Here is a 57,671-nt window from a genome sequence, read left to right on the forward strand (position 1 = left end):
CGTCGCCGCCCGCGCTGTCCGCGCCCGCGCTGCCCGCGTCGCTGCCGGAAGCGGCGGTGGACCCCGGCGAGCCCGGGCCGTACGCCACGGAGGCCGGAGAGTACGCGCTCGACCCGGTCAGGCTGCCCGGCTACGTGACGCCGATCGAGATGGAGGCCGTCGTCGTCGCGCCGAAGGGTGCCGAGGGCGACCGGCCACTCGTGCTCTTCCTGCACGGCAGGCACTTCACCTGCTACAGCAAGACGGACCCGGACCAGATCAGCCTCGACTGGCCGTGCCCCGGCGGGCTGACGTCCGTGCCGAGCCACCGCGGTTACCTGGAAGCGCAGGAACTGCTGGCATCGCAGGGGTACCTGACGGTGTCGATCTCCGCCAACGGCATCAACGCCCAGGACGCGTCGACCGCCGACGCGGGGGCGCAGGCGAGGTCGTCGCTGGTGCGCCACCACCTCGCGAAGTGGGCCGGCTGGTCGGGGGCCGGACGCACCTCGGCGCCCGGCGCGGTGAAGGCGTTGCCCGCGGCGGACATGTCGAAGGTGCTGCTCGTGGGCCACTCGCGCGGCGGCGAGGGCGTCAACCGCGCCGCCACCGACAGCCTCACCCCGCCGCCCGGCGACACGGGGTTCGACGGGCCGGTGCGCTGGAGCATCCGCGGCGACGTGCTGATCGGGCCGACGATCTTCGGCCACAACACGGCGCCGGACGTGCCGTCGGTGACGTTCCTGCCGGGCTGCGACGGTGACGTGTCCGACCTGCAGGGGCAGATGTTCCTGGACCAGACGCGCGGCCTGAGCCGCGGCGAGGCGCTGCACAGCGCGCTCTACATGGTCGGCGCGAACCACAACTACTTCAACAGCGAATGGACCCCCGGCCAGGCCGAGGCGCCTGCGTTCGACGACTTCTGGCCGGGCCAGCAGCCCGATCCGATCTGCACGCCGGGCGCGCCGACCAGGCTGACCGCGCAGCAGCAGCAAACCGCCGGTGCGACCTACGTCGCGGCGTCCGCGGCCCTGTTCCTGGCCGGTGACCAGTCGGTCCTGCCGCTGCTCGACGGCACGGGTGTCCGCGCGCCGTCCGCCGACCCCGCCCGCGTGCTCTCCCACGCCCTCGGCGCCGGCCGCCGGCCGTTCGTGGTGCCGGACGGTTCCACCGCGGCCACCGGCTCGGCGCGGGTGTGCGAGCAGGTCTCGCGCGACGCGGCCGTCACGTGCAGCACCGCCCGTTCCCCGCACTTCGTCGGCTTCCGCTTCGCCTCGGTGCAACCCGAACGCCTGGCGGTGGCGCTGAAGTGGTCGGCCGCGGGGCAGGCCGGTCTCGTCACGCCCGCCGCCCCGGTGTCCCTGGCCGGCTCCACCGACCTGGCGGTGCGCCTCGCGGTCCCGGGGAACGCCGCGGCTGCGAGGTTCGGTGTCGTCTTGAACGACCAGAGTGGACGGAAGCACACGCTGGGTTCCGTTTCAGCGGCGGGACTTCCGTCCTCGGAACGCACGAGCTCGTTGTGGGCTCAGGAAGTCCGGGTGCCGCTGCCGTCCGGGCTCGGGCAGGTCGCGTCGCTGGAACTGGTGCCCGAGTCGGCCTCCGGCGAGGCGTGGTTGATCGACGCCTACGGTTGGAGCAAGGGGCTCGTCCCCGTGACACCCGTGCGCGTGCCTCGGGTCGACGCCACCCTCGTCGCGGTGGACGAGGGCAACTCCGGCACGCAGACGCACAACATGGTCGTCACCGCCGATGGTGACGGCACGCGCGTGATCCGGTTGTTCTACACCGAAGCGCAGACGCCGAAGACCCGGCTGGTGACGCTGGCGCCCGGCCGGAACCGCGCCGAGGTGCCGCTCACGTTCGCCGGCAACACCAGGTGGAGCAGCGACGTCCTCAACACCGTCGCGGTGCAGGCGATCTCCAACGCCGTGGTCGGTTCGGCGGTCGGCGGCCTGCTGGTGCGCAACGACGACCAGGCGCCCCGGATCACGGCGACCCCCGTCACCGGCAGCGTGGCCGAGGGCGGTGCGTTGAAGTGGAAGCTGACGCTGTCCGAGGCCGCTGACTCGGCGTTCTCGGTCAGCGGCGTGCCGCTGGCGCCCGCCTCCGGCACCGAACTGTCCACAGCGGACGTCAACGCCGACTGGCTGCTCCGCAACTCCGGGGAGGCGGCGCTGCCCTCACGACCGCTGTCGGCCACCCGGCTCGAGCTGTACGTGTCGATCCCGGCCGGGCAGACGTCCGCCGAGGTGCCGGTGCCGACCGTGACCGACACCTCGGCGGAGGGCGGGAGTCGGTGCGGCTGAGGTTCACCGGGGTGTCGCCCACCGGCGTCGAGTTCGAGGTGACCGGGGAGGTCACCGAGGCGGCGTGACGCTGTGTCGGTGGTCGCCGCAGACGCGGAACGGCGCCGCTCCCCGAGGGGAAGCGGCGCCGTTCGCGGCAGACCGGGAAGGGCTCAGCCCTGCTTGGTCTCCCAGAAGATCTTGTCGATTTGTCCGGGAACATGCCCTGATCTGCGCTAATGGGTCTCGGCGGGGACTTGGGCCGTCTCCGGGCCGTCACTGTGGAGTTGGGCCAGGAACCCATCGATCACGCCCTTGGTCCGCGGGATGTTCTCGGGGATGAGGTGCGTGTACGTCGCAAGGGTGAACGCGGGGTCCGCGTGCCCGAGCAGTTCCGACACGGTCTTGATCGACTCGCCGCCGTCGAGCAGGACCGAGGCGTACAGGTGGCGCAGGTCGTGCATGCCGTTTTCGTACCGGCCTGCGGGCACTCCTGCCCCGACGAGTGCGGGCTTCCAGTAGTTCCGGTCGAAGTCGTTCGCCCGGATCGGGAGGCCCCTCATCGACGTCATGATCAGCTCGACCGTCACCAGCGGACCGTCGGGCGTCTCCCACGGCAAGGTGATCGGGACCGGCGGGAACCGCTCCATGTGTTCGTCGATCGAGCGCTCGACGTGGTCCGGCAGTGGAACGGTGCGGGTCTTCTTGTTCTTGGGCAATGCGAAGACGAGCGTGTTCCTCACGGTCTTGATCTGCCGGACGATGCGCACCTCTCGCGCTCTGCGGTCGATGTCTTCCACCGCGACGCCGAAGCACTCACCCTGGCGCATGCCGAGCCCCGCACCGAGGTTTGTCCCGACTCGAAAGCGCTCGGGCAAGCCCCGTCGAACGGCCGAGACTCGCGAGGCCGGCCACGGCACGATCTTCTTCTTGGTCGGCTTCGGCTTCTTGATCGACTTGCCCTCACACGGATTCTTGTCGATCACTTCGTCGTCGACCGCAGCGTTCATGACCGCCGACAGGTTCATGAACAGCGTGTGCCGGTACCGGTCCGACAGCTTGTCCTTGCGGAGCTTGCTGTCCCAAGACCTCAGTGACGATGCGTTGATCTCATCGAGCGGCATTTCACCGAGGTGCGGGAAGATGTGCTTCCCGAAACGCATCTCCAGGATCTCCCGCGAGGCTTCATCCATGTCGTGATCGGCGATGTAGTCCGACGCGAACGGCTTCAGAAGAGGCATCCCCTTGGACTTCTTGGAAGCTTGCGGAGACTCGTAGATCCCAAGCGTGATCTTCGCTTCGGTTGTGTTGATCCACTCCTGAGCGGCCTTGTCCTGACCGTCCGCGAAGCTCTCGGAGATCTCGCCGCCGTCAGGCCCGATCACCCGAGCCCGGTAGCGCTTCCCAACGCCGCATCGCGAAGTTGGTTGCTGCACAGTCTTCTTGGGGTTGCTCGGGTCCTTGACGGAGGTGAACCAGCGGTCCTGTACGTGGCCCATCACGCCACCTCCGCCGGTTGAGCCTGAAACCAGGCTCGAACCTCATCTGGGTCCCACCGGATGTGCTTACCGACTCGTCTTCCCTTGGGGCCGTACTTCTTGGTGCGCCATCCGTAGACGGTGGCAACCGTGACCTGGAGGTAGTTGGCTACTTCTGCGATGTCCCAAAGTTGTTGGCTCATGCTGCTGTTTCCCTTTCGTACTTGCGTAGGCGTTGAGCTCGGACCCTTTCGGCGATGCCGGCGGCGAGTTCGCGTTCCGCGTCGTTGTCGTAGCCGGATCCGGAGTACTGCCAGTCGTTGACGACGACCACGGCCGCAGGATCGAGTTCGAGGCGTTCGAACATTTCGAGCTTCCGGAACGTCCTCCGCTCCTCGCGGATGGAGCGGAAGGTGGTCGAGTAGTGCTTGGACTTGGTGAGGAAGTGGCCGCGGAACCCGAGCATGTGCGCCCACTTGCGCAGGTTCAGTTCCTCGAAGTCGGCCAGGCCGCCGAGGTCCCACGCGGTCTGCACCATCCGCCGGTGGTGCTCGGAGATCTGAAGTACGTCGATGTCCAGCTGGGAACGGATCGGCCGGTCCGCCGTGTCCTTCGCTCCCGTGCCCTTGGTGGCGTACTTGGCGACGTAGCCCGCCAGCCGGGCCTCACTGATCTCGCCGGACTCGTCTTCCACCTGGGAGCCGCGGATTCCTTTGGTGTCGACCTGTTCGCCCCACAGCAGGCGCAGCGCCGAGCCGTCCGGCCGCGTGGTGTCGATCCGCACCGCTCGAGCAGCCGCCTTGATGCAGTCGCCGAGCAGTTCGGCCGTGGCCCAGGCCGGGGTGGGGTCGTGCGGCCCGTCGGGTCCGTCGACGCGCACGACGGCGTGGAAGTGGACGAGGCCCCGCCTCTGGTATTCGGCGACCTTGGCGTACGACAGCCGAGCGTGGTCCTTGAACTCGGAGACCTTCAGGCCGGCCGCGCTAGCGAGCTTGCGGCGCAGCGCGATCGTGAACCGGTGCCACAGCTTGCCCGCGTGTGCCTGCCAGAGGACCGCGCCGGTGTAGTCATAGGTGCCGGGGTCGACGGCACCACCGGTGCGGGGATCGTCGCCGTGGTGCCACTCACCGCAGCCCGTACAGGGCCGGACCTTGCCGGTCGTGGCGATCGGGCGGTTGTGGACCGGGCCGAACGACGGCGCGGTGAGCGTCGCGAATACACGAGGCTTCTCAGACACCGTCTCGGGGACGCCCTTGGAGCCACCGGCCAGGCCAGCGTGCATCAGGTGGTAAGCGTCGGCCGCGTACCGGTCGGAGCAGGCCGGGCAGACCGACTCGCGGCGGTTGCCGCACGGGACCATGACGTCCCCGCCGATGTGCTCGATCAGCCCGCCGTTGAGGTCCTGGAGTTGGAAGGCGCCGGACAACCGGATGGGTGCGGCGCAACCACCGATCGCGGTCACCCGGTCTCGCCATGCCCGGAAGTCGACCGCCTTTACTCGCGCGGTGATGCGGTCTTCCAGGGTGATCACGGGCGCCCTCCTTATCGTTGCGGGAAAACGAAAAGCGGGGCATGACCGGTCTTCTGGTCATGCCCCGCGTGGTTGAGATGGGTTCAGGCTGCGAGTTGCGCAGCGAGCCGCGCGGCGTACTCCTCAGGCACGTTGAGCGCGTCTTGGATGTCTTGCGCGGTGAGCGCTCGACCCTCCGCGTGAACCTCGTTCGCTTTGGCGTCCAGCGCACCTTGCAGGTGTCCGGGAAGCCTCAGAGCGGTTCGAGCGGGTGCCGCTTGGGTGACAGCGCTCGGAGGGGTGGACGTCGGCGCAGGAACGATCTCAGCGACCTTGTCACGGGCGGCGTTGCAGCGTGCCTGGATCACCGGCATGACTTCGGCGAGCAGGAACACCACGAGCGGGATCGCTAGGTGCAGGAACACCATCCCGGCGTTGATCTGCCCGTCCGGTGGCCGCAGTGACGACCACACGTTGGTGACGAGCGTTGCGCCGAGCAGCACCCGCTTGAGCCACTTGACCGGTCGGTCATCGACGGCCAGGCCGTGAGCGAGCATCTGCGCTTCCCACCGCAGGAGCGTGATCAGGATTCCGGCGAAGGCCGGTTCCACCAGCCACGCGCCCCACCACATCGGGTCAGAAGGCCCGAGGTGTCCGGCGAGGAATGCTTGCACGCCGGTCGCGGTGAAGCCGAGACCGCAGGTCAGGAAGCACCACATGGAGCGGGTCACCGAGACCCGGAACCGGTCCGCCTGCACGGCCGCCAGCAATGGGTTCGCGGTGAGCTTGTGGATGTCCTGCGCCTCATCGAGCTGTGCCCGCAGCCGCCGAACTGTCCGAGTTTCGCGCGGTTCCTCGGACTCGGTTTCGGTGCTGTGCTTGGACTTCTCGGACACCAGGCCACCTACTCCCCGTGTGCTGCCTTGAGGAGCAGGCACCCCAGCCACAGCAGTTCGACCGCGAGCACCAGGCACCCGATGAAGCCGAACAACAGGTACATGCAGATCAGGGAGGTCACGACGGCGGCTGCCATGTGCGCGATGCGGACGAAGCCGCGGAGATTGATCGGGACAGCGAGCACGAGCTTCATCAGGCCACGTCCTTTGCGTTCCTGGCGGGGTAGTGGATGCGGCGCCGATCAGCGCCGGTGAGGCCGCCGACGACGCCGGAGGCGTTGGCACGGAACCGGGGACTGGTGGCTTCCCAGTCCAGTTGGTCCTGGCGGCACTCGGTGAGGACTGGGCAGGACGCGCACACCTTCTTCGCGGCGGCGATTCGGCCGGCGGTGTCGAACAGGCTCGGATCGGAGCCAGCGCAGGCGGCCCGTTCACGCCAGGCAGGCGGTCCGTCAGTCGGTCCGAACAGGACCCGCATCAACACCCGGTAGCCGAAGGCTTCAGCGTCGTTGTTCGTCATGCCGCCACCGCCAGCCGGGGAGCGGACTTTCGCGCGGCCTGGACGACCTGGGCGACTTCATCGAAGGTGACCTGTTCCGGCGTGCACACCGACAACCGGAAGGCTTTGGCGAGCACCGCCCCGGAGCCGGACTTGACCTTGCCGCCCAGATCGACCACCGAGGCCGAGGCAGCGAGGCCGAGCGTGACCCCAGAGGCAGTGCGGCCGGTCGCCGAGACCGAGAGGGTTCCTGCGGCTTGCAGGGTCCAGGTCAGTTCGACTCCGTGGAGCGAGGCCGCCCAGACCAGCAGGCAGGCGAGCCGATCGGGTGCGGTGCCGGAGGTGAATTCGGCGTGCACCGAGCCGGAGGGCGTGGAGATGACCAGCCGGTCCGGCCGGGGCAAGCCGAGAGTGCGGATGTGGCCGCGGACTGCGCGGAGCAGGCCGTCGAGGCGGCGAGGGGCGTTGTTTTCGGGCATGGTGAGGCCTCCACAATTAGTGGCGAAAAGTTGTGGGGTGAAGGAAAGTCAGGCGATCGAGCGAAGCGAGCCGGTCTGTCCGTCGCGGACGAACTCCACGAGTTCGCGGATGTTCTCGTCCGTCGTGTATGCCGCGCGGACTCGACGGGGAACGCGTGAGCGTTCGTCGGTGCGGTAGCCGATGCCGGCGGTTTCAGGAACGGCCGGGATCTGGTCAGCGATCGCACCTCGTTCGCGTGCGCCTTCACCCAGCACCATGTCCGGGTGCGTTGGTGACGTGGTGCGCAGGCAGATGCGGTTGGGGAACAGGTCCCGGATCTTCAGCGTGTCCTTGTCCGGTTCCTGGATGTAGGCGTCCGCCACGTGGTTGGTCGCCCGTCCCATCGAGGTTCCGCGAGCCAGCAGGCCCGTGATCTCGCGGGCGTACTCCGGCCGGTAGGCGACCAGCGATGCGATTTCGTCCACGATCAACAGGTTGAGCGGGTACTCACGCGACGGCTGTACCGACCGAAGTCCTGCCCGCTGCATTCGTTTCTGGGTGCGCTCCATGTCGTCCACCCACTTCTCGATCAGCTCCAGGCACTCGCCCGCGTCATCGGCGTAGCGGTTCTCCGTGATCGGCTTGATGGCCGCGAACTCCAGGTACTTCGGGTCGCAGACCCACAGGCGGACGATGCCGTCCCTGATCAGCGGAGCCATCGACCGCAGCTTGGCGAACGCCAGCGAGTTCTTGCCCGACCCGGTTCCGCCCGCCGTGAGGGTGTGCGTGCCCTGGACGGGTTCGGTCCAGTCGCCGCCGTACTCGTCCTCACCCAGCAGCACCGCCCGCAGGTCCACGTCTTCGGAGTGCTCGGGCATGTCCGGCGCGGGGATGATCTCCGTGAACGGTTCGTCCCGTTGGACGACGAGTGCCACGTAGCCGGGCTTCACCAGCTCGATTGCGACGCGTTCGGCCTCCATCGCGTGCGCCAGCTCTTCGGCCTGGCGGGCGAAGTGCATCGGTGACTGGCCCTTGGCCAGCTTCACCAACACGGTGTCGATCGACGGCGAGTACGACCGGACTCGCACCACGCGCGGGTAATTCGTGACCTTCTTCCGGCGGTGCTCGGTGGTCAGCTTGTGCACGTCCATCAGATCCCGCCAGCGGCCACCGACGTAGGCCCCGAACCACCGCCGCTGCCAGGCTCGCAGTGTCGGAGCGGCCAAGGTGTCGAACGAGTCCGGGTGACCCCGGTACCAAAGCCCAGTCGCACCAGCTGCGCCGCCGAGGACGTAGCCCGTGACGGTCGGGCCAAGCGTGCAGGCGCCGGCCGCGACGGCGGACGGGGCGAGCATCCATTCCGGATTCCTGGCCAGCCATCGCGCCGCGCGGAACTCGGCGGCCACGACGCGCTTGCTTGCGTTCCATTTCCAACCCATTGCTTTGCTCCTAAGGGATGCGCGACGGCCGACCCTCGAACGTGTCGAAGATCGGCCGCCGCGTTGGTCAGTGCGGATTCAGTTGTTGGGCAGTTGCCCGCGGGCGTAGGACGCCTCCGTGGTCAGCACGCTGACCGAGCGGACGAACCGGCGCCGCAAGTCCGTGAAGCCCTCACGGCGAACCGGGATGCCGTCCATCGCCGTACGGAGCTGCTTCATCGCCTGGTCCAGGTTGGACACGGCGTTGTCGAGCTGGTGAGACATCGATCAGGCTCCCCACTCTTTGGCCTTCAAATTGATTTCGTGTCGCTTGGCCTGCTCCCGGAGCGCACTGAGGTCGTTCCGCGCGGTCCGCAGGTAGCCCTTGAGTTCGTCGGGTTTCGCGACCCGCCAGCCACCGGCCTTGCCGGGCTTCTCGCTCATCCGGTTGATGAGCTTTTCCAGCGGTACCAACAACTCCTCAACGAAGTCCATCGCGCCGACGAACGAGCCGTACCGCTGCTGGGCACGGTCGTTCAACATCTCTTGGATCAACTGGCCAACCTCTCAGTCCTCGTGTCGCCCACGTAGATGAAGCGGTACAGCGCTAGCTGCAACTCGACGTGGTCTTGGGGGCTGTTGCCGATACTTGGAAAGCCGTGCCTTGCAAGCACATCGGCTACGTCGCAAACGAACCCGAACGTGAAGCGAGGGTCGTTCGTATCGGTGAGTGCGAGCGGGTACGAGCGCTCATCCATGCTGAATCTCCTTTCGGAAGGCACGGCGAACCCAGGAACAAACGTCATACCTGGATTCACCGAATCTCCCGGAGCACCTGAAATGCTCCGGATTTAGGCATGGTTCGACTCACTTTGTAATTCTCAAAGAACAAATTGAGTGCCCTGGCCCGACTCGAAGCGGGCGACCGGCCTACCGGGCAGGGCTTGCGGGACTAAGCCGCGGGAGCGGACACGACCCGCGCCGCAGGGGTAAGACCGTCCGCCTTGAACCACAGGCCGGAAGCGGTGATCTTTCCGTCCTCCCCGCGCATCTCGTAGGTGTTGATCACGGGGTTGATCAGCTCGACGTAGTCGCCTTCCTCGAACCCCTCGCCGGGGTCACGGGGCAGGTTGACCTTGATCTCTTCACCCTTGGACTTACGCCGTCCCTCCGTAGGGCGAGCCTTGGCGAACAGCACCACCACAAACTGCTCTTCGTTCGTGTGGCGGTCGACCACGGGCACCATCTGGCCGCCGTCGAGTTCGCGCATCTTTACGCAGGGCGCTTCGGTGATCAGGAGCTTGTAGTGGGACAGGATCACGGGGATGTCGTTCAGAGCCATGTCGTACCTCCGATGTAGAACGACTGATGCATATCAATGTAGTGCAGTATGGATCGGATGGCATAGTCCAATCGGGTGATCTGTAGCAGTGTGGGTCAGTGAAGTTAGGCTGATGTCGTGAGCGACCAGCCAGGACTAGCTGCGTACCAGCGAGTTGTCGAAGCGGTGAAGAGAGACATCCGGTCCGGCGTCCTGGAAGTGGGCGCCCGCCTTCCCGGTCACCGCAAGCTCGCCGAGCAACACGGCGTCGCACTCGGGACCGCGCAGAAGGCTGTGCAGATCCTTGAGTCCGACGGCTGGGTGATCTCGCAGCCCGCCGTAGGCGTCTTCGTTCAGGAGCCGCCGTCGGAAGATCGAAACCCGGTCACGATCGAGACGGTCATTCGGCAGCTCGATCAGTTGCAGGCGGCGGTCTTGCATCTGACTGAGCGTGTCGAGCAGCTCGAAGCCGTCGACGACGCTCGATCTGTTCCACCTTCTCAGTGACCCTCGTTATGGCGATCTGCAACTGACGAAGCCTGCGGCTGATGAATTCCAGGTCATCCGGCGTTCTGTTCATGTACACATAGAACGCCAGGTGAGGGGGTGCATTGCAGTGTGCTCAAGGGGGTGCATTGGTGCACGGAGGGGGTGCACTGGAGGTGCACAGCGTGCCAGCGCGGTGATCAGTTGACCGGGAACAACGAGCCGAACAAGCTTCTAGCTGCGGTGATGTCGGAAGCCGACATGAGCAACAAGGGGCTTGCCGCACGAGTTCGGGAACTCGCCCAACGCGACGGTCAGACGATCTCGGCTGATCATGTGTCGGTTCGCCGTTGGCTTGACGGGACGCGGCCCAAGGCGGCGACTCAGAACTACATCGCACTTGCTCTCGGCGCCAAGCTGGGTCGGCGCGTCGACCTGGCGGAGATCGGCTTCAACGGCGGACTGCAGACCGTTGGCCCCGATGCGACAGAGCACGGCGCCGAGTACCCGCCGAGTGCGGACGCCGCCGTTGACCTGATGAGCCAGCTCACCGCGGCTGACCTCGAAGACCAGCCTGCCCTTGTGCGTTCTCAGTGGGCGCAGGAGGCGACGCCGAGCATCATCACCGGCTACATGTTCGGCGACTCGTTGCACGTGGCGGATGCGGACGAGCTGCGCCGAGGTGGGGGAGCGGCGGCATCGGCGATTCGTGCGACAGCAGCGAACCTGATGGACCTGGACTTCCGGTACGGGGGCGGGCACGTCCGGAAGATGCTGCTCTTCTATTTCAAGACCGAGATCACTCCGCTTCTGCAAGGCACTCACACCGAGCCGGAGCGGCGCGACCTGTTCAGTGCAGCCGCGGAGGTCGCACAGCTCCTCGGGTGGAGCGCCTACGACGCAGGCCGTCACGGAGCAGCGCAGCGGTACTTCGTTCAGGGACTCCGGCTTGCTCGCGAAGCTCAAGACCACGTTTTGGGCGGAAGGCTGCTCGCGAACCTCAGCCACCAGGCGAACTATCTCGGGCGCTTCAACGACGCCGTCCAGTTCGCGCGCGCGGCCCAGGGTTCGACCATCGGTAAGGCCACGCCGGCGGTTACCGCGATGTTCCTCGCGATGGAAGCGAGGGCATTGGCGAGCAACGGCCAGGCGCGCGAGTTCGCCCGCGTGATGCACGAGGCTGAGCGCTTCTTCAGCCAGCACGTCCCCGACGACGAGCCGCCGTGGATCAGCTACTTCAACGCCGAGGAGCTCGCGGGGGAGGCCGCCCACGGCTTCCGCGACCTCAAACAGCCGGAGAAGGCCAGGCTCTACGCCGCGCAAGCCATCGCGCCCGACGACACTCCGCCGCGGACGCGAGCCTTCATCGGCATGGTCTCGGCCGCCGGGGCGCTCACGAACGGCGACCTGGAGGAAGCCGTGGACCTGGCGATCGACGCGGTAGACCTTGCTGGTCCGCTGCAATCCAGCAGGTATGTGCGCTACCTGACCGACTTCCATGCGCAACTCGCGGCGCTACACGCAAACGATCACCGCACGCGCCTGTTCGTCGAGCGGGTGATTCGGCACTACCCAGGCCTCGACCTAGGGACCGCCACTCTGCTGACACGGATCGCTTAGAAAGGCTGCCACGGCTCCGTTGCATGGCCGGTCCGCATGGTCTCGATCCGCGTGGCGTACTCGGCAGCGATCTCTTCGGACTCGTCAATGTTCTGCATGATCCACGTGGTCATCTTGATCTCGTGCGTGGCTTGCAGGACCTTGAAGCCGTCCCACTGCGTCACGTCGTGGCCGTAGGCCTCACAGAACTTGCGGTACTCGTCCGCTGTCCACCAGCCAGCGGACAGATACTCGGTCGCCGTCATCGCCAAGTCCCACTCCGGTTGGCCCCACGAGAAGCGCTCGAAGTCGATCAGGATCGCTGCACCGTCGCTGATCATCAAGTTCTGGACGTGTGCATCCCCATGGATTGCCGTCGGTTCAAGCGGGAACTCGAGCGCGTTGATCTCGTCACGAAGTTCAGCGACCCTGTTCAGCAGGAAACGCTTGTCAGCATCTGGCACGCTGGCGGATTCGATCCGAGGCTGGACGCGCGCGAGGATGTCTTGCTCCGGCAGGTCGAACGTTGTCGGGCGAGGCGTTTCGTGCAGCTTCAGCAGCAGGCGGCCCAGGGCGCCGACATCGTCGCGTCCGCCGTTGCGACCGTCGATGTAGCTCCAGAACGTCACCGGATACCCGGAGACCGAGATCGGCTGGTCGAGGTCGTACAACCGTGCGGCGGGCAAGCCACTTTCAGCGAGCCAGTTGGCAACCGCCACTTCCTTGACTGCGTCGTCCCAGTGGTCGTGGTTCCGGGCGATGCGCACAACCGCGGACGAATTCGGGAGGTGGAACAGAGCATTCTCACCCAGCCGCATCAAGCGCGCATCGGCCGAGTCGATTCCCGTGTGGGCGGAAGCCGCCTCCAGCACAGCAGACACAAGACCGGAGCTGAAAGGTCCGTCTGGGATGTCTGCTTCAAGCACGTTGTGCACCCCGTCCACGCTAGAGGTTCGGTTTTTGGCCCGCCAGGCTCTACTAGGTGCCCGAAGGGGTCGAGAGCTGAACCTGAGCTCGCTTAAGTGCAGGTCAGCGTGACGAAGCGTCCGGACGCTCACCCGATGCGACCGCGATAGCAGCGACGTACTCATCCGTGAGCAACTGGCTGAAGAGGTCTCTCGACTCGGAGTGATTCAAGGCCGTGTAGTCCAGACTCGCCAGCACCCTCCGGCATCGAGACGTGGCCGCATCGTCCTGCACGAAGACTCTCGCGACATCGCAATCCACGACGACTGTGGCCGGCACCTTCTCATATTCGTAGAGCGTGAAGCCGGATGAGGAGGACAGCTCCTTGCCCGCGGGAACGACGCGAAGTGCCCACGACATGAGCTTGAGCAGCTCCAGCTGATCCATCCGGGTGCGGTCGTCGCCGAGCTGCGCTCTGACCGTCGTTTCGTTCACGTAAAACACGCATGCCGGCCGCCTTGGCGCTCGCAGAATGCAGCGGCGTTCCTGCTGGGACCGAACCGCGGACTGGATCTGCTCCGGGGTTGCCCCGGTCTGCTGAAGCACATGCTCGGTGTAGGCATCGGTCCGAAACAGGTCCGGGATCGTCGGCCCGCCATAGCCGGTAATGGCGGTCGTGGTGCGTTCAGCGAAGACGATCGTCGTGGAGTTCGTTGGCTCTTGGGCGAAGTACGGCTCAAAAGCCAGCCGGTAGCGACCGATGAAGTCGGTGATCCAGCTTCGATCTTTGCCGCAGGCCGTCAGGTACTGGGCGAGGTCTACGTCGGTCGGATGTACCTTCCCGCGTTCGATATTGGACACCTTGCTGGGGTCCCAGTCGAGCGTCTTGGCGAACTCGGACCCTCTGGCGAATCGTTCCCGCAGGGTTCGGAGTTCGTCGCCGAGCTCGCAGCTGCGCGGCGTGAGTGGTGCTCGATCCATGCGCTCAGTTGCCTCTGTCTGTCATGGTGCTGGCCGTTTCGGCGACCACCTCTATGGACTGCGCCGGGCTGAGGGCGGCATGTTGCAGCGCCCGGAAGCTATGGCTGACGAGTTGGCATACGGTCGGGTCCTCGATGTACCTCGCGTTGCCACTGCCTTCCACGTACACCGCGTCGCGGTGTTGTCGGTGCGGGAATGCGAGATGGAGGTACGAGTTTTCCGGCAGAGGCTCGCCGTTGGTCAGCTGGACCGTGAAGGTCTCGCTTTCAGCGAGCCGTATCAGCTGGAGAAGGGCAGCGTTCGTGATCGTCGGGTTGCCGACTACGCGGCGAAGCGCCCGCTTGCTGAGGAGGACGTCAACTGTCGGGCCGTGTCCACCAGCTGCCGTCAGGCTGTCCGTCCAGCGCGTCTGTAGCGCCGCCGTGCGATCCGGGTAATCGGCTGGATAGGTGGGGCATCCCAGAGCGGTAGCGGAGATCCTGTACTCAGGAGTCTGAAGGAAGCGTGGAATCAGGTCCGCACCGAAGGCGCGGATCGTCACAGCCTCCAGATACGCGTCATCCACGTCCCTGGCCGCATTCAGCTCGACCAAACCGTGCTGCCCGTTCGCGCCTTGCGTGCGTTCTCTCGCGAGAGTCTCGGCGTACTTGGCCGTCCGCTTCCAGACGTGATTAGGAAGCTCGTAGATGCGCCCGAGCAGCATGATGTCCAGCGGGTCGAACGGCTTCAAGGCGTTCTCGGTGAGGCTGAGCGTTGCAGCCGAGAACCCTGCCCGCTGGCAGGCAACAGAGAGACTCAATCCAGCGTCGTTCCGCCACCTCCGCAGTTCGCGGCCGATCGCCCGCTCAGCCATCGACGGCAGGAAATTCTTCGTCATTGCTGCCCCAAGCTGTCGGCAGCCCCGCGACCGTCTATCGCCCGCTCAGGTGGCCCTCGTCTCTCGGCACGTTCGGACAGCGTCTCGCCGAGCGCGACGAGGATCCGGCCGAACTCACGCTCAGTTTCGGGCGGTAGGGTTTCCATGACGATGTCGAACGCGATGCCAGGCATCAGTTCCGAGACCTTGCGAAGTCCCGCGACCAGGTCGACATCCTCGGGCGACAACACGGTGAGCACTCCTCGACGCGACAGCTGTAGAGCACCGGACAGCAGCGACGCTAGGTCGGCTACTGATCAGTAACCCGAGCTGTCGGCTAGGCCTGGCTGGGAGCGCTGCTGCTCAGAGAGGTGCACCAACACGCGTGGCCAGCCGCGCGGCTTCCGACGCGACAGAACGCCGAGCCCGTTGCACGAGCGTCTCCAGCAGTTGGTGCGCGGCCGGCCGGTGCCTCAGATCCTCGGGTGCTTCGCGTTCAGTGGCGGACAGCATCACCAATGCGCTGCCGTAGTCGCGGCGCTGCACCTGACCCTTGGCTTGGTCGAGGAGAAACGCAACACGGCGTTCGATCGAGGGAGAGCGATCGTGGTCGATCCGTTCGGCGAGCCGCAATCCGTCCGCCGCCGCGCCAGCTTCCACCTCAACGCTGACCGCGTGCATCGCGACGTTCGTCGGGCCGAAGACCGTCCATAACGTGTTGCGTTCGCCAGTCTGCTTCGCCAGCGGCTCAACCGTCTGCACACGCTCCCGTGCCCGCCAGATGGCTCCTCGACGTGCGGCAGCGATGGAGCCGACAAGCAGGAGCGCACCGCGGAGCGCGACGGCGTCGAGGTCGTTGTCTGTCCAGGCCTCCAGTGCCTCAGCCGCGTGTATTGCGACGTCTTCAGCGCCCTCAGCTTCGCCATCGGCGAGCAGGACCTGAGCGAGGTTCCATTGGGCCATCGCCAACCGCAGCGGGTCGTCTGCGTTCTCGCCTGCACGGATCGCACGATCGGCCGCGAGTAGCGAGACGTCCACCCTGCCGAGCCTCTTGGCGACGCTGCGCAGCAACGCGTACAGGTCGGCAGCGCAGCACTGAACCTCTCGCTGACCAGCCGCTGAACCGTTCGCGCGGTCACGCAAGGCCTGCTCGGTCTCGATCACGAGTGCCGGAAGTTCTGGGGCGAGCCGGCTGTATCGCGTGGCCGATGTCTGCCAGGTCTGCCAGGCATCCAAAACGTTGTGGCGCAATGCTTTCAGGTCGACGGGTATGGCATTGGACGCCGTCGGCCTGGTGAATGTTCGATACAGCGCGTCGCCTGCTGGCTCAGGCTTAACCGATGTCTTCCGCGTCGAAGTGGAGCTCAACAATTCGTCAGCCGACACGTTCAGCACCTCGGCCAGCTGCTTCAGCACCGTGACCGTGGGGAGCTTGAGGCCGCGTTCGATCTGGTAGAGGTAGTCGGGCGTGATGCCTGCAAGCCCGGCGATCACGGTTTTCGGCAGACGCGACGCGAGACAGCGCAGACGCACCCGTTCACCGATGGCGACTGCGAGCTGTTTGTCCATCCCCACCCCTGTGAAGCGTTGACCTGCACTGATGCTACGCCCCGAAGCGAGGCCCCCAATCGAGTGACAGACTCGAAGCATGATCGCGCGGAACGAGCTGCGACGGCTCGTGCTCTGGGACATCGACCACACGTTGCTTCAGTCTCGCGGCATGGGGCGCGAGATGTACGAGCGAGCGGTCCCGTTGGCGATCGGCCGGCCTTTCCAGCAGCTTGCCGACGTGAGCGGCAGGACCGAGCTGGACATCATTGCCGAAACTTTGAAGCTCCACGGGGTCGAGCCGACAGATGCGGCGATGGGCATGCTGGTGAACGCACTCATCGACAGCTACGAGGCAGGCCGTGATGAGTTCGCGACGCGGGCACGAGTGTTGCCAGGTGCGCGGGAAGCCCTGGCAGCGTTGGAGGGGGAACCAACCGTCCACCAAGGGGTGCTGACCGGCAACCTTCGGGCCGTTGCGCGGATCAAGCTAGTCGCGCTCGGGTTGGAACAGTTCCTCGACCTGGAGACGAGCTCGTACGGCGACGATCACGCCGACCGCGCGGAGCTGGTGACAATTGCCAGAGAGCGCGCGGCCCAGCAGCTCGACACGCAATTCGGCTTGGACGACACGGTACTCATCGGTGACACGCCACGAGACGTGACTGCTGCCTTAGCTGCTGGCGTCCGAGTTATTGCAGTGGCGACTGGGAAAAATGGTATGGAGGAGCTACGGGCGACCGGAGCCGTGGATGTGCTCGAAAATCTGGAAGATACAATCACGGTGCGCGAGCTAATCATGCGATAAGCTAATATGAATTACTTCAGTGTGCCTGACGTGTCGTCACGAGCGTCGGGTGCATCAAGAACATTCTTAATTCTTAAAATTCTAGTCGTTCTTGCACTGCGCCTGATGCTGCCCCGAGGGTGCGATTTCGAATTTCTTCGACGGATCCAACCGTGCCTTGAATGTGGGCATTGTATAGCCAGTACATCATGCCATCGCGTTCCAAGTCGCCAAAAACTTGGATTGCGAGGTCTTCATCGTGTGCGCGAACGGCCAGATGATACTGATCGGCATCATCTAGTCGAACTCGGAATTTTCGTGTTGGAGCTACTAGTGTCTCCAGGCCGAAAATTCCCGGCCCGCCTGCATGCTTTTTGGTTAGCAGGTGAACGCGACCTGTGATTGTGGTAGGTTTCGATGACTCTTCACTAACAGCAAGTTTACGCGCGACTCGTTCAAATATGTCAGTGTCGGCACCTTTGAACTCGAAAGTGAACTTTGGGCTCGCTCCTTCGGGTGGGCTTGCAGGATCGTACTCAATCTCAATGTCTCCACCGCTTGAGTCTTTGGAGATGTGCGTCAATGCGGTTGAAAGTTCATATGAGAAGCCATGTTGCACCGCAGCATCAAAACCGCTGAGTGACCCCGTGTCGTGGTAGTGGCTGAGTCCTTCTGCTGTCGCTTCTAAGGCGCTTACTACGGACTGAGTGATTCTTCTTGCAGGAATTGAGTCGATCTCAGGCAAGCTTTGTTCATGGCCGCTTGTCCCACTAAGTGCAATCGGCGCATTCGCTGGAGCGTAAGCCGTGACGACGTAACTTCCTATGGCCGTCTGCCCCATGAGTACGCTATCTAGGTACCTACCAGCGAATTGTCCGTGCCGGTTGCTGTAGCGGCGCAAGCGCTCGATGTGAGACTTCGCTCCGGCGATCAATGCGGACCTCGCGGCACTGATTAGGTCTTCGCCCTGCCGCCACGGAATTAAGCCGGTCGGAGCCGAACTTTCCTTACGGAAACGAAATGAGTCTGTCAGCTCAGTCGTCAACCGCGGAGCTAAGTCAACTGCCCAAAGATCACGAAACATTGAACTGCTAAGTTCAAGAATTGCCGCACGCATGGAATCTCCAAAATCCGGCGCGGCCTTGTCTAAGGGCACGAGGAGAGACCAGCGTCGTCCCCAGTCCTGATCGCCGTTTGTGGGAGGGGTAAGTCGTTTGTAGATCCCATTTCGGCCACCAGCTATTTTCCAGCCTAGATCTTCGAGAAGTAGCAGCAGGCGATCCGGGTCGACCCGTTCAGGATGATCAGTGAAAGGTTGACTCGAACCGTTCATACCAGCTCCTCCTCTCTGTCTAGTCGGTCCAAGATCTCGGTAAGGGCGCTGGCGTCGAATACGTTAGCTGTCGGAATGCGTACCGTAGGAGATTTTACTCCGTCTGCAGCAGTCTCGCCCTCCAGGCTACGCCAGTAGCAGCAGTACTGGAGTTCGAGGGACTCATGGCTTCCTTTGGTCCAGTCTGCCTGAACTGGCGTAGTGGCCATCACGATCAAGATCGCTTTGGGGCCGCGCCGAGGCATGGCGAGTTTGTCGAAGTATTCTCGCTTCTTAAGCTGATATGAGAAAAAGTCTTTCTGTGGATCTGGCCTTACTGTGGTGGTGTTCTTAAGTTGCGCAAGGACGGTTATTTCCTCTCCATTTACTTCTGCTGCGGGGCGGATGATTCTAATGTCTGTTCCATAGATATCTCGTTTAGTGACTTCGACGGTGCATCCGGCTGTCGCGGCCACGGCGAACACGTAGCCCTCTTGGAGCTGCTCCATGCACTCTGTGAACGATGACTCGATCACAGGGCGGATATTCACCTGGCGAGCCTTCTTCTGCTCCGTCAAGGCCACCTCCCCCATGTCGTGCGCTTCTCGCCCTGATCAAATTCGACAGCAAGCGTATTGGCCGTACGGATGGGGTATCTAGATCCATAGGGGTACGCGTTAGCTTGCTGCGATCACAGCTTGGCAACGACGTGGCGGGTGGACTGTCGGCGCCTGCGGTGTTCAGAGTTTCTTTTCTTCATCAAGGCGGCCCCCTGTGGGGGCCGCTGGTCGTTCGTGCCCGCGTCCGTCGCGGAGTTCAGCCCCGGGCAGTGTTGTTCGGCGCCTCCAAGCGGGCCTGGCGGCCCGCGTCGGCGCCGACGAGGCAACCGGGACTGTCCGCGACGGACCAGGCCACGACCAGCAGCCCCCGCAGGGACCGCGAAATGCAGACACCTCGAACCATCGCGCAGGTGTGGCCACGTTCGTTACAGTCTTCGATCGGACGCCCCGTCGGGGGGCGTCGCTAGACCGAGTCCTATCGGAGGACGTCATGGTGTTGAGCCGTCTTGCCCGCGAGTTCGCTGCGGAGATCAACTATCACGACTGGTCGGACGCGCCATATCGGCTTGACCGTGCAGGTCACCAGCGCGATCACGACGGACCCAACGCCACTGCGAACCAGCTCTCTGAGGAAGAGTCCAACTGCGTTCGCACGAACGTGATGTGGGTTGTCGCGCAGGTGCTTGGACACGCTGATCCCAACTTTGACGTGTTCGAGTTCGCGGAGTGGTGCGGCGTGAATACCAAGACGCCGTCTGGTCGTCCTCGCTCTGGGCACATCCCGGCGGGACTCCGCGTCAACCGCGAGACGCTTACGATCGACCGACCAGGTGATCCAGAGACCTGGGATGAAGAGACAGTCCCCGCGGACTTGCTGCCGACCGACACCCGCCCGCAGCAGGTAGGGACTGCCACTCAGCGGGCAAGGCAGTGGCCAGCGGATCAGAACACACGGGGATTCGTGACCGCGCGCAGTCGCAATATCCATCGGACTACAGATTGCGTGAAGTACCAACACACGGTGAACGTCGCGCGTCAGCGAGGACGCAAAGTGCATCCGGTGGTTTGGATCACGACCGGCGAAGCACGAGCGATCGAAAAGGGTATCTGTTCGCACTGTTGGTCCTGAACGTCGAGCCACAGGACATCTCAGCGCTCCCCAGTAGGACGAGCGCTGAGGTGCTTGGCCTGATGGAGCTGGTCTTGGCGCTCGGCTGCCGCGCCTATGGACAGCTCAACGCCTTGACGGCGTCGACCAGCCCACAGGCTTGCCGTCGACTTCTGGTGCCCGATTAGGAGTCGACGTCGTTTTGCTCTGGCTCGGTGACCTTTGCTGCAAGCTTCTTCAGGCCACTGCTTGCTGCGGCGCATGCGACGACGATTGCAAGCATGCCGTCGAAGGTCTGAGCCCTGTCGCCACTGTCGCCGTCGCTGTAGACGGCGCGGCCGATGAACAAGACCCAAAACAGCGCGGCGGTGCCCCCAAGCCAGATCAAGTGATAGATGACGCCCCTGAGCACGTCTGGTAGGTCTGCAAGGCTTACTTGGTCGGTGCCGGCTTCCCGAATCGCGGCTTCGGTGACTTCGGCGACGAACTCTTCTAGGTCGAGCCGGGCGAGGAGCTTCTCGGGGTCGAAGGCGCGGATGGTCGACAGGTACGGGGTGAGGCTGTCGAGGGCGATTCGGGTGATCTTGTTGAAGTCGTACCGGCCAAGAAACTTGCTGAAGTCGATCTCGGGCAGGAGCTTGATCTCACTGGTCAGCTTGACGAAGTCGTAGGCGGGAACCGTCGCCATCGTCTTAGTGATCTTGTCAAGCGATGCGAGCGCGGCACTGCTGAAGTCGAACTGGGCGAAGGTCGTCCTCACGTCGAAGACCGGGCCGGTTGCGAAGCGCGTCGTGAGCTTGTTGAGCGCGTTGAGGGTGTCTTTGTTGAAGTCGTACTGACCGACGATCTTGCTGAAATCGACTTCGGGCAGCAGGTTGATGTTGCTGGTCAGCTTGACGAAGTCGTAGGTGGGGACGGTCGCCATGGTCTTGGCGAACTTGTCCAGGGAGGCGAAGGTGGCGCTGCTGAAGTCGTACTGGGCGTAGAATCTGCTGAAATCGACTTCGGGCAGCAGGTTGATGTTGCTGGTCAGCTTGACGAAGTCATAGGTCGGGACGGTCGCGATCGTCCTGGTCAACCTGTCGAGCGAGGCGAAGGCCCTGCTGAAGTCGTACTGAGCGTAAAAACTGCTGAAGTCCAACTGAGGCGGCGCCGTGACGTCATCGGCGCGCTTCGCCACCCTCTTGCCCTTACGAGGCGTCGTGTCGTCTCCGTCACCCATGACCGGATTCTACCTGCACGTATGTTCGAAGACTGCGATCCGTGCGGGGCATGTCCGCATCCGGCGAGTTGCGACGATAACTGTCTACTTAGGACTGATTTGGGCCGTCTGGGGGCCGTCTAACAACCCTCAAGAATGCAAAACGACGCTGACCTACGAAAGGGGTTTTCGCTGGTCAGCGTCGTCTTCAGGGCATTGACCTCAGCCCTGCTTGGTCTCCCAGAAGATCTTGTCGATCTGCGCGATCAGGTCCAGCAGCTGCTGGCCCGTCGCCGGGTCCATCGAGCCCTTGGTGCCCGACGCACCCGCGGCCTTGGTGGCGCGGTTGAACAGGTCGTGCAGCTCGGGGTACTTCTCGAAGTGCGGCGGCTTGAAGTAGTCCGTCCACAGCACCCACAGGTGGTGCTTGACGAGCTCGCTGCGCTGCTCCTTGATCAGGACGGCGCGCTCCCGGAACTCCGGGTCCTCGTTGGCCTGGTACTTCTCCTGGACCGCCTTGACCGACTCGGCCTCGATGCGGGCCTGAGCGGGGTCGTAGACGCCGCAGGGCAGGTCGCAATGCGCGGTCGCCTCGACGCGCGGGCGGAGAATGCGCGACACGAGTCGCATCGTTCCTCCCAGAGTGAAAACAGTGGATGCTCCGACAGGTAGGAACCCTACTCCGGCTGAGCGGAAGGTGATCGTTGAGACCGCGTCTGTCGACGGTGCTCGTCAAGGGGCCGTCCATGGTGCCCGCCCTGAGGAACGACGACATCGTGCTGGTCAGGTGGGGTGCGAGGCCCCGTCCGAACGACATCGTGCTGGTCCGGTGGGACAGTCGGCCGGGGCAGCTGTCGATCAAGCGCGCCTCCCACGAAGTGGACGGGGGGTGGCACGTGGTGGGAGACAACCCGTTCGCGAGCACCGACTCCGAACACCTCGGACCTGCGGAAGTGCTCGGTGTCGTCAAAGCTCGACTATGGCCGAGACCGACTCTCAGGCCTTGAGAGACGCGTACAGGGCGAGGCAGTCCTCGTAGCGCGGCAGCACGCCGGCCTCGTAGGCCTCGGACAGGGTGGGGGCCGCGGTGTCCTTCTCCGAGAGCAGGAACTCGAACTCGCGCGGCCACGGCAGGTCCAGCGCCGGGTCGAGCGGGGTCAGGCCGTGCTCGCCGGACGGGTTGTAGACGGTGGAGCAGAGGTAGTTCATGGTCGTGTCGTCCTCGAGCGCGATCATCGCGTGGCCGAGGCCCTCGGCGAGGTAGACCGCGTTGCACTTCTTCGAGTCGACGAGCACGGCGTCCCACTGGCCGAAGGTGGGGGAGCCGACCCGGATGTCGACGACCACGTCGATGAACGAGCCGCGCGGGCAGAAGACGTACTTGGCCTGGGAGGGCGGCACGTCCGCGTAGTGGATGCCCCTGATCGTCCCGGCGCGGGAGACGCTGTGGTTGGTCTGGGCGACCCGCAGGGGGCGCCCGACCGCCTCGACGAAGGCGGCCTCCTGGTACGGCGAGACGAACACACCGCGGTCGTCGGGGAACGTGCGGGGGGTGAACTCCAACGCGCCGTCAATTTTCAGCGAACTCGCCAGCATGCCGTCACTCTAAGGCGTCAATCTTTCTTGACCGATCGGGTGCTTCCTGCCAGCAGAAACTGACCGGTCGGTTCAGAAAACCGGACGGACGTCTTGCTACATGCCCTCTGACCTGCGGAAAAAGTGTGATCCCCACCGCAGACAGAGACGCGGGACCCTGCCACACTTCCCGTCACCCGCAGCACTCGGACAGTTCTCCGACGCAACTCGTCGGAGGTCGTCGACCGAGTTTCCAGGCCCCGTGTACCCGGTGTGACAACGCTGGGACGGTGCGCCGTTTGGTGATGAGCCCACGTTGGGCCACTACGCCGCCCGCACCGCAGGAGGGACGCCGTGACAGCAGTGAACGAAGCCCGTACCGAGAACTCCGATCCGACGACGCTGACGGACGAGGAGATCTTCAACGCGCACCTGGGCGGGAAGCTCGAGGTCGGCGCGACCGCCTCGCTCGCTGACCCGAAGGCGCTGTCCATCGCGTACACGCCCGGTGTCGCACGAGTGAGCCAGGCCATCGCCCGGGACGCCTCCCTGGCCGCGAAGTACACGTGGGCGCACCGCCTGGTCGCCGTCGTGAGCGACGGCACCGCGGTGCTCGGCCTCGGCGACATCGGCCCGAGCGCGTCGCTGCCCGTCATGGAGGGCAAGTCCGCGCTGTTCAAGACGTTCGGCGGCCTCGACTCCATCCCGCTCGTGCTGAACACGACGGACGTGGACGAGATCGTCGAGACGCTCGTCCGGCTGCGCCCGTCGTTCGGCGCGGTCAACCTCGAGGACGTCTCCGCGCCGCGCTGCTTCGAGCTGGAGCAGAAGCTGATCGAGGCGCTCGACTGCCCCGTCATGCACGACGACCAGCACGGCACGGCGGTCGTGTCGCTGGCCGCGCTCAACGGCGCGAACACCGTCCTCGGCAAGAACATCGGCGACCAGCGGGTGGTCATCTCCGGTGCGGGCGCGGCGGGCATCGCGATCGCCAAGATCCTCCTCGCCGCCGGTGCCGGTGACATCACGCTGCTCGACTCGCGCGGCATCGTCCGCGCGGGCCGCGCCGGTCTCAACCCGGTCAAGGAGGAGATCGCCGCGGTCACGAACAAGGCGAACCTCGACGGCGGCATCGACGTGGCGCTGCGCGGCGCGGACGTCTTCATCGGCGTGTCGTCCTCCAAGGTCTCCGAGGACCTGGTCGCGAGCATGGCGGCCGGCTCGATCGTCTTCGCGCTGTCGAACCCGGACCCCGAGGTGCACCCGGAGGTCGCCGCCCGGCACGCCGCGATCGTGGCCACCGGCCGCAGCGACTTCCCGAACCAGATCAACAACGTGCTCGCGTTCCCCGGCATTTTCCGCGGGGCTCTCGACGCGGGCGCGCGACGGATCACGGAAGGCATGAAGCTCGCCGCCGCGGATGCCATTCTCGCCGTCGCGAAAGATGATTTGGGCCCAGACCGAATTGTTCCCTCGGCATTGGACCCGCGCGTCGGACCCGAGGTCGCGGCGGCCGTGGCCATGGCCGCGAAGGCCGACGGAGTCGCTTGATCAAGCCCTGATCAGGCGCTCGCATTTGCCACCCATGTGCAAGTTCGCGGGAAGCGGAACCACGAACGTGGCTTTTCGTTAACCCGTGCAGGGGTGGGCGATGACGCTCCGAAGCGCTACCGTCCCTCTCCTCGGATGTTCATCCGAGGAGAGGGTTCGTGTTTGCCGCCGTTCGGGTGCCGTTGTCGTGTCCACTCGAATTGCCGCGGGCGGCTAATGCGGGAGAGGGTGGGTCGGTGCCCAAGTGGGTGGGACGCGCGACGGTGGTGAACGGCCGTGCACGGACGGCCGACAGACCTCCGATGACGCTCGACGGGCTGACACTGCCCGATGCGCCGTCGTTGCTCGTCGACGCCAAGGGCGTCGTCATGCAGGCGAACCCCGCGGCCGTGGAGCTGGCCGGAGCGCAGGGGGCCGACGACCTCGTCGGGCGCCCGCTCGGTGAGCTGCTCCTCGGCGACACCTCCGACCTGCGGCTGTCGCGCGCGGACGGCAGCGAGCTGCCGGTGCGCGTGGCGCGGCACGCCGTTCCCGGAACGGGCCTGCAGGCCGTCCTGCTGATCGACGTGTCCGACCTGTCGGCCGCCGCGGACGCGTTGCGCGACGAGCAGCGCCGCCTGCGCAAGGTGCAGCGGGTCGCGCAGCTCGGCTCCTGGGAGTTCGACCCCGGCACCGGCATGACCGTCTGGTCGGACACCCACTACGAACTGCTCGGCGTGGACCGCGCCACCGTCGTGCCGGGCGCGCAGGCCGTCCTCGACGTCGTGCACCCCGACGACTACCACATGGTCGAGACGTACTGGCACGGCCGCGAGATCACCGGCGACCCGATCGACATCGAGTACCGGATCGTGCGCCCGGACGGCCAGCTGCGGTGGATCCGCGGTGTCGCCGAGGCGCGGCTGGACGACGCGGGCGCCCTGGACAAGATCACCGGCTACATCCGCGACATCACCGAGTCGAAGCGCGCGGCCACCGAGCTCGCCCAGGAACGGGCGCGGCTGCTGGAGGCGCAGCGCATCGCCCGCATCGGCAGCTGGGCGTACGAGACCGGAACGCGCGCCGTGCACCGCAGCGAAGTGCTGATGGAGATGTTCGCCGAGCTCGGCATGACGCCCGACGACGACCTGCTCAGCGGCGTGCACCCGGACGACCGCGCGGCCGTCAAGGCACTGCGCCACCAGCTGCTGCACGCCAAGGACGACGCCCCGGTCGAGGCCGAGGTCCGCAGCGAGATCGGCGAGCGCGTCTACATGTGCCGGGCCCGCGCCGAGATCGCGCCGTCCGGCCGCATCGAGCGCTACCACGGCACCATCCAGGACGTCACCGAGGCGCGGGCGCTGGAACGCCAGATGCGCGAGGACCGCCGAAGACTGGCGGACGCGCAGCAGGCCGCCCGCCTCGGCATGTGGGAGTGGAACCCGTCGACGGGCGAGGTCGTCTGGTCGGACATGCTGCGCGACCTCTACGGCATCCCCGCCGACGTGGACGGCAGCTACCACTACTACCTCGACCTCGTGCACCCCGAGGACCGCGCCTGGGTCGACGACCTGTGGCGCCAGCTCGCCGTCGACGAGGTCGCCGTCCAGTGCGAACACCGCGTGGTGCGGCCGCACGACGGCTCCACGCGGATCTTCCGCTGCCACGGCATGATCGTCCACGACGCGCACGGCAAGCAGCTCGCCGTCGGCACCGCCCAGGACGTCACCGAGCAGCGCGCCGCCGAGGCCCGCATGAAGCGCTCCTCGCAGCGCTTCACCGACCTCGTCTCCGTCACCCCGGTCGGCATCGGCCTGTTCGACGAGGGCGAGCGGCTCGTCGACGCCAACGACGCGCTGTGCGACCTGCTCGGCATGGAGCTGGAGCAGCTGCGCGGGATGACCGCCGAGCAGCTCACCCACCCCGACGACACGTCGCCCGGCCTGCAGTGGGCCGCGGAGCGCACGCAGAAGATCCCGCAGCGCATCCTCGTCCGCCCCGACGGCGAGAAGGTCTACTGCGAGCTGCACATCGCGCTGTCCGTGCAGGACGACGGCCGCCGCTTCTGGCTCGTCGTGTTCCTGGACATCACCGAACGCCGCCGCGCCGCCGAGGCGTTGCGCCACCAGGCCACCCACGACGAGCTGACCGGTCTCCCGAACCGCGCCCTGGTGAAGGAGATCCTCGGCAAGGCGCTGGAGGGACAGGACCGGTCCAAGGTCGCCGTCCTGTTCTGCGACATCGACAACTTCAAGCGCGTCAACGACTCCCTCGGCCACGACGCCGGCGACGAGCTCCTCGTCGCCCTGGCGCGCCGGCTGGAGGGCGGCCTGCCCGACGGTTGCACCGCGGCACGCCTGTCCGGCGACGAGTACGTGATCATCTCCGAGGACATCGAAGCCGTGGGCGGCGTGGACGCGCTGGCCACCCGTGTGGCGTCGTTGCTGCGCACCGCCGTTCCCGTGCACGGCCAGCTGGTCCGGGTCTCCGCCTCGATCGGCGCCGCCGTCCCGAACGGCTCGCGCGCCAACGGTGCCGACCTGCTGCGGTTCGCCGACGCCGCCATGTTCGAGGCCAAGCGCGCCGGCGCCGGACGCGTCTCGCTGGCCTCGGCGGCGCTGATCGCGTCCGCCGACCGCCAGGTGCACCTCGAGGGCCAGCTCCGCGACGCCCTGCAGCACGACGGTCTGGCGCTGCACTTCCAGCCGGTCGTCGGCGTGGACGGCGCCGTGCTGACCGCCGAGGCGCTGGTGCGCTGGCCGCACCCGGACCGCGGCCTGCTGCCGCCGGACGTGTTCCTGCCGGTGGCCGAACAGGGCGACCTGATGCGCGAGCTGGACCGCTGGGTGCTGCGGACGGCCCTGCGCGAGGCCTCGACGTGGCCCGCGCCGGACGGCCGCCCGGTCTCGGTGGCGGTGAACCTCGCGGGCCTCGTGCCCGGCGATCCCGAGTTCGTCGACATCGTGTCGACCGCGATCATGGAGTCCGGCGTCCCGTGGGAACGCGTGGTGCTGGAGCTCGTCGAGACCGCGTTCGTCGACCTGCCTTCCCGTGTGCGCCAGTCGATGGACGAGCTCGTGAAGCGCGGCGTGCAGTTCGCCGTGGACGACTTCGGCACCGGCTACTCGTCGCTCGCCCGCCTGAAGGACCTGCCGGCGCAGATCATCAAGGTGGACCGCCGGTTCGTCTCGGGCGTGGGCAACGACTCCTCGGACTTCGCCGTCGCCCGCGCCGTCGTGGACATGGCCAGGGCGATGGGCCGCAAGTGCGTGGCGGAGGGCGTGGAGACCGCGACCCAGTTCCACGTGCTGCGCGGTGTCGGCGTGGACGCGTACCAGGGCTGGTTGTTCTCGCGTCCGGTGCCGCCCAAGGAGTTCCGCGCCGTGCTAGCCCTCGGGCCGCTCCACATACCCCGCGCTGGCTGAGATCTCCGGCAGCAGCGCCGCGATGCGGTGCTTGGGCAGGTCGATCAGCCTCACGTCGAGGTCGTCGGACGCCACCGGGGCGTTGTCGACGATCTCGGCCGCCTGCCGCTTGGTCAGCACGCCCTGCGACGCGGTGATCAACGCCTCGCGCCACACGTTGCGCAGCTTGCCGTGCGCCTTCATGAGGACCTCGCGGACCGTGCGCTCGCCGAGCGACAGCGTTCCGGTGAGGACCTGGTCGGCGACGACGATCGTGGTCTTGCCGTCCGGGTTGTTGCGCAGGAACTTCAGCTTGAACCGGGTCGCCACCAGCTCCTGCAGTTCCTTCTGCCCCGCCTCCGACGACACCGCGGGGTGGTTGTTCGCGACCAGGCACGCCAGGCGTGCGGGCGAGGAGGCCAGCAACGTCCGCAGCAGCCACGGTCCCGGGTCCGCAGACAGGTCGACGGCGAGCGACGCCGCGCCCTTGCCGACGGGCTCGGCCCACCCGGCCGCGCGGGGCTTGGGCGGCGGCGAGGACTCGGGGCGGGGAGCCAGTTCCGACAGGGCCGCCAGGGCTTCCTTCGACGGGCCGGAGGACTCCACGGACTGCGCGCCGTGGGTGTAGATGCGCGTGCCGCCGGCCACCGCGCGGCGGCCCGTGGGGCGGCAGACGTAGAGGTCCGCCGCGGAACCGATGGCCTGCGCGCCGTCGAAGCGGTGGAACGCGGGCAGGATCGCCTCGAAGACCAGCCCGAGCTTCTGCAGTTCCTGCTGGACCTTCAGGCCCAGCGCGGGGGTGCGGTCGGAGAAGCCGTACGCGAGCAGCAGCCGGCCGGAGGCGATGTCCTCCAGCGCTTCGACGCCGCGCCCGGCGAACAGGCCCATGCCCTCCGGCGTGTAGGGAGGGTCGCTGAAGATCAGGTCGAACGACTCGAGCACCGACGTCGGCAACCCGAAACGCATGTCGCAGTGCAAGGTCCGGACGTCGAGACCGCGGGCTGAGGCCCGTGAGTCGATGAACTCCAGCAGCCGCTCGTCGAGGTCGACCACCGTGATGGACACCTCCGGGTTGACGGCGGCGACGGCCAGCGACGTCAGGTCGTGGTCGCCCAGGCACAGCAGGCGCCGGCCCGCGAGGTCGTAGGTGGAGTTCAGCCACACCGCGCGGTTGAGAGCGGTCTCCGCCGTCGCCTGCACGTGGTCCAACGAGGACAGCGGCGGTGGGACGTCCGCCACGTCCACGAGGATCTGCCGCAGCACGTCGGTGTGGTCCCTCACACCCGAGACGCCGAACTCCGCGCGGTAGGCCGGGACCAGGCCGGGGGCGATGCGGTAACGATCACCTGAAGATTCGGCGTCGTCGCCCAGCGCCTTGAGCAGGTCCTGCACCGTGCGGCGCGGGACCGCGGGCAGGCGCACGAGCTCCGCCAGCGGGTGCCAGTCCTCGCTGAGCAGGGACAACACCTCGCGGAGCTTGCGGGCGTGCACACCGCGCTCCGCCACCAACTGCCGAACCTGGTCGATCGTCACAAGCGGTAAACCATACGGCCTGCCACATCGTGGAACGTTGTGCCGGGGTACGCCGAACGAGTTAAGGTCAGTGGGATCTGCATCCAGGGCGGTCCGAATCGGGGAGGCCGTCGCGACCGGAGGGATCCGAAGGGTGATCGAGTTCCGGGCCGTAACCAAGCGGTTCGAGGACGGGACCATCGCTGTGGACGAGCTCGACCTCACGGTCGAGGCGGGCACCATCACGGTGTTCGTCGGCCCCTCCGGGTGCGGCAAGACGACGTCGCTGCGCATGGTCAACCGCATGATCGACCCCACATCGGGCACGATCCTCGTGGACGGCCGGGACGTCCTGACCGTCGACCCGCCCACGCTGCGGCGCGGCATCGGGTACGTCATCCAGCAGGCAGGCCTCTTCCCGCACCGCACGGTGCTCGACAACGTCGCGACCGTGCCGCTCCTGTCCGGTTGGGACAAGCGCAGGGCGCGCACGCGGGCGGCCGAGCTGCTGGAGATCGTCGGGCTCGACCCGGCGTTCGGCAAGCGCTACCCGGCCCAGCTCTCGGGCGGCCAGCAGCAGCGCGTCGGCGTCGCCCGCGCGCTGGCGGCGGACCCGCCGGTGCTGCTGATGGACGAGCCGTTCAGCGCCGTCGACCCCGTGGTGCGCGAGGACCTGCAGAACGAACTCCTGCGCCTGCAAGCGGAACTCGACAAGACGATCGTGTTCGTCACGCACGACATCGACGAGGCGCTCAAGCTCGGCGAGCGCGTCGCGGTGTTCCGCAAGGGCGGGCACCTCGCGCAGTACGCGAAGCCGCAGGAGCTGCTCAGCGCGCCCGCCAACGACTTCGTCGCATCGTTCGTCGGCAGGGACCGCGGCTACCGCACCCTGACGTTCCTGCACGCCGACGTGCCCGTGCACCCCGTCGCCACGGCCAAGCTCGGTGAGCGCGTCACCGTCGCGGACTGGACGCTGGTCGTCGACGAGCAGAACCGGCCGAAGGGCTGGCTGTCCGGTGTGGACGGTGAGGTCGAGGTGCGCGAGGACGACCTCGTCGCCGGTGGCTCCCTCTACGACGGCTCGTCGCTGCGGGGCGCGCTCGACGCGGCGCTCAGCTCGCCGTCCGCGCTCGGCGTGGTGGTCGACGGCGCCGGCGCCGTGACCGGCGTGGTGAAGGCCGGCGACGTGATCCAGGCGCTCGCCAAGGCCCGCGCGGCGGGTGAGGTCCCGAAGTGACCTGGATCCTCGAGAACTGGGAGAGGTTCTGGGAAGTCACCGCGGTGCACCTGCGGCTCTCGATCGTGCCGGTGCTGGCCGGGTTCGCGCTCTCCATCCCGCTCGGGTGGTTCGCGAGCCGGTCCGCCAAGGCGCGCGCGGTCCTCTTCCCGCTCGCCAACGTGCTGTTCACGATCCCGTCGATCGCGCTGATCGTGATCACGCCGATCCTGATCGGCGTCAAGATCCTCGACGAGATCAACGTCATCGTGCCGCTGGTGATCTACACGGTCGCGCTGATGGTCCGCTCGGTCTGCGACGCGCTGGCGGCGGTGCCGGGCAACGTGATCGCCGCCGCGAACGCGATGGGGTACCGCCCGCTGCGGCGCTTCCTCACCGTCGACTTCCCGCTGGCGCTGCCGGTCACGATCGCGGGCCTGCGGGTCGCGACCGTGTCGAACATCAGCATGGTGAGCGTCGGCGCGCTCGTCGGGCTCGGCGGCTACGGCCAGCTCTTCACCGAGGGCTACCAGACCGACCACACCGAGAAGGTCCTCGCGGGCCTCATCGGGACGGTCGTGCTGGCGGTGCTCGCCGACGGCCTGCTGCTGCTCGTCGGACGACTGCTCACGCCGTGGGCAAGGGCGGGGAGGTGAGCTGAATGGGCGCCTGGCTCTTCGACCCCGCGCACTGGTCCGGCCCGACCGGAATCCCGGTGCGGCTGCTGGAACACCTCGGGTACACGCTGCTGACGCTGCTCATCGCCGCGGTGATAGCGATCCCGCTCGGCGCGTTCGTCGGCCACACCGGCAGGGGCGGGTTCGTGATCGTCGGGCTCTCCAACGCCCTGCGCGCGTTGCCGACCACGGCCGTGCTGATCCTCGTAGTGCTGTGGGCGGGCCTCGGCGACTTCCCGGTCTACGTCGCACTGGTGCTGCTGGCCGTGCCGCCGATCATGGCGGGCACGTACGCCGGCGTGCGCGCGGTGGACCCGATGGCCGTCGACGCCGCGCGCGGTGTCGGCATGCGCGAGTCGGGCGTGCTGCTCAACGTGGAGATCCCGAACGCGCTTCCCTTGATCTACGGCGGCTTCCGCGGCGCCGCGCTGCAGGTCGTCGCCACCGCCACCATCGCCGCCTACACGGGCGCCGGTGGTCTCGGCAGGTTCGTCTTCGACGGCCTCGCCCTGCAGGAGTTCGGACAGATGCTCGCCGGCGCGGTGCTCGTGGCACTGCTCGCCGTTCTCGTCGACCTGGGGTTCGCCGGCCTGCAGCGGCTGACGGTCTCGCCAGGGCTGCGTCCAGCAGGAACCGGAGGAAAGAGATGAAGCGCATCGCGACAGCGGTCGCCGCGGTCATGCTCCTGTCGGCGTGCGGTGGAGATCCGCTGGCCGGGAGCGGCAACAACGAGCCGGCCCCGACGGACACGATCGTCGTGGGCTCCGCCAACTTCCCGGAGTCCCGCCTGCTCGCGGAGATCTACGCGGAAGCCCTGTCCGCCAAGGGCGTCAAGGTCTCCAAGAAGCTGAACATCGGCAACCGCGAGCTGTACTACAAGGGCGTGCAGGACGGCTCGATCGACCTGATCCCCGAGTACACCGGCGTGCTGCTCAAGCACATCGACAAGGACGCCACCGAGGTCGGTTCCGACGAGGTGTACGCGGCGCTCAAGAAGGCCCTGCCGCAGAACCTGGTCGTGCTCGACAAGTCGGCCGCGGAGGACAAGGACGCCGTCGTCGTCACCAAGCAGATCGCGGCCCAGTACAGCCTCAAGTCGATCGACGACCTCGTGCCGTACTGCAAGGACCTGGCCTTCGGCGGCCCGCCGGAGTTCCAGAGCCGCGCCGACGGCCTGGCGGGTCTGAAGGCGAAGTACAACTGCGAGTTCAAGGAGTTCAAGTCCCTCGACGTCGGCGGCCCGGTGACCGTCGCCGGTCTGAAGGACAACACGGTGCAGGCCGCCAACCTGTTCACCACCGACTACGCGATCAAGGCCAACGAGTTCGTGGTCCTGGAAGACCCGAAGAACGTCTTCGCCGCGCAGAACGTGCTGCCGCTCATCAACGAGAAGAAGGCGTCGCAGCAGGTCCGCGACACCCTCAACGCCATCTCGAAGAAGATCGACACGAAGACGCTGCTGGACCTGAACCAGAAGCTGGCCGGACCGGACAAGCCGGAGCCGGAGAAGGTCGCCAAGGAGTGGCTCGCCGGCGCGGGCATCTGACGTTGTGCGAAGGGGCGGGGCGGGCACCTCCGGGTGTTCGCCCCGCCGTCGTTTGCTACAGCACGAGATCAGCCGTGCGAGCGCACAGGTCGACGGTGGTGGTCCGGTCGGTGAAGCCGAGCGAGTGGTTGATCCGCCGCATGTGCTCGTTGGTGCTGTTCGTCTCGGTCTCGACGATCTCGATGCCGGTGAGCCGGCGCAGCAGGTGCGCTTTGACCAACCGGCCGATGCCTTTGCCGCGATGGGCGGGAAGTACACCGGTGTAGCGCTGGTGGCCAACGGAAGGCCGCGAGAGAGTGCGGTGCACAACCGTCACTCCGGCAGCTTCGTCGCCGTACAGCGCGAGGACGACCCACACGTCAACACCGGCTGCCGACAGGGTGTCCTCCTCCTGCCTCACCCGCTCCGGCGTGTACGTGGCCAACTCGATCGCGCTGTCGCCCATGGGCTGGTCCTTCGTGGTGTTGAGCGCGTCGGCGTACGCGTCGAGCAGGTCTTCCGGAGCCCGTCCTGTCCAGTGCGCGAGGCGGTACCCGGCCGGCACCTCACCCGGCTCGGGCAGCGGGCCGGTGAGCACCAGGTCCTGCAGGGTGAGCGAACTGACGACGGCGAAGCCCCGGGCGGTTGCCCAGCGCTCGCCCTCACTGCCCGCGGGAACCCACGAGGCCTCGGCGGTGTCGCGGTCCGCCAGGCGCACGGCGTGCCGGAGCAAGGCGGTGCCGATGCCTCTGCCCCGCCGCCGCTCGTCCACCACGACCTCGCCCGTGACGAGATGCGCGTTGTCGCCCGTCGGCAGGTAGCCGCGCGCGTACCCGACGACCCGTCCGCGCTCCCGCGCGACCAGGAACCGCGAACGGCCCCAGCCGATCTCCGGCGTCCGCTGCCTGCGCACCCATCCGCTGAACTCCGGCAGCTCTCGCGACGGCAGGGCGGTCGTCCACCAGGCGACCTGCAGGTCGAACAGGGCGCGCTGGTCGGCTTCGGCGGCATCGGCGATGTCGAGCTCTTCGATGTCGATTTCCCCCATGCCCACCATCGAAGCAGGTCCGTGGAGGCCCGCCGGAGCAGTTACCCCGGCGCCGCGTGACCGCCGATCCGCACCGTCAGCTCCTCCGCCGCCTTGCGGACCTCCTTGGCGAGGTCGGGCCACGTCTGCCCGCACGGCGTGTCGCACAGGTGCCGGAACGTCAGGGTGATGGCCGCGATCGGCCGCTCGCCGTGGTCGAACACCGGCGCCGCCACCGACGCGAACCCCGCCGTCACGAACCCGTCCTCGACGGCCCAGCCCTGGCGGCGTTCCCAGGTGAGCAGCCTGCGCAGCGCCGGCAGGTTGTGCGGGCCTCGGCCGGTCCGGTCGACGAACGCCGCCACCGACGGCAGCAGTGCCCTGACCTGCGCCGGAGGTAGGTGGGCGAGCATCGCGCGGCCCGAGGCGGTGAGGTGCGCGGGCAGGCGGACGCCGACGTCGGAGACGATGGACTGCGGCTGGCGGGGCTGCTCGCGGACGAGGTACAGGGCTTCGGCGCCGTGCAGGACGCCCAGGTGGGCGACCTTCTCCATGCGGTCGGCGAGCTTGCGGAGCAACGGGCGGGCCAGGCGTTCCAGCGGGTCGTGGCGCAGGTAGGCGGAGCCGAGCTCGAACGCCGCGACGCCGAGGCCGTAGCGCTTCTCCTCGGGGAAGTGGGTCGCGAAGCCCGCCTCGGTGAGCTCCGAGAGCAGGTGGTAGGTCGTCGACCTGGGCAGGTTCAGCTCCCGCGCGACCGATGCCGCGGAGACGGGCCCCGGCCTGCCCGCGAGCAGCCGGAGGACCGCCAGCCCTCGCCGGAGCGCGGGAACGTCGCTGCTGCTGCCCACGGGGTGATTTTCCCATGTGATCCAGCCCACGCCGTTCCTCCATCAGGGCACACTCAACAGAACAGCCTCGAGCTGCGTCATAGGGGTGTGACGGTTTTGAAGGGGGTCGGGATTGACACCGAGTTTCGATGACTTCGTGGCAGACCAGGTGACCCCGTTGCTGCGCTACGCCACCGTGCTCACGTGCGACCCGCACCTGGCCCAGGACGTGGTCCAGGAAGTCCTGCTGCGCGCGCAGCAGAAGTGGGACCGCATCGGTTCGGTCGACCTCCCTCACGCCTACGTCAAGCGCATGGTGACCAACGAGTACCTCTCGTGGCGCCGGCGCAGGGCCGCCAAGGACGTCGCCCTCTGCATGACGACCCTGGAGTCCGTCACCCCGCCCGTCGGCGACACGACCCACCACTACGACGAGCGGGAAGCCATGTTGCAGCGGATCGCGAAGCTGCCCCGCAAACAGCGGGCCGCGGTCGTCCTCCGCTACTACGAGAACTACGACGACTCGGAGATCGCACAGATGCTCGGTTGTGCCGAGGGAACCGTGCGCAGCCACATCTCACGTGCGCTGGCCACACTCCGCATGGAACACACGCCGGAGCCCGCTGGTGTCGGGCTGCGGCTCGGGGAGGGCCTGTCGTGAACGACACCGAACAGCTGATCAAGGACGCGCTCGGCAAGCTAGCCGAACGCACCCCGCACCCGGGACCGACGCTCAACGCCCTGAGGCGCAAGCACAAGCGGCAGCGGAACAACATCTTCCTGATCGCGACGGCCGGAGTCGCCGCCGTCGCGGTGCTGGTCTTCGGCGGGCTCGTCGCGAGCGACAGGTACGCGCCGCCGACGGGCGGCGACGCGGCCGCCGCGCTCGTGCCGGACGCTTCGGGGGGCATCGCCCTCGAGTACGCGCCCCACTGGCTGCCGGACGGGTTCGTCGAAGGCGCCCGCAGCGTCAGCAGGGGGCTGGCCGCACGCGTCTGGGTGCCGTCGAACGCCCCGGTGGACGCCGTCGACGGTGGCGGCCCGACCGTCTCGGTCGGCAGCACCCCGGACTACCCGGACACCACCGGCTGGCAGGAGGTGTCGGTCCGCGGGCTGAAGGGCCACCTGCGGGTGGAGGGCCAGACCGCCACGGTGGCGTGGAAGGCCCAGGACGTCGTCCTCGTCGGCGTGCGCGAGGTGGGGGACGTGGGGGAGACGGCGCTGCGCGTGGCCGACTCGGTGAGGGCCGGCGCCAAGCTCGTCTACGAGCCCGCCTTCCGGCTGAACGGTCAGTCGGCGGCCCAGATGGGCGGAACCGGACCGGCGGACTGGGTCGCCCGTGCGGACACCCCCGCCCGCGTGCAGGTGTCGCCGCGAACCCCGCGGCTCGACGACTCCCGGACGCCCGTCACCGTCCGCGGCAAGCAGGGCTTCGTCGAGAACGGTGACGTCGTGGTGCGCGACGGCGACGTCTGGATCACCGCGACCGGTGACCTGCCCGTCGACGAGCTGGTCGCCGCCGTCAACCAGGTCGAGTTGCTCGAAGCCGACACGAGCTGGATCCGCAAGAGGTAGCTCGTCTGGCATCCCAGACGCCATCACGCGCTCCGGGGTCGCTGAGCCGGCCCCGGAGCGCTGTGATGTCTGCATGCGACAACCGGTGGAGCTGGGTCCGAAGCCTCTGACCCTCGAGGACGTTCATGCCGTCGCCCGCGACGGCGCCCCGGTGGAGATCACCGCGGCCGCCCGCGAGGCGGTCACCACCGCCCGTGGCCACGTCGAACGGCTCGCCACGGCCGAACGCCCCACCTACGGCGTCTCGACCGGGTTCGGAGCGCTCGCCGTCCGGCACATCCCGCCGGACCGCCGTGCCCAGCTGCAGCGGTCGCTGATCCGCTCGCACGCCGCCGGTTCGGGGCCCGAGGTCGAGCGCGAGGTCGTGCGCGCGCTGATGCTGCTGCGCCTGCGCACGCTCGCGACCGGTCACACCGGCGTTCGCCTGTCCACCGTGGAAGCGATGGCCGGGGTGCTGAACGCCGGCATCACGCCCGTCGTGCACGAGTTCGGCTCGCTGGGCTGCTCGGGCGACCTGGCGCCGTTGTCGGCGAGCGCGCTGGCGCTGATGGGCGAGGGCATGGTCCGCAACGCCCGCGACGAGCTCGTCCCCGCCGCCGAGGCGCTCGCCGAAGCCGGGATCGAACCGGTGCGGCTGGCCGAGAAGGAAGGCCTCGCGCTGATCAACGGCACCGACGGCATGCTCGGCATGCTGTCGCTGGCGATCGCCGACCTCACCCGCCTGCTCGACATCGCCGACCTCACCGCCGCCATGAGCGTCGAGGCGCTGCTCGGCACCGACCGCGTCTTCGAGCCCGAGCTGCACGCGCTGCGCCCGCACCCCGGCCAGAACGTCTCCGCCGCCCGGATGCTCGCGTTCCTGCGCGACTCCGAGATCGTCGCCTCGCACCGCGGACCCGACTGCACCCGCGTGCAGGACGCGTACTCGCTGCGCTGCTCCCCGCAGGTGCACGGCGCGGCGCGGGACACCGTGGCCTACGCGGCGACGGTCGCCGACCGCGAGCTGTCGTCCGTGATCGACAACCCGGTCGTGCTGGCCGACGGCCGCGTCGAGTCCAACGGCAACTTCCACGGCGCGCCCGTCGCGTACGTGCTGGACTTCCTCGCCATCCCGCTCGCGGACGTGGCCTCGATCGCCGAGCGCCGCACCGACCGCATGCTCGACGTCTCGCGGTCGCACGGCCTGCCGCCGTTCCTCGCGGACGACCCCGGCGTCGACTCCGGCCACATGATCGCCCAGTACACGCAGGCGGCGATCGTGTCGGAGCTCAAGCGCCTCGCGGTGCCGGCGTCCGTCGACTCGATCCCGTCCTCCGCGATGCAGGAGGACCACGTGTCGATGGGCTGGTCCGCCGCCCGCAAGCTGCGCAAGGCCGTGGACGGGCTCACGACCGTCCTCGCGGTCGAACTGCTCACCGCCGCGCGGGCGCTCGACCTGCGCGCACCCCTCAAGCCCGCCCCCGCGACGGCCGCCGCCGTGGCGAAGCTGCGCGAGACGGTCCCCGGCCCCGGCCCCGACCGCCACCTCGCCCCCGAGATCGCCGCCGCCGAGGCCCTGATCCGAAGTGGAGCCCTGTCATGACCACCGTGCGCGCTGACCGCGGTACCGAACTGACCGCGAAGAACTGGTCGACCGAGGCCGCCCTGCGGATGTTCCACAACAACCTCGACCCGGACGTCGCCGAGCGCCCCGAGGACCTCGTCGTCTACGGCGGCACGGGCAAGGCCGCGCGCGACTGGCCGTCGTTCGACGCCATCTCCCGCGAGCTGAGGAACCTCGAAGCCGACGAGACGCTGCTCGTGCAGTCCGGACGCCCGGTCGGCGTCATGCGCACGCACGAGTGGGCGCCGCGCGTGCTCATCGCGAACTCGAACCTCGTGCCGGACTGGGCGAACTGGCCCGAGTTCCGCCGCCTGGAGGCCGAGGGCCTCACGATGTACGGGCAGATGACCGCCGGTTCGTGGATCTACATCGGCACCCAGGGCATCCTGCAGGGCACGTTCGAGACGTTCGCCGCGGTCGCCACCAAGCGCTTCAACGGCACCCTCAAGGGCACGCTGACGGTCACCGCGGGCCTCGGCGGCATGGGCGGCGCGCAGCCGCTGGCCGTGACGATGAACGAGGGCGTCGCGCTGTGCGTCGAGGTCGACCCGCACCGCGCCCAGCGCCGTGTGGAGACCCGCTACCTCGACGAGATCGCTCCGGACCTCGACTCCGCGATCGAGCGCGTGCTGGCCGCCAAGGCCGCCGGTGAGGCCGTGTCCGTCGGTGTCGTGGGCAACGCGGCGGAGGTCCTGCCCGAGCTGCTGCGCCGCGAGGTCGCCGTCGACATCGTCACGGACCAGACCTCGGCGCACGACCCGTTGGCGTACCTGCCGGTGGGCGTCGCGCTGGAGGACTGGCAGGACTACGCCGCCGCGAAGCCGGAGGAGTTCACCGACCGGGCGCGGAAGTCGATGGCCGCGCACGTCGAGGCCATGGTCGGGTTCATGGACCGCGGCGCCGAGGTGTTCGACTACGGCAACTCGATCCGCGGCGAGGCGCAGCTCGGCGGCTACGACCGCGCCTTCGCGTTCCCCGGCTTCGTGCCCGCCTACATCCGGCCGCTGTTCTGCGAGGGCAAGGGCCCGTTCCGCTGGGCCGCGCTGTCCGGCGACCCTGCCGACATCGCGAAGACCGACAAGGCGATCCTCGAGCTCTTCCCGGAGAACGAGCAGCTCGCCCGCTGGATCAAGATGGCGGGGGAGCGCGTCGAGTTCCAGGGCCTGCCCGCCCGCATCTGCTGGCTCGGCTACGGCGAACGGCACCTCGCCGGCCTCAGGTTCAACGAGATGGTGGCCTCCGGCGAGCTGTCCGCGCCGATCGTCATCGGCCGCGACCACCTCGACTGCGGCTCGGTGGCGTCCCCGTACCGCGAGACCGAGGCGATGGCCGACGGCTCCGACGCGATCGCGGACTGGCCGCTGCTCAACGCCCTGGTCAACACGGCGTCGGGTGCGACGTGGGTGTCGATCCACCACGGTGGTGGCGTGGGCATCGGGCGGTCGATCCACGCGGGCCAGGTGACGGTGGCGGACGGCACCGAGCTGGCGGCGCGCAAGATCGAGCGCGTGCTGACCAACGACCCCGGCATGGGCGTCATCCGGCACGTGGACGCCGGGTACGACGAGGCGAAGACGGTGGCCGCCGACAAGGGCGTGCGCATCCCGATGGAGGGCTGATGCTCGACCAGATCGCGGACGTCGGCCGTGACTCCAAGCGCGGCGGCTACTCCCGCCACGGCTACGACAAGCCCGAGCTCGAGCTCCGGCACTGGTTCGTCGAGCAGGCCGTCAAGCGAGGCCTGAACGTGGAGACCGACCGGAACGGCAACCTCTGGGCGTGGTGGGGCGAGCGCGGCGACAACGCGCTCGTCACCGGCAGCCACCTCGACTCGGTGCCCGGCGGCGGCGCGTTCGACGGCCCGCTCGGCGTGACCAGCTCCCTGCAGGCCGTCGACCTGTTGCAGGCCAAGGGGTTCCAGCCGCAGCGGCCGTTCGCGATCACTGTCTTCGCGGAGGAGGAGGGCGGCCGGTTCGGCGTCGCGTGCCTCGGCAGCCGCCTCCTGACGGGCGCCATCGACGCGCGGAAGGCACTGAACCTCAAGGACCCGGACGGCGTCACGCTCGCCGAGGCGATGAAGGCCGCGGGCTACGACCCGGACCTGGCCGGCCGCGACGAACGGGCGCTGAGGCGCATCGGGCAGTTCGTCGAGCTGCACGTCGAGCAGGGCCGGGGCCTCACGGTGCCGGTCGGTGTGGCGAGCAGCATCCTCGCGCACGGCCGGTGGCGCTTCACGTTCACCGGAGAGGGCAACCACGCCGGAGCGACGCTGGTCGAAGACCGGCGCGACCCGATGCTCCCGGCCTCGCACCTCGTCCTGGCGGCGCGGAGGGCCGCCAGGGACGGTGGCCGCGCGACGGTCGGCAGGATCGTCCCCAACCCCGGCGGCACGAACGTCATCGCGTCCACCGTGGACGTGTGGCTGGACGCGAGGGACAGCGACGACGCGCGCACCCGCGCGATGGTCGCGGAGATCTCCGAGGCGGCTCGTCAGGCCGCCGAGGAGGAGGGGTGTGAGCTGCGGATCACCGAGGAGTCGTACGGCGACACGGTGCACTTCGACGCGGCGCTCCGGGACGACATCGCGGGAGCGCTCGGCGGCGTTCCGGCGTTGCCGACCGGCGCGGGCCACGACGCGGGCATCCTCGCCGCGCACGTGCCGACCGCGATGCTGTTCGTGCGCAACCCCACCGGGGTGAGCCACGCGCCGGAGGAGTTCGCCGAGCAGGCCGACGTCGACGAGGGCGTCAAGGCCCTCGCCGCCACGATCGAACACCTCGGCTCGTGAACTACTGGTGCGAGCGGGCCTGGCTGCCCGGCGGACTCGCGGAACGCGTGCTGATCAGGGTCGAGGGCGGCAAGATCTCCAGCGTGTCCACAGTGGACACGATTCCGCTGGGGGTGCGCAGGCTGCACGGCATCGTCGTGCCGGGCTTCGCGAACGCCCACTCGCACGCGTTCCACCGCGCGCTCAGGGGCCGGACGCACGACGGGGGAGGCACGTTCTGGACGTGGCGCGAGGGCATGTACGCCCTGGCGTCGCGCCTCACCCCGCAGTCGTACTACCGGCTGGCCCGCGCGGTCTACGGCGAGATGGTGCTCGCCGGGGTGTCGGCCGTGGGCGAGTTCCACTACGTGCACGACAGGTCCAACGAGTTCGGCCACGCCCTCGCGGCAGCCGCGAAGGACGCCGGCCTCCGGCTCACGCTGCTCGACACGTGCTACCTCGCGGGCGGCATCGACCAGCCCGTCGACGAGGTGCAGCAGCGCTTCTCCGACGGCACCGCCGAGGCGTGGGCGAGCCGGGTCGCCGAGCTGAGGTCCGACGACGTGGTGAAGGTCGGCGCCGCCATCCACTCGGTCAGGGCCGTTCCCCGGGCCGAGCTCTCCGTGGTGGCGCAGGCTTTCCCGGACGCACCGCTGCACGTCCACCTCTCCGAGCAGCCCGCCGAGAACGAGGCCTGCCTCGCGGCGTACGGCCTCACGCCGACCGGTCTGCTGCACGAGGCAGGCGCGCTCTCGCCCCGCACGACGGCGGTGCACGCCACGCACCTGACGCCCGAGGACATCGCGACCCTCGGGGCCACGGGCACCGGCGCGTGCTTCTGCCCGACCACCGAGGCCGACCTGGCCGACGGCATCGGCCCGGCGCGGGAGCTCGCGGACGCGGGCAGCCCGTTGTCGCTGGGCAGCGACCAGCACGCGGTGATCGACCCGTTGCTGGAGAGCCGCGCGCTCGAACACGGCGAACGCCTCCGCACGGGCCGGCGCGGCCGTTTCTCGCCGGCCGAACTGCTCGGCGCCGCCACCCGCCACTCCGCGCTCGGCTGGGACGGCGGGCGCATCGAACCCGGCGCGCCCTGCGACCTCGTGGCGATCAGCTGTTCGACGCCGCGCACCGCGGGGTCGTTGCCGCAGCAGGTGCTCCTGTCCGCGACGGCGTCCGATGTGGACACCGTGGTCGTCGGCGGGCGGGTGGTCGCCTCCGGCGGCGTGCACGAGACCCTGGGAGACGTCGGCAGGCTGCTGGCGGACGCGATCGAGGAGCTGTGGGCATGAGCGTGCTGATCACCGGCATCGGCGAGCTGACCACCAACAGCGACTCCGCCGGTGACGCGCTCGTCGTCGACGGCGCCGAGATCGCCTGGGTGGGCAGCGCCGCGAGCGCTCCCGCCGCGGACGAACGGGTCGACGTCGGGGGCCGCGCGGTGCTGCCCGGCTGGGTCGACAGCCACACCCACCTGGTCTTCGCGGGCGACCGCACCGCCGAGTTCGGCGCGCGCATGGCCGGCAAGCCCTACACCGCGGGCGGCATCGCGGTGACCGTGAACGCGACCAGGCAGGCCACCGACGCGGAACTGTCCGAGGTCGTCCGCAGGCACGTCGCCGAGGCGCTGAAGCAGGGCACGACGTTCATCGAGACGAAGACCGGCTACGGCCTGAACGTGGCCGATGAGGTCCGCAGCGCGCGCATCGCCGCCGAGCACGCCGACGAGGTGACGTTCCTCGGTGCCCACCTCGTCCCGCCCGGCGAGGACGCCGACACCTACGTCGACCTGGTCCGCGGCGAGATGCTCGACGCCGTCGCACCGCTCGTGCGCTGGGCGGACGTGTTCTGCGAGAAGGGCGCCTTCGACTACGAGCAGTCCAAGGCGGTGCTGGAGGCGGCCGGGGCGAAGGGGCTCGGCCTGCGCGTGCACGGCAACCAGCTCGGCGAGGGGCCCGGCGTGCGGCTGGCGGTGGAGCTCGGTGCCGCGTCCGTCGACCACTGCACCCACCTGTCGGCGGACGACGTCGACGCGCTGGCGTCGTCGGACACCGTCGCCACGCTGCTGCCCGCCTGCGACCTCTCCACCCGCCAGCCGCTGCCGCCCGCCCGCGCCCTGCTCGACGCCGGTGCGACGGTCGCGCTCGCCAGCAACTGCAATCCCGGCTCGTCGTACACCTCGTCGATGGCTTTCTGCGTGACGACGGCGGTCCTGCAGATGCGGATGACCGTCGAGGAGGCGGTGTGGGCGGCCACGGCCGGCGGCGCGCGGGCGTTGCGCCGGGACGACGTCGGGGTCATCAGGCCTGGCGCACGGGCCGACCTGCACGTGCTGGACGCGCCCTCGATCACGCATCTGGCGTACCGCCCCGGGGTTCCGTTGACGCATTCGGTGTGGCGCCGGGGCGTACGAGCCAATTGAGACGGTGGTTTCAGCACCCGTCGTGTGGGCCTGTTGGCGGAAGGTGCGGGGGCCGTACGGTGACCCGGTGGTGGATTTCGCCGAGGCCCTGACGAAAGCCGTCGACACCAGCGGCCTCAGTCTCGAACGCATCCAGCACCACCTGGCCGCCCGCGGCATGCAGGTGAGCATCTCGACGCTCAGCTACTGGCGCCGCGGCCGCAGCCGGCCCGAGCGCCCCGAGTCGTTGAAGGTCGTCGCCGCCCTGGAGGAGCTGCTCGAACTCGGCGAGGGGTTCCTGACCGACCGGCTGGGCGACAAGCGGCCGCGCGGGCGCTGGGTCGACCAGTCGATGTCCCTCGAGGACATGTGGGACTCGCGGGCCACCGACCTCGGCGAGGTCATGGCGAGGATCGACCGGCTGCAGCCGACGGCGTCGACGTACCTCAGCGTGCAGGACCGGCAGTTCATCGGGCCGGACCGCCGCGAGGTCCGCAACCACTGCACCGGTGTCATCCAGGCGTTGGAGGACGGGGTCGACCGGTTCCTCGCGATCCAGCTGGCCGACGCCACGGACCTCGGGGTGCCGGCGATCGAGGCGGGCCCGCCGTGCCGGCTGGGGAGGGTGCGCAGCGAGGACTCGACGGGCTTCCTCGTCGCCGAGATCCTCTTCGACCGGATGCTCAGGGCGGGCGAGACGGCGCTGGTCGACTACACGGTCCGGATGAAGCCGGGGGCGGACAGCGAGGTCTGCGACCGGCGGTTCCTGCGGCCCGTCAACGACTACACGCTGCAGATCAGGTTCCACCCGGACGCCGTGCCGGCTCGCTGCTACGAGTTCGCGAGGCCGTCGCTGCACGAGCCGGAGACCGCCTTGAGCGACCTGTGGATCGGGACGACGGCGTCGACGCACATCCACGTGCGGAACTCGAAGCCCGGGATCTACGGAGTGCGGTGGGAGTGGGAGTAGCCGCTACTCCCACTCCCACCGCAAGCGCCCCAGGTCGAGACGATGCGCTCGGCCGAGCCGCATTCGGCCTGCTCATCAGGGGCGCCCAGGATGGCCGTCGCCGCCGCAGGGAGGCGGCGACGGCAAGTGCCTAGACCTTCGGCAACAGGTTCGGCGCACTGTTGCAGGTGTGCCGGAGGGTGCGCGCGCCGTCCTCCAGAACCACGATGTAGCTGCCCTCGACCGCCTGTGCGCCCGCTCCGGGCAGCACCGCCTCCTCGGCGACCGCGGTGGGCGTCAGCACCGCTGTGGAAGCGATGCCCAATGCCGCCGCGACGGCGACATGACGCCGAAGAGCCATGGGTTCCTCCTGGCAGGGAATGAACTGGGGAACACCAAGAAACTAACGCGACATGTGCGCCGGATAACAGGTTCGAAACTTCAGACCTCAATACTGTCAAAACTGTGGTCGGCCTACCCCGCGTGCGGTCTGGGCCGAATTCGATCACGGGCCGTAGCATTCGACCGTGTCCGAATTCGCGGAGGCGCTGACGCTGGCCGTCGAGGCGAGCGGGCTCAGCCTGGAGCGGATCCAGCACCACCTGGAGTCCCGCGGCGTGCAGGTGAGCCAGTCGACGCTGAGCTACTGGCGCCGGGGCCGCAGCCGTCCCGAACGCCCCGAGTCGCTGCAGGCCGTCTCCGCCCTGGAGGACATCCTCCAGCTCTCACCCGGCGCGCTGACGAGCCGCCTGGGGGACCGGCGGCCGCGCGGCCGGTGGGTCGAGCGCACCACCGCGCTGGAGGGCATCTGGCGGGACGAGGCGATCGACCTCGGCCGCGAGATCGCCCGCGTGCACAGGCTGCTCCCGGCGCCCGCGCGCTACCTCAGCGTGCGGGACCAGGCGGTGATCGGTCCCGACCGGCGCGAGGTGGAGATCCGCAGCAGCGCGGTGATCGAGGCGTTCGAGGACGGCGTCGACCGGATCCTGCTCGCGAAGACCGCCGACGACACCGACCGCTCGCCGGGCGACGTCGTGGCCGAGAGGTCGTGCCGCGTCGGCAGGGTGCGCAGGGACCCCGACCGCAAGCTGCTGGTCGCGGAGATCATCCTCGACCGCGTGCTGCGCGCGGGCGACACCGCCCTCGTCGACCTGCGGCTGATCTCCGACCCCGGCGCGGACAGCTCCACGGCGGACCGCACGTTCCTCCGCATGCTGCGCAACTACGTGCTGGAGGTCGACTTCCACCCCGACGCGGTCCCCGTCCGCTGCCACAGCTTCAGCCGCACGGCACCGGACGCCCCCGCCGTCGACACGGGCGAGCTGTGGATCGGCACCACCTCCGCCGCCCACCTGCTGGTGCACGAGGCGCAGGCGGGTCACGTCCACGGCATCAGGTGGGAGTGGGAGTAGCTGGAGCAGCTCCACGTGGCACCCGGGCCTCCCGCGAGGCAGGGTGGAGACCATGGAGTACACCCAGCTCGGTCGCAGTGGCCTGTCCGTCTCCCGCCTGTGCCTCGGCACGATGAACTTCGGTCCCGAGACGTCCGAGGCGGACAGCCACGCGATCATGGACCGCGCCCACGAACACGGCCTGAACTTCTTCGACACGGCCAACGTCTACGGCTGGAAGAAGGGTGAGGGCGTCACCGAGAACATCATCGGCAACTGGTTCGCCAAGGGCGGCACGCGCCGCGAGCGGACCGTCATCGCCACCAAGCTGTACGGCAGCATGGGTGACTGGCCGAACGAGACCAAGCTGTCGGCGCTGAACATCCGCCGCGCCGCCGACGCGTCGCTCAAGCGCCTGCAGACCGACTACATCGACCTGTACCAGATGCACCACGTCGACCGGGACACGCCGTGGGACGAGATCTGGGAGGCCTTCTCCGTCCTGCGCCAGCAGGGCAAGGTCATCTACTTCGGCTCGTCGAACTTCGCCGGCTGGCACATCGCCCAGGCCCAGGAGGCGGCGCGCACGCGCGGGTTCCTCGGCCTGGTGTCCGAGCAGTCGATCTACAACCTGATGACCCGCTGGGTCGAGCTGGAGGTCCTGCCCGCGGCCAAGCACTACGGCCTCGGCGTCATCCCGTGGTCGCCGCTGCACGGCGGTCTGCTGGGCGGTGTGCTGCGCAAGCAGCGCGAGGGAGGCACGTCCCGCAGCGCCTCCGGCCGGTCCGCGGACGCGCTGGAGAAGTACCGCGACACGATCGAGGCCTACGAGAAGCTCTGCGCGGAGATCGGCGAGGACCCGGCCAACGTCGGCCTCGCGTGGCTGCTGCACCAGGACGGCGTGACCGCGCCGATCATCGGGCCGCGCACCGGCGAGCAGCTGGACAACTCGCTGCGCGCCGCGGAGCTCAAGCTCGACGCGGACGTCCTGGCGAAGCTGGACGAGCTGTTCCCGGCGCCGGGTCCGAACGGGTCGAAGCCGGCTCCGGAGGCCTACGCCTGGTAGGCCGGCCCGCTGCGGCGAGGGCGTCGGCGGGTGCCGGTGGTGACGTGGGCGAGCTGGCTCCGGCTTCGACGGGCTGTGCCTGGTAGGCCGGACCTGCTGTGCCGGAGCCATCGGCTGGCTAACGCGAGAACGTGGGCGAGGGCGTTGGCGGGTGCCGGTGGTGACGTGCTGGTTCCGGCTCCGGAGGCCTACGCCTCGTGGCCCCGGCAAGCCGTGCCGAAGCCACCGGCTGGCTCGCACAGGAACGCCCGGACGTGGTCGTCACGTCCGGGCACGTGCGCGGGTCAGTCCTCGAAGTCGTCGTCGTCGCGCGCCAGGAACGTGGCGAAGCGCTCGACGGGCGTCTCGAACTCCGGGTTGGCGTCGACGAACTCCCGCAGCTTGTCGGCGAGCCACGCGAAGGTGACCTCCTCCTCGCCGCGCCGCTTCTCGAGCTCCTCGATGCCGCGATCGGTGTGGTACATGGCAGGGACTCCTGTGGTGGCCTGGAAGAAGTGAGCCGCCGGACCCAGGTGGATCCGGCGGCTCGTTCGTTCACGCGGGATCTACTCGAACGCGCGGGTGATGATCTCGCGCTGCTCGACCTCGTGCACCTTGCTCGACCCGGCCGACGGGGCGGCCATCGGGCGGCGCGACACGCGGCGGACGGTGCCCAGGTGCTCGGGCAGCAGCTCCGGCAGGGCCAGGCCGTAGAACGGCCAGGCACCCTGGTTCGCCGGCTCCTCCTGCACCCAGCGGACGTCCTTCGCGTTCGGGTAGCGCTCCAGGGTCTCGGTCAGCTTGCGGGCCGGGACCGGGTAGAGCTGCTCGACGCGCACGATCGCCACGTCGCCGTTGCCGCGCTTCTCGCGCTCGGCGTGCAGCTCGTAGGAGATCTTGCCGCTGCACAGCAGGACCTTCGTGACCGCGTTCGGGTCCTTGATCGTCGGGTCGTCCATCACCGAGTGGAACCGGTCGCTGATGAACTCCTCCGTGCCGCTGACGGCGGCCTTGAGGCGCAGCATCGACTTCGGCGTGAACACCACGAGCGGCCGGTCGACGCCGTCGAGGGCGTGGCGGCGCAGCAGGTGGAAGTAGTTCGCCGGGGTCGACGGCACCGCGACGGTCATGGAGCCCTCGGCGCACAGCTGCAGCCAGCGCTCGATGCGGCCCGACGTGTGGTCGGGTCCCTGGCCCTCGTGGCCGTGCGGCAGCAGGATCACGACGTCGGAACGCTGACCCCACTTCGCCTCACCGGACGAGATGAACTCGTCGATGATCGGCTGCGCGCCGTTGACGAAGTCGCCGAACTGCGCCTCCCACAGGACCAGCGCCTGCGGGTTCGCGACCGAGTAGCCGTACTCGAAGCCGAGCGCGGCGAACTCCGACAGCACCGAGTCGTAGACCATGAACTTGCCCTGGTCCGGCGACAGGTTCTGCAGCGGCGTGTAGTCGTCGCCCGTCTTGCGGTCGATCAGGGTCGCGTGGCGCTGCACGAACGTGCCGCGGCGCGAGTCCTGGCCCGCGAGGCGGACGTTGCGGCCCTCCAGCGCGAGCGAGCCGAACGCCAGCAGCTCGGCGAACGCCCAGTCGATGCCGCCCTCGCGCGCCATCTTGGCGCGGCGCTCGAGCACCGGCTTGACGCGCGCGTGCGGCGTGAAGCCCTCCGGCAGGTTCACGTGGGCGTCGGCGATCTGCTCCAGCACCTCGCGGGTGATGCCCGTGGGCAGCTTCGCGGGGATCTGCTGCTCGGCCTCCACCGACGGGCTGACCGTCACCGGGTGCTTCTCGAGCTCGCGGACCTCGTTGAAGACGTGCTCCAGCTGGCTGGAGAAGTCCTGCAGCGCCTTCTCGGCCTCTTCGACCGTGATGTCGCCGCGGCCGATCAGGGCCTCGGTGTAGGTCTTGCGGACCGAGCGCTTCTGGTCGATCACGTCGTACATCGCCGGCTGCGTCATCGAGGGGTCGTCGCCCTCGTTGTGGCCGCGGCGGCGGTAGCAGACCATGTCGATCACGACGTCCTTGTGGAACGCCTGGCGGTACTCGACGGCCAGCTTGGCGACCCAGTAGCAGGCCTCCGGGTCGTCGCCGTTCACGTGGAAGACCGGCGAGCCGATCATCTTCGCGACGTCGGTCGAGTACTTCGACGACCGCGAGTGCTCCGGCGCGGTGGTGAAGCCGACCTGGTTGTTCACGACGACGTGGACGGTGCCACCGGTGCGGTAGCCGCGCACGAGCGCCAGGTTCAGCGTCTCGGCGACGACGCCCTGGCCGGCGAACGCCGCGTCACCGTGCAGGGCGACCGGCAGGACGGGGAAGAAGTCGCCGCCCTTGTCGATCAGGTCCTGCTTGGCGCGCACGATGCCTTCGAGCACCGGGTCGACGGCCTCGAGGTGCGACGGGTTGGCGGTCAGCGACACCTTGGTCTCGCCGTCGCCGAACATGCGGAAGTACTTGCCCTCGGCGCCGAGGTGGTACTTCACGTCGCCGGAGCCGTGCGCCTGACCGGGGTCGAGGTTGCCCTCGAACTCGCGGAAGATCTGCGAGATCGGCTTGCCGACGATGTTCGCGAGGACGTTCAGGCGGCCGCGGTGCGGCATGCCGATGACGACCTCGTCGAGCTCGTGCTCGGCGGCCTTGTCGAGCACCGCGTCGAGCAGCGGGATGACGGTCTCGCCGCCCTCCAGCGAGAAGCGCTTCTGGCCGACGTACTTCGTCTGCAGGAACGTCTCGAACGCCTCAGCCGCGTTCAGCTTGCTGAGGATGTACTTCTGCACGGTGGCCGGCGGCTTCTCGTGCGGAACCTCGACGCGTTCCTGGATCCAGCGGCGCTCTTCGGGCTCGAGGATGTGCATGTACTCGACGCCGACGGTGCGGCAGTACGAGTTGCGCAGCACGCCCAGGATGTCGCGCAGCTTCATCCGCTCGTTGCCGGCGAAGCCGCCGACGGGGAACTCGCGGTCGAGGTCCCACAGCGTCAGGCCGTGGCTCAGCACGTCGAGGTCGGCGTGGCTGCGCTGGCGGTAGTTCAGCGGGTCCGTGTCGGCCATCAGGTGGCCCCGCGTGCGGAACGCGTCGATCAGCTCGATGACGCGGGCCGTCTTGTCGACCGCGCCCTCGGGGATGTCGGCGACCCAGCGGATCGGCTCGTACGGCAGCCGCAGCGACGCGAAGATGTCGTCGTAGAAGCCGTCCTCGCCGAGCAGCAGCTGGTGCACGCGCTTGAGGAACTCGCCCGACTCCGCGCCCTGGATGATGCGGTGGTCGTACGTGCTGGTCAGCGTGATGATCTTGCTGACGCCCATGTCGGTGAGCGCCTGCTCGCTGGTGCCCTGGAAGTGCGCGGGGTACTCCATGGCGCCGACGCCGATGATCGCGCCCTGGCCGGCCTGCAGGCGCGGCACCGAGTGGTTCGTGCCGATCGTCCCGGGGTTGGTCAGCGAGATCGTGGTGCCGGAGAAGTCGTCCGCGGTGAGCGAGCCTGCGCGCGCCTTGCGGATCAGGTCCTCGTAGGCCTGCCAGAACTGCGTGAACGTCATGTTCTCGCAGCCCTTGACCGACGCGACGACCAGCGTGCGCTGCCCGTCCTTGCCCGGCAGGTCGATCGCGAGGCCGAAGTTCACGTGCTCCGGCGTGACGACGAACGGCTTGCCGTCGACCTCGGCGTAGTGCCGGTTCATGTTCGGGTACGCCTGCAGCGCCCGGACCACCGCGTAGCCGATGACGTGCGTGAAGGAGACCTTCCCGCCGCGCGTGCGCTTGAGGTGGTTGTTGATGACGATGCGGTTGTCGGCCAGCAGCTTGGCGGGCACGGCGCGCACGCTGGTCGCGGTCGGAACGGTGAGCGACAGCTCCATGTTCTTCGCGATCGCGGCGGCGGCACCGCGCAGCTGCTTCTGCTCGGGCTGCGCGCTCTGCGTGACCGGCTTGGCCTTGGCGGCCTGCTGCGGCGCGGGCTTGCCGGTGGACGGCAACGAGGCCGCCTGCTTCGGCTGCGCCTGCTTGGGCTGTGGCTGCGCGGCGGGCTTCGGCGCGGCGGCGGGCGCGGGCTTGGCGGTGTCCGCCGCCGGCGGCGTCACGGTCGCGGTCGTGGTGGCCGTGGAGCCCCCCGCGCCCGCCGTGGCGGCACTGCCGTTGCCACCCGCACGCTTGTAGTCGGCAAAGAAGTCATGCCATGCCGGGTCTACGGACGACGGGTCCGCGAGGAACTGCTCGTACATCTCCTCGACGAGCCACTCGTTCGGCCCGAATTGTGACGCAGGACTGCTGCTGGACACGGCTGGCGCTCGCCTCTATCCATCTCGCTCTTGGTGGTGACTCATGCGGTAGTCAGGTTAGTCCCCCCGGCGTGGGCCTTCACACGCTGGAGGCACCTGGCAAGGAGTGCTCTGTCACAGGATCGATCAGGACGGGCCTGTCGTCACGCGCAGTTGAGCACTTCTTGAGGTGCGTCTCACCGCGTCACCTCCTTTTCGGGCAATGCGTTGACCTGATGGACGGGCATACGCACCGAGCGCACTCATGAGTTCACGATAGGTACAAGTCGCGGTCCCCACGGATTGATCTTGTGTCGCCGCGGTGCGGTTCAGGAGACCGGTTCGGAGTTCAGGTCAGTGAACTCCTGATCGAGTTCGTCATCGCGTCGACGAAGTTCTTCCTCACCTCGTCGGTCGTGCGGTCCAGTGACAGGTACGGGTTCAGGTCTTCCAGTTCGACGAGCAGCAGGCCGCCGTCCCGCGTGCGGCAGGCGTCGACGCGCTGGACGCCGTGGTCGAGGTCGTTCCAGCGGACGAACTGCCTCGCGAATTCCAGGTCTTCCCCCGACGGCGCGTAGTGCGTCAGCTCCCAGCGCTTCGCCGGGTCCGGGGCGTGCAGCGCGTACTGGAAGTCGTGGTCCACGAAGTAGAAGGAGACCTCGTACCGAAAATCGATCTTCGGCTGCACGAGGAGGTCTTCGCCCGCTTTTCCGGCGAGAGTGCTTTCCAGGTCTTCCGCTTTGACGAACTCCAGGCCGTGGGAGTCGGCTCCGGCTTTGGGCTTCACCGCGTATTCGGGTGCTTCGGGGAGCCGGTCGAGGTCGGCGGCGCCGGTCGTGGGGATGACCGGGAAGCCCTCGGCGGTCAGATCGACCAGGTACTGCTTGCCGGCCATGTCGCCTTTGCCGGTCAACGGGTTGTAGACGCGTTGGTTCGCGGCTTTCGCCCGCTCTTTGAAGGCTTCGTGGGCGGCCTGGTGGCCGAGCACCGGGCCGCTGTTCCTGACCACCACGGTGTCGAACGCCGCCATCAGGTCCGCCGCGTTTTCCGGGTGGGTGATCGCGAGGTCGAAATGGTGCCGCAGTTGTGAGGTCAGGTGGATGTCCTCGTCGCAGTAGCGGCGGCCCTTGGCCGGGTACGCGAGGTCGGAGACGTAGAGGACGGTGGGGCGGGAACGGGACATGGCTCGCCTTCGGGGTTCGGCGATCGGGTGGTCGGTCATGCGGCTTCCTGGGTGCCGTGGTGCCACAGGCGGGCGTAGGTGCCGTTCGCCGCCAAGAGGTCGTCGTGGGTGCCTTGTTCGACGATCCGGCCGTGGGCCAGGACGACGATCCGGTCGGCCTTCGCGGCCGTCGCCAGGCGGTGGGCCACGACGAACGTCGTCCGCGAGCCCGCCAGGCGGTCGCTGGCCGCGAGCACCGCCGACTCCGTGGCCGGGTCGAGGGCCGCGGTCGCCTCGTCGAGCAGGAGCACGTCCGGATCGACCAGCTCCGCTCTGGCGAGGGCGACGAGCTGGCGCTGGCCCGCCGAGAGCTGGTTGCCGCGCTCGCCCACGGACTGGTGGAAGCCGTTCGGGAGCGTGGCGACCATGGGGAGGGCGCCGACGGCTTCCACCGCCCGCTCGATCTCCCGCTGCGTCGCCGAGGGGCGGCCGTAGGCGACGTTCGCGGCTATGTCGCCGCCGAACAGGTGGGCCTCCTGGGGCACCACGCCCAGGCGCTGCCGGTAGGCGCTCAGGTCGTAGTCGCGGACGTCCACGCCGTCGACCAGCACGGAGCCGCCGGTGGCGTCGTAGAAGCGGGCCACGAGCTTCACCAGCGTGGACTTGCCCGCGCCCGTCTCGCCCACCAGGGCGACCGTTTCGCCCGGGGTGACGTGCAGGGTCACGTCGTCGATGGCCGGCTGGTCCGCTCCCGCGTAGGTGAAGGACACGCCCCGGAGCTCCACCTCGCCCCGCAGGCGCGCCGGGACCCCGACCGGGGTGCGCGGTGGTTCGACCGTGCTCGGGGTGCGCAGGAGGTCGCCGATCCTGCGCAGGCCCACCCTGGCCTGCTGGTAGCCGTCGAAGACGCCGGAGAGCTGCTGGATCGGGCTGAAGAACAGGCCCAGGTACAGCAGGAACGCGAGCAGGACGCCGGGCGTGAGGCTCCCCGTGGCGACGCGGTGGGCGCCCACGGCCAGGACGACCGCCTGGGCCACTCCGGAGAGCATCGCCACGAACGGGAAGTACGTGGCGATGTAGCGCTGGGCCCGCAGGCGGGTGCGGCGGTAGGCGTCGCTGCGCTCGGCGAAGGCCTCCGCCGAGCGGCGTTCGCGGGTGTAAGCCTGGGAGACGCGCAGACCCGAAACGTTCTCCTGGAGGTCGGCGTTCACCGCGCTGACGCGTTCCCGCGCCTCCGCGTAGGCGGTGGAGGAGAGGCGCTGGAAGACCACCGTCGCCACCGCGAGGATCGGCAGCACCGACAGCGCGATGAGGGCCAGCGAGGCGTCGGTGAGGACCAGCGCCGCGGTGATGCCCACGACGGTGACCAGGCTGATGACCGCGGTGACGAGACCCGTCTGCAGGAACGTCGAGAGGGCGTCGACGTCCGTCGTCATCCTCGTCATGATGCGGCCGGCCATCTCGCGCTCGTAGTAGTCGAGGCCGAGGCGTTGCAGGTGGGCGTAGCTGCGGACGCGGAGCAGGTAGAGCAGGCGTTCGCCCAGCCGCGCGGCGAAGACGGTGCTGCCCGCCGTCGTCAGCCAGCCGACCACCACCAGGCCGACGCCCAGCAGCACGGCCTGCCACAGCGCGGACTCCGCGCCGCCCACGACGCCGCCGTCGATGCCCAGGCGGACGAGAGACGGCAGGCCCATGCCGACCAGGGCGTCGAGCACGACCAGGGCCGCCACGCCGCCGAGGGCCCAGCGGACCGGGTGCAGCAGGCGGGCCAGGCGGAAGCCGGGGTCGGGCGCGCGCGGGTCCTCGCCGTGCAGGACGGGGACCTCGGTGGCCGGGGGAGCTTGCGGACCTGGGCCAGCAGCTCCGGCGTGGGCGGGCCGCCCGCCAGGGCCGCCATGCTGCCGCCGCCGGGACCGCCTCCGCCACCACCGCGCCTGCCGGACGCGGCCGGTGCGGAGGTCTTGGCCTCGGCGATCAGGCGTTCGTCGAGGTCTTCCTGCGACAGGTCCGGCCACAGCTCGCCGCCGGCCTTGACCGGCGCGGCGGACTCGATCGCCTCACCGGGACCCGCGAGCAGGTCGCGGTAGAGGGGACAGCGGGCCGTCAGCTCCTCGTGCGTGCCGATGTCGACCACCCGGCCCGCGTCCAGGACCGCGATCCGGTCCGCCAGCGACAGGGTGGAACGGCGGTGCGCCACCAGGACGGTCGTGCGGTTCGCCGTGACCGAGGCGAGCGTCGCGTGGATCGCGGCCTCCGTCGCGTTGTCCACCGCCGACGTCGCGTCGTCCAGCAGCAGCACGCGCGGGTCGGAGAGCAGGGCGCGGGCCAGGGCGACGCGCTGGCGCTGACCGCCGGACAGCGTGAGACCGCGCTCGCCGACCACGGTGTCGTAGCCGAGCGGCAGGGCCTCGATGAAGTCGTGGGCCTCGGCGGCCTTCGCGGCGCGCTCGACCTCCTCGCGCGAGGCGTCCGGCCTGCCGTACGCGATGTTCGAGAACACCGTGTCGGAGAAGAGGAACGCCTCCTCGAAGACCACGCCGACCGCGTGCCGCAGCGACTCCAGCCGCAACGTCCGCACGTCCGCGCCGCCGATCCGCACCGATCCGGAGTGCACGTCGTAGAAGCGGGGGAGCAGCAACGACACCGTCGACTTGCCGGAGCCCGCGGTGCCGACCAGCGCGAGGGTCTCGCCGGGCGCGACCGCGATCGAGAAGTCCCGCAGGACCGGTTCGCTGCGCGCGTAGCCGAAGGTGACACCGGAGAACGACAGGGAGAGCGGCCCCTCGGGCACCTCGTCGGGGCCGTCGGTGACGTCGGGCTGCGAGTCGATCAGCTCGTACACGCGCTCGACGCCCGCCCTGGCCAGCTGCGCGGACACCATCAGGCTCGACAGCAGCCGCGTCGGCCCCACGAGGTTCGCCACGTACGTCGTGAACGCGAGGAACGTGCCCAGGGTGACCTGGCCGTGCAGCGCGAGCCAGCCGCCCAGGCCCAGCACGCCGACCTGGCCGAGCAGCGGCAGCGCCGTCACCGTCGCGAGGGGCTTGGACGACAGCCCGGCCGCCCGCATCCGTTCCGCGAACAGGGCCTTCGCGTGCTCCTCCAGCCGCGCGACCTCCCGCGCCTCCTGGCCGAAGCCCTTCACCACGCGGACGCCGGTGACGGTCTCCTCGACGTGCTGCGCCAGGTCGGCTGCCCGCTGCTGCGCGGACCAGGTGGCGGGGAACAGCGTCAGCCGGGTGCGCCCGGCCAGCCACGCCACCAGCGGCAGCACGACGACCGCGATGATCGTCAACGGCACCGAGAGGTAGAGCATCGCGGCGAGCGCGGCCAGGGCGAACACCACGGTGCCCACGGCCAGCGGCGCCATCATCAGCAGCGACTGCACCAGCTGCAGGTCGGTGATCGAGCGCGACACGATCTGCCCGGTCCGCAGCTCGTCCTGCTTCGCGCCGTCGAGCCGCTGCACGGCCGAGAACACGCCGAGCCGCAGGTCGTGCTGCACGCCCAGCGCCAGCCGACCGCCCAGGTAGCGGCGCAGGAACGCCGACCCGAACGTGAGCAGCTCCAGCCCGACCAGCGCCACCACGAGCGGCCACAGCCGGTCGGTGCGGCCCACCGCCGAGTCGTCGATCGCGGTCTTGAGCAGCAACGGCCCCGCCGCTTGGAGACCCACGCCGACGACCGCGGCGACCACCGACAGCACCACCAGGCGGGGGTGCTGCCAGCACGCTGCGGTCAGTCGGCGGATCCAGCCCTTCGTCACGGGACCCACCCTACGTTCGGGGTCCGACACAAAGGTGTGACGTCAGGAACCGCAGGTCAGGTGATGTCCTTGGACTGCGTGACGGCCCAGCCGCCCGCGAAGGCGATCCCGGCCCAGCCCAGGAACACGAGGCCCGACCACCACCAGTCGAGCGCGCCGCCCGCACCCGCGATCGCCCGCAGCACGTCCTCGATCTCCGGCGGCACCACGCCCGCCGTCGACAGGAAGAGGTCGACCGCGACCGACCCGGTGAGACCGTTGATCGAGCCGTTCGGCAGGAAGCCGGCCACCGCCGGCACCTCCAGGTACGCGAGCACGAAGTGCAGGACGTTCTCGATGACCAGGAAGTACAGCAGGAGCAACACGACGCTGCCCGCGACGTTCGTGACCAGCGCCCCGACGCCCACGCCGAACATCGTCATCAGGATCGACGACAGCACGCAGACCAGCGTGAGCATCGCCCAGCCGCCCGCGTCCGGCAGCTGCCCCGCGTCGCTGGTGACGGCCACGCCGATGCCGACGAACAGCATGATCGCGAGGCCGTAGATCGCGCCCCACAGCACGTAGACCAGCATCTTCGCCAGCATCGCGTGCATGCGCGACGGCGCGGTCAGGAACGTGGTGGTGATGGTGCGGCGGTTGATCTCGCCCGAGATCGCCATCGCGCCGAAGACCATCGGGAAGATCGTCGAGATGTTGATCGCCCGCGCGATGCCGAACAGCGAGACCTTCCACTGGTCCGGCGTGACGCCGAGGAAGTCCGACACCTCGTCGACGTCGCTGCTCGACGCGAAGTCCACGAAGAACTGCCCCAGCAGGCCGGTCGCGAGCCCCCAGCCGAGCGCCAGCACCACCGTCGGGATCAGCAGGCCCCACCACAGGCCGGTCGTCGTCGTCTTGCGGAGCTCCGCCTGGACGAGATTTCCCATCAGGCCCAACCACCCTGCTGCTTGAACGGAGCCGGAGCCGGCGCGTACCCGGCGTACTGGCCACTGGTGAGCTGGAAGAACAGCCGTTCGAGGTCGACCTGCTCCTCCTGGATGCCGTAGATCGACACGCCGGCCTTCAGCGCGCTGTCCGCCACGCGCCGGGAGTCCACACCGGACACGGCGAGCCGGCCGTCCGGCAGCTGCTCGATCGCCTGCACGCCCTCGGCGCGGAGAGCGGTCGCGAGAGCGTTGATGTCCGACGGCTGCACGAGAACGCGCTTCTGCTGCGACTGCCGCAACTGCTCCAACGGCCCGTAGAACATCGTCTGTCCGCGCGAGATGATCACGACCTGGTCGACGGTCTGCTCGACCTCGGCCAGCAGGTGGCTGGAGATGAGCACCGTGCGGCCCATGCGCGCGTACGACTGCAGGAACGTGCGCAGCCACGCGATGCCCTCGGGGTCGAGGCCGTTGGCCGGCTCGTCCAGCACGAGGACCTGCGGATCGCCGAGCAGCGCCGTGGCCAGCGCCAGCCTCTGCTTCATGCCGAGCGAGAACCCGCCCACCTTGCGGTCGGCGGCGCTGCCCAGGCCGACCAGGCCGATGACCTGGTCGGCCTGCGCGTCCGGCACGCCGATGGCCGCCGCGTACACGCGCAGGTGGTCGCGGGCCGAGCGCGCGGGGTGGAAACCCTGCGCCTCCAGCACCGCGCCCACCACGCGGCCGGGCTGGCCGAGCTGGTGGAACGGTCGTCCGTTGATCGTCGCCGTGCCGCCCGTGGGCTTCACGAGACCCAGCAACATCCGCAGGGTCGTCGTCTTGCCCGCGCCGTTCGGGCCGAGGAAGCCCGTAACGCTGCCGGGTGACACGGTGAAGCTCAGGTTCTGCACCGCGACCACCGGACCGAACTGCTTGGTCAGGTTCTGGACCGCGATGAGGCCGCTGCCGTCATGCATGCGGCCCATCCTGCCTGAAAGGTCACTCCGGCAAGGCGTGCTTCGGGCGGGACACGACGGGCGCCCGGTGCTTCGGCGGTGGATCAGTGGTGGGAACCCGCGGTTCGGCGGTCATCCCGGCGGGGGTCTCCGCCGGGATCCCGATCACGCCTGATCGGGTGAAGGGGGTGCGCAGCGGCCGACACCGCTCGCGGTGCGGCGGACCTTCGCCGATGAGGTGCCGGTGCGCCGTGGTCCAGACCCGGCACGGCCACCGGCGGCGGCGCAGCCAGCCGGGACACGACCGGCACCGGCCGTCCTCGTCGGGCTGGTGCAGCGTGAGCAGCAGCCGCCAGCCGTCCGCGAGGCGGTGGATCTCCGCGCGGGCCAGCGCTTCCGCCTCTCCGTGC

Annotated in this window: 54 protein-coding genes and 1 pseudogene (2 of these 55 cut by a window edge); 22 read left to right on the forward strand and 33 right to left on the reverse strand. The window is 68.5% G+C overall.

The window, feature by feature from the left end:
- Positions 1-2,285, forward strand: the 3' portion of a protein-coding gene (locus V1227_RS32965) for a hypothetical protein (RefSeq protein WP_329789135.1). Its footprint begins 304 nt before the window's first position; only the last 2,285 of its 2,589 coding nucleotides appear in the window; its start codon lies beyond the left edge, outside the window; it ends in the stop codon at positions 2,283-2,285.
- A 215-nt stretch (positions 2,286-2,500) separates the two neighbouring features.
- On the opposite strand, the gene V1227_RS32970 is transcribed toward V1227_RS32965, so the two are convergent.
- The 12 genes from V1227_RS32970 to V1227_RS33025 form a co-directional block, all read right to left on the reverse strand.
- On the reverse strand, positions 2,501-3,763 hold the full coding sequence (locus tag V1227_RS32970; protein WP_329789136.1) for a tyrosine-type recombinase/integrase: 1,263 nt from the start codon (positions 3,761-3,763) through the stop codon (positions 2,501-2,503).
- Positions 3,763-3,945, reverse strand: coding sequence for a helix-turn-helix transcriptional regulator (locus V1227_RS32975; RefSeq protein ID WP_319968535.1), 183 nt, complete (start codon positions 3,943-3,945; stop codon positions 3,763-3,765). Before V1227_RS32975 ends, V1227_RS32970 begins: the two co-directional genes overlap by 1 nt.
- Positions 3,942-5,273 carry a replication initiator gene (locus V1227_RS32980; RefSeq protein WP_329789137.1) on the reverse strand — a complete coding sequence of 444 codons (1,332 nt, stop codon included), beginning with the start codon at positions 5,271-5,273 and terminating at the stop codon, positions 3,942-3,944. Before V1227_RS32980 ends, V1227_RS32975 begins: the two co-directional genes overlap by 4 nt.
- A gap of 83 nt (positions 5,274-5,356) precedes the next feature.
- Positions 5,357-6,148, reverse strand: a complete 792-nt coding sequence (locus V1227_RS32985) for a hypothetical protein (protein ID WP_329789138.1) — start codon at positions 6,146-6,148, stop codon at positions 5,357-5,359.
- An 8-nt stretch (positions 6,149-6,156) separates the two neighbouring features.
- Entirely contained in the window at positions 6,157-6,342 is a 186-nt protein-coding gene (locus tag V1227_RS32990; RefSeq protein WP_329789139.1) for a hypothetical protein, read from the reverse strand.
- Positions 6,342-6,668: a WhiB family transcriptional regulator gene (locus V1227_RS32995; protein ID WP_329789140.1), complete on the reverse strand. Its 327-nt coding sequence runs from the start codon at positions 6,666-6,668 to the stop codon at positions 6,342-6,344. The genes V1227_RS32990 and V1227_RS32995 overlap by 1 nt, the downstream gene beginning before the upstream one ends.
- Positions 6,665-7,126, reverse strand: coding sequence for a hypothetical protein (locus V1227_RS33000; RefSeq protein WP_329789141.1), 462 nt, complete (start codon positions 7,124-7,126; stop codon positions 6,665-6,667). Before V1227_RS33000 ends, V1227_RS32995 begins: the two co-directional genes overlap by 4 nt.
- A gap of 48 nt (positions 7,127-7,174) precedes the next feature.
- Positions 7,175-8,332, reverse strand: coding sequence for an FtsK/SpoIIIE domain-containing protein (locus V1227_RS33005; protein WP_329789142.1), 1,158 nt, complete (start codon positions 8,330-8,332; stop codon positions 7,175-7,177).
- 291 nt (positions 8,333-8,623) lie between these two features.
- A complete protein-coding gene (locus V1227_RS33010) occupies positions 8,624-8,809 on the reverse strand; it encodes a hypothetical protein (RefSeq protein ID WP_253322590.1) in 186 nt (61 codons plus the stop codon).
- Between the two features lie 3 nt (positions 8,810-8,812).
- Entirely contained in the window at positions 8,813-9,079 is a 267-nt protein-coding gene (locus V1227_RS33015; protein ID WP_329789143.1) for a hypothetical protein, read from the reverse strand.
- The gene (locus tag V1227_RS33020) at positions 9,076-9,282 is read right to left on the reverse strand and encodes a hypothetical protein (protein ID WP_329789144.1); all 207 of its coding nucleotides are present in this window, start codon (positions 9,280-9,282) and stop codon (positions 9,076-9,078) included. The genes V1227_RS33015 and V1227_RS33020 overlap by 4 nt, the downstream gene beginning before the upstream one ends.
- Before the next feature lie 194 nt (positions 9,283-9,476).
- On the reverse strand, positions 9,477-9,845 hold the full coding sequence (locus tag V1227_RS33025) for a hypothetical protein (RefSeq protein ID WP_329789145.1): 369 nt from the start codon (positions 9,843-9,845) through the stop codon (positions 9,477-9,479).
- A gap of 138 nt (positions 9,846-9,983) precedes the next feature.
- Here V1227_RS33025 and V1227_RS33030 point away from each other — a divergent pair, with 138 nt between their 5' ends.
- Together V1227_RS33030 and V1227_RS33035 are read left to right on the forward strand one after the other, a co-directional pair.
- Positions 9,984-10,352: a winged helix-turn-helix domain-containing protein gene (locus tag V1227_RS33030; RefSeq protein WP_329789146.1), complete on the forward strand. Its 369-nt coding sequence runs from the start codon at positions 9,984-9,986 to the stop codon at positions 10,350-10,352.
- Between the two features lie 183 nt (positions 10,353-10,535).
- Positions 10,536-11,951, forward strand: a complete 1,416-nt coding sequence (locus V1227_RS33035; RefSeq protein WP_329789147.1) for a hypothetical protein — start codon at positions 10,536-10,538, stop codon at positions 11,949-11,951.
- Here the strand turns inward: V1227_RS33035 and V1227_RS33040 are convergent.
- The 5 genes from V1227_RS33040 to V1227_RS33060 all read right to left on the reverse strand — a co-directional run bounded on the left by V1227_RS33040 (position 11,948) and on the right by V1227_RS33060 (position 16,242).
- On the reverse strand, positions 11,948-12,865 hold the full coding sequence (locus tag V1227_RS33040; RefSeq protein WP_329789148.1) for an aminoglycoside phosphotransferase family protein: 918 nt from the start codon (positions 12,863-12,865) through the stop codon (positions 11,948-11,950). The two genes, V1227_RS33035 and V1227_RS33040, sit on opposite strands and share 4 nt — an antisense overlap.
- A 94-nt stretch (positions 12,866-12,959) precedes the next feature.
- Positions 12,960-13,817, reverse strand: coding sequence for a helix-turn-helix domain-containing protein (locus V1227_RS33045; RefSeq protein WP_329789149.1), 858 nt, complete (start codon positions 13,815-13,817; stop codon positions 12,960-12,962).
- A gap of 4 nt (positions 13,818-13,821) precedes the next feature.
- Positions 13,822-14,694 (reverse strand): helix-turn-helix transcriptional regulator, encoded by an 873-nt coding sequence (locus V1227_RS33050; protein ID WP_329789150.1) that lies wholly within the window; start codon positions 14,692-14,694, stop codon positions 13,822-13,824.
- Positions 14,691-14,933, reverse strand: coding sequence for a hypothetical protein (locus V1227_RS33055; protein WP_329789151.1), 243 nt, complete (start codon positions 14,931-14,933; stop codon positions 14,691-14,693). The genes V1227_RS33050 and V1227_RS33055 overlap by 4 nt, the downstream gene beginning before the upstream one ends.
- Before the next feature lie 103 nt (positions 14,934-15,036).
- Positions 15,037-16,242 (reverse strand): helix-turn-helix domain-containing protein, encoded by a 1,206-nt coding sequence (locus V1227_RS33060; RefSeq protein WP_329789152.1) that lies wholly within the window; start codon positions 16,240-16,242, stop codon positions 15,037-15,039.
- Between the two features lie 79 nt (positions 16,243-16,321).
- On the opposite strand from V1227_RS33060, the gene V1227_RS33065 reads away from it, so the two are divergent.
- Positions 16,322-17,029, forward strand: coding sequence for an HAD family hydrolase (locus V1227_RS33065; protein WP_329789154.1), 708 nt, complete (start codon positions 16,322-16,324; stop codon positions 17,027-17,029).
- Between the two features lie 73 nt (positions 17,030-17,102).
- Here V1227_RS33065 and V1227_RS33070 read toward each other — a convergent pair whose 3' ends face one another.
- Positions 17,103-18,341: a hypothetical protein gene (locus V1227_RS33070; protein ID WP_329789155.1), complete on the reverse strand. Its 1,239-nt coding sequence runs from the start codon at positions 18,339-18,341 to the stop codon at positions 17,103-17,105.
- Entirely contained in the window at positions 18,338-18,898 is a 561-nt protein-coding gene (locus tag V1227_RS33075; RefSeq protein WP_329789156.1) for a DUF4365 domain-containing protein, read from the reverse strand. Before V1227_RS33075 ends, V1227_RS33070 begins: the two co-directional genes overlap by 4 nt.
- 472 nt (positions 18,899-19,370) lie before the next feature.
- Between V1227_RS33075 and V1227_RS33080 the strand changes: the two genes are divergently transcribed.
- Positions 19,371-20,009, forward strand: a complete 639-nt coding sequence (locus V1227_RS33080) for a hypothetical protein (protein WP_329789157.1) — start codon at positions 19,371-19,373, stop codon at positions 20,007-20,009.
- A gap of 163 nt (positions 20,010-20,172) precedes the next feature.
- On the opposite strand, the gene V1227_RS33085 is transcribed toward V1227_RS33080, so the two are convergent.
- Together V1227_RS33085 and sodN are read right to left on the reverse strand one after the other, a co-directional pair.
- Entirely contained in the window at positions 20,173-21,210 is a 1,038-nt protein-coding gene (locus tag V1227_RS33085; RefSeq protein ID WP_329789158.1) for a hypothetical protein, read from the reverse strand.
- 201 nt (positions 21,211-21,411) lie between these two features.
- A complete protein-coding gene (gene sodN, locus V1227_RS33090; RefSeq protein ID WP_065916284.1) occupies positions 21,412-21,819 on the reverse strand; it encodes a superoxide dismutase, Ni in 408 nt (135 codons plus the stop codon).
- A 95-nt stretch (positions 21,820-21,914) separates the two neighbouring features.
- Between sodN and V1227_RS33095 the strand changes: the two genes are divergently transcribed.
- Positions 21,915-22,196, forward strand: coding sequence for a S24 family peptidase (locus V1227_RS33095; RefSeq protein ID WP_329794168.1), 282 nt, complete (start codon positions 21,915-21,917; stop codon positions 22,194-22,196).
- On the opposite strand, the gene V1227_RS33100 is transcribed toward V1227_RS33095, so the two are convergent.
- Positions 22,186-22,785 carry a dTDP-4-dehydrorhamnose 3,5-epimerase family protein gene (locus V1227_RS33100; protein WP_329789159.1) on the reverse strand — a complete coding sequence of 200 codons (600 nt, stop codon included), beginning with the start codon at positions 22,783-22,785 and terminating at the stop codon, positions 22,186-22,188. The genes V1227_RS33095 and V1227_RS33100 overlap by 11 nt on opposite strands.
- Before the next feature lie 333 nt (positions 22,786-23,118).
- Here V1227_RS33100 and V1227_RS33105 point away from each other — a divergent pair, with 333 nt between their 5' ends.
- The gene (locus tag V1227_RS33105) at positions 23,119-24,315 is read left to right on the forward strand and encodes an NAD(P)-dependent malic enzyme (protein WP_442916395.1); all 1,197 of its coding nucleotides are present in this window, start codon (positions 23,119-23,121) and stop codon (positions 24,313-24,315) included.
- A gap of 236 nt (positions 24,316-24,551) precedes the next feature.
- Positions 24,552-27,719, forward strand: coding sequence for a bifunctional diguanylate cyclase/phosphodiesterase (locus V1227_RS33110; protein ID WP_329789160.1), 3,168 nt, complete (start codon positions 24,552-24,554; stop codon positions 27,717-27,719).
- On the opposite strand, the gene V1227_RS33115 is transcribed toward V1227_RS33110, so the two are convergent.
- On the reverse strand, positions 27,681-29,231 hold the full coding sequence (locus V1227_RS33115; protein ID WP_329789161.1) for a bis-aminopropyl spermidine synthase family protein: 1,551 nt from the start codon (positions 29,229-29,231) through the stop codon (positions 27,681-27,683). The genes V1227_RS33110 and V1227_RS33115 overlap by 39 nt on opposite strands.
- A gap of 133 nt (positions 29,232-29,364) precedes the next feature.
- Here V1227_RS33115 and V1227_RS33120 point away from each other — a divergent pair, with 133 nt between their 5' ends.
- Genes V1227_RS33120 through V1227_RS33135 form a run of 4 tightly spaced genes read left to right on the forward strand, consistent with a single transcriptional unit; the run spans position 29,365 to position 32,649 of the window.
- Positions 29,365-30,447 carry an ABC transporter ATP-binding protein gene (locus V1227_RS33120; protein ID WP_329789162.1) on the forward strand — a complete coding sequence of 361 codons (1,083 nt, stop codon included), beginning with the start codon at positions 29,365-29,367 and terminating at the stop codon, positions 30,445-30,447.
- Complete coding sequence (locus tag V1227_RS33125) at positions 30,444-31,082, forward strand: ABC transporter permease (RefSeq protein ID WP_329789163.1); 639 nt, start codon at positions 30,444-30,446, stop codon at positions 31,080-31,082. The genes V1227_RS33120 and V1227_RS33125 overlap by 4 nt, the downstream gene beginning before the upstream one ends.
- Before the next feature lie 5 nt (positions 31,083-31,087).
- Entirely contained in the window at positions 31,088-31,753 is a 666-nt protein-coding gene (locus V1227_RS33130; RefSeq protein ID WP_329789164.1) for an ABC transporter permease, read from the forward strand.
- Positions 31,750-32,649, forward strand: a complete 900-nt coding sequence (locus V1227_RS33135; RefSeq protein ID WP_329789165.1) for an ABC transporter substrate-binding protein — start codon at positions 31,750-31,752, stop codon at positions 32,647-32,649. The genes V1227_RS33130 and V1227_RS33135 overlap by 4 nt, the downstream gene beginning before the upstream one ends.
- 55 nt (positions 32,650-32,704) lie before the next feature.
- Here the strand turns inward: V1227_RS33135 and V1227_RS33140 are convergent, their stop codons facing one another.
- Both V1227_RS33140 and V1227_RS33145 read right to left on the reverse strand, forming a co-directional pair.
- Complete coding sequence (locus V1227_RS33140) at positions 32,705-33,676, reverse strand: GNAT family N-acetyltransferase (RefSeq protein WP_329789166.1); 972 nt, start codon at positions 33,674-33,676, stop codon at positions 32,705-32,707.
- A 41-nt stretch (positions 33,677-33,717) separates the two neighbouring features.
- Positions 33,718-34,503 (reverse strand): IclR family transcriptional regulator, encoded by a 786-nt coding sequence (locus V1227_RS33145; protein ID WP_329789167.1) that lies wholly within the window; start codon positions 34,501-34,503, stop codon positions 33,718-33,720.
- Between the two features lie 112 nt (positions 34,504-34,615).
- Here V1227_RS33145 and V1227_RS33150 point away from each other — a divergent pair, with 112 nt between their 5' ends.
- The 8 genes from V1227_RS33150 (at position 34,616) to V1227_RS33185 (ending at position 43,798) form a co-directional block, all read left to right on the forward strand.
- Positions 34,616-35,143: a SigE family RNA polymerase sigma factor gene (locus tag V1227_RS33150; RefSeq protein WP_329789168.1), complete on the forward strand. Its 528-nt coding sequence runs from the start codon at positions 34,616-34,618 to the stop codon at positions 35,141-35,143.
- Positions 35,140-36,057: a hypothetical protein gene (locus V1227_RS33155; RefSeq protein ID WP_329789169.1), complete on the forward strand. Its 918-nt coding sequence runs from the start codon at positions 35,140-35,142 to the stop codon at positions 36,055-36,057. The genes V1227_RS33150 and V1227_RS33155 overlap by 4 nt, the downstream gene beginning before the upstream one ends.
- Before the next feature lie 73 nt (positions 36,058-36,130).
- The gene (gene hutH, locus V1227_RS33160) at positions 36,131-37,639 is read left to right on the forward strand and encodes a histidine ammonia-lyase (RefSeq protein WP_329789170.1); all 1,509 of its coding nucleotides are present in this window, start codon (positions 36,131-36,133) and stop codon (positions 37,637-37,639) included.
- A complete protein-coding gene (gene hutU / locus V1227_RS33165; RefSeq protein WP_329789171.1) occupies positions 37,636-39,279 on the forward strand; it encodes a urocanate hydratase in 1,644 nt (547 codons plus the stop codon). The genes hutH and hutU overlap by 4 nt, the downstream gene beginning before the upstream one ends.
- A complete protein-coding gene (locus V1227_RS33170; protein WP_329789172.1) occupies positions 39,279-40,448 on the forward strand; it encodes an allantoate amidohydrolase in 1,170 nt (389 codons plus the stop codon). The genes hutU and V1227_RS33170 overlap by 1 nt, the downstream gene beginning before the upstream one ends.
- Positions 40,445-41,719, forward strand: a complete 1,275-nt coding sequence (locus V1227_RS33175; RefSeq protein WP_329789173.1) for a formimidoylglutamate deiminase — start codon at positions 40,445-40,447, stop codon at positions 41,717-41,719. Before V1227_RS33170 ends, V1227_RS33175 begins: the two co-directional genes overlap by 4 nt.
- Positions 41,716-42,849 carry an imidazolonepropionase gene (gene hutI, locus V1227_RS33180; protein ID WP_329789174.1) on the forward strand — a complete coding sequence of 378 codons (1,134 nt, stop codon included), beginning with the start codon at positions 41,716-41,718 and terminating at the stop codon, positions 42,847-42,849. Before V1227_RS33175 ends, hutI begins: the two co-directional genes overlap by 4 nt.
- 67 nt (positions 42,850-42,916) lie before the next feature.
- A complete protein-coding gene (locus V1227_RS33185; protein ID WP_329789175.1) occupies positions 42,917-43,798 on the forward strand; it encodes a hypothetical protein in 882 nt (293 codons plus the stop codon).
- 130 nt (positions 43,799-43,928) lie between these two features.
- On the opposite strand, the gene V1227_RS33190 is transcribed toward V1227_RS33185, so the two are convergent.
- Entirely contained in the window at positions 43,929-44,138 is a 210-nt protein-coding gene (locus V1227_RS33190; protein ID WP_329789176.1) for a hypothetical protein, read from the reverse strand.
- A 166-nt stretch (positions 44,139-44,304) separates the two neighbouring features.
- Here V1227_RS33190 and V1227_RS33195 point away from each other — a divergent pair, with 166 nt between their 5' ends.
- The gene (locus V1227_RS33195) at positions 44,305-45,189 is read left to right on the forward strand and encodes a hypothetical protein (protein WP_329789177.1); all 885 of its coding nucleotides are present in this window, start codon (positions 44,305-44,307) and stop codon (positions 45,187-45,189) included.
- Positions 45,190-45,241: 52 nt separating this feature from the next.
- Entirely contained in the window at positions 45,242-46,234 is a 993-nt protein-coding gene (locus tag V1227_RS33200) for an aldo/keto reductase (RefSeq protein WP_329789178.1), read from the forward strand.
- 284 nt (positions 46,235-46,518) lie between these two features.
- On the opposite strand, the gene V1227_RS33205 is transcribed toward V1227_RS33200, so the two are convergent.
- The 7 genes and pseudogenes from V1227_RS33205 to V1227_RS33235 form a co-directional block, all read right to left on the reverse strand.
- Positions 46,519-46,698: a DUF6104 family protein gene (locus V1227_RS33205; RefSeq protein ID WP_090095012.1), complete on the reverse strand. Its 180-nt coding sequence runs from the start codon at positions 46,696-46,698 to the stop codon at positions 46,519-46,521.
- An 81-nt stretch (positions 46,699-46,779) separates the two neighbouring features.
- A complete protein-coding gene (locus tag V1227_RS33210) occupies positions 46,780-50,490 on the reverse strand; it encodes a multifunctional oxoglutarate decarboxylase/oxoglutarate dehydrogenase thiamine pyrophosphate-binding subunit/dihydrolipoyllysine-residue succinyltransferase subunit (protein ID WP_329789179.1) in 3,711 nt (1,236 codons plus the stop codon).
- Between the two features lie 328 nt (positions 50,491-50,818).
- Positions 50,819-51,691: a hypothetical protein gene (locus tag V1227_RS33215; RefSeq protein WP_329789180.1), complete on the reverse strand. Its 873-nt coding sequence runs from the start codon at positions 51,689-51,691 to the stop codon at positions 50,819-50,821.
- Positions 51,688-55,406, reverse strand: a pseudogene (locus tag V1227_RS33220) (ABC transporter ATP-binding protein). Before V1227_RS33220 ends, V1227_RS33215 begins: the two are co-directional and overlap by 4 nt.
- Positions 55,407-55,453: 47 nt before the next feature.
- A complete protein-coding gene (locus V1227_RS33225; protein WP_329789181.1) occupies positions 55,454-56,326 on the reverse strand; it encodes a hypothetical protein in 873 nt (290 codons plus the stop codon).
- A complete protein-coding gene (locus tag V1227_RS33230; RefSeq protein ID WP_236217066.1) occupies positions 56,326-57,282 on the reverse strand; it encodes an ABC transporter ATP-binding protein in 957 nt (318 codons plus the stop codon). The genes V1227_RS33225 and V1227_RS33230 overlap by 1 nt, the downstream gene beginning before the upstream one ends.
- 22 nt (positions 57,283-57,304) lie before the next feature.
- On the reverse strand, positions 57,305-57,671 hold the 3' portion of the coding sequence (locus tag V1227_RS33235; RefSeq protein WP_329789182.1) for a hypothetical protein. It continues 62 nt past the right edge of the window; 367 of the gene's 429 nt are visible here — the last part of the coding sequence; its start codon lies beyond the right edge, outside the window; the stop codon is at positions 57,305-57,307.

The sequence above is a fragment of the Lentzea sp. DG1S-22 genome (assembly GCF_036321065.1).
GTDB classification, from domain to species: Bacteria; Actinomycetota; Actinomycetes; order Mycobacteriales; family Pseudonocardiaceae; genus Lentzea; species Lentzea jiangxiensis.

Coding starts and splice junctions, on each gene's coding strand:
- V1227_RS32970 (WP_329789136.1), bottom strand. CDS start 3,763: ATGGGCCACGTACAGGACCGCTGGTTCACCTCCGTCAAGGACCCGAGC.
- V1227_RS32975 (WP_319968535.1), bottom strand. CDS start 3,945: ATGAGCCAACAACTTTGGGACATCGCAGAAGTAGCCAACTACCTCCAG.
- V1227_RS32990 (WP_329789139.1), bottom strand. CDS start 6,342: ATGAAGCTCGTGCTCGCTGTCCCGATCAATCTCCGCGGCTTCGTCCGC.
- V1227_RS32995 (WP_329789140.1), bottom strand. CDS start 6,668: ATGACGAACAACGACGCTGAAGCCTTCGGCTACCGGGTGTTGATGCGG.
- V1227_RS33000 (WP_329789141.1), bottom strand. CDS start 7,126: ATGCCCGAAAACAACGCCCCTCGCCGCCTCGACGGCCTGCTCCGCGCA.
- V1227_RS33010 (WP_253322590.1), bottom strand. CDS start 8,809: ATGTCTCACCAGCTCGACAACGCCGTGTCCAACCTGGACCAGGCGATG.
- V1227_RS33020 (WP_329789144.1), bottom strand. CDS start 9,282: ATGGATGAGCGCTCGTACCCGCTCGCACTCACCGATACGAACGACCCT.
- V1227_RS33045 (WP_329789149.1), bottom strand. CDS start 13,817: ATGGATCGAGCACCACTCACGCCGCGCAGCTGCGAGCTCGGCGACGAA.
- V1227_RS33050 (WP_329789150.1), bottom strand. CDS start 14,694: ATGACGAAGAATTTCCTGCCGTCGATGGCTGAGCGGGCGATCGGCCGC.
- V1227_RS33060 (WP_329789152.1), bottom strand. CDS start 16,242: ATGGACAAACAGCTCGCAGTCGCCATCGGTGAACGGGTGCGTCTGCGC.
- V1227_RS33065 (WP_329789154.1), top strand. CDS start 16,322: ATGATCGCGCGGAACGAGCTGCGACGGCTCGTGCTCTGGGACATCGAC.
- V1227_RS33070 (WP_329789155.1), bottom strand. CDS start 18,341: ATGAACGGTTCGAGTCAACCTTTCACTGATCATCCTGAACGGGTCGAC.
- V1227_RS33080 (WP_329789157.1), top strand. CDS start 19,371: ATGGTGTTGAGCCGTCTTGCCCGCGAGTTCGCTGCGGAGATCAACTAT.
- V1227_RS33085 (WP_329789158.1), bottom strand. CDS start 21,210: ATGGGTGACGGAGACGACACGACGCCTCGTAAGGGCAAGAGGGTGGCG.
- sodN (WP_065916284.1), bottom strand. CDS start 21,819: ATGCGACTCGTGTCGCGCATTCTCCGCCCGCGCGTCGAGGCGACCGCG.
- V1227_RS33100 (WP_329789159.1), bottom strand. CDS start 22,785: ATGCTGGCGAGTTCGCTGAAAATTGACGGCGCGTTGGAGTTCACCCCC.
- V1227_RS33130 (WP_329789164.1), top strand. CDS start 31,088: ATGGGCGCCTGGCTCTTCGACCCCGCGCACTGGTCCGGCCCGACCGGA.
- V1227_RS33135 (WP_329789165.1), top strand. CDS start 31,750: ATGAAGCGCATCGCGACAGCGGTCGCCGCGGTCATGCTCCTGTCGGCG.
- V1227_RS33140 (WP_329789166.1), bottom strand. CDS start 33,676: ATGGGGGAAATCGACATCGAAGAGCTCGACATCGCCGATGCCGCCGAA.
- hutH (WP_329789170.1), top strand. CDS start 36,131: ATGCGACAACCGGTGGAGCTGGGTCCGAAGCCTCTGACCCTCGAGGAC.
- hutU (WP_329789171.1), top strand. CDS start 37,636: ATGACCACCGTGCGCGCTGACCGCGGTACCGAACTGACCGCGAAGAAC.
- V1227_RS33170 (WP_329789172.1), top strand. CDS start 39,279: ATGCTCGACCAGATCGCGGACGTCGGCCGTGACTCCAAGCGCGGCGGC.
- hutI (WP_329789174.1), top strand. CDS start 41,716: ATGAGCGTGCTGATCACCGGCATCGGCGAGCTGACCACCAACAGCGAC.
- V1227_RS33190 (WP_329789176.1), bottom strand. CDS start 44,138: ATGGCTCTTCGGCGTCATGTCGCCGTCGCGGCGGCATTGGGCATCGCT.
- V1227_RS33200 (WP_329789178.1), top strand. CDS start 45,242: ATGGAGTACACCCAGCTCGGTCGCAGTGGCCTGTCCGTCTCCCGCCTG.
- V1227_RS33205 (WP_090095012.1), bottom strand. CDS start 46,698: ATGTACCACACCGATCGCGGCATCGAGGAGCTCGAGAAGCGGCGCGGC.
- V1227_RS33215 (WP_329789180.1), bottom strand. CDS start 51,691: ATGACCGACCACCCGATCGCCGAACCCCGAAGGCGAGCCATGTCCCGT.
- V1227_RS33225 (WP_329789181.1), bottom strand. CDS start 56,326: ATGGGAAATCTCGTCCAGGCGGAGCTCCGCAAGACGACGACGACCGGC.
- V1227_RS33230 (WP_236217066.1), bottom strand. CDS start 57,282: ATGCATGACGGCAGCGGCCTCATCGCGGTCCAGAACCTGACCAAGCAG.